Source organism: Streptomyces sp. NBC_01463, from assembly GCA_036227345.1.
Classification (GTDB): domain Bacteria; phylum Actinomycetota; class Actinomycetes; order Streptomycetales; family Streptomycetaceae; genus Streptomyces.
Genome location: CP109468.1, coordinates 806,858 through 864,528, shown reverse-complemented (window position 1 = coordinate 864,528; position 57,671 = coordinate 806,858). Strand labels below are relative to the sequence as shown.

General features: G+C 68.3%; 45 protein-coding genes and 2 pseudogenes (1 of these 47 cut by a window edge). 24 read left to right on the top strand and 23 right to left on the bottom strand.

Features of this window, described 5'->3' with window-relative positions:
* Positions 1 to 765: the 5' portion of an ATP-grasp domain-containing protein gene (locus OG521_03740; protein WUW19940.1), read on the bottom strand. 609 nt of this gene lie to the left of the window's left edge; only the first 765 of its 1,374 coding nucleotides appear in the window; its start codon is at positions 763 to 765; its stop codon lies off the left edge, out of view.
* 432 nt (positions 766 to 1,197) lie between these two features.
* Between OG521_03740 and OG521_03735 the strand changes: the two genes are divergently transcribed.
* Both OG521_03735 and OG521_03730 read left to right on the top strand, forming a co-directional pair.
* A complete protein-coding gene (locus OG521_03735; protein ID WUW19939.1) occupies positions 1,198 to 2,451 on the top strand; it encodes a PAS domain S-box protein in 1,254 nt (417 codons plus the stop codon).
* A gap of 277 nt (positions 2,452 to 2,728) precedes the next feature.
* Complete coding sequence (locus OG521_03730) at positions 2,729 to 5,413, top strand: LuxR C-terminal-related transcriptional regulator (GenBank protein ID WUW19938.1); 2,685 nt, start codon at positions 2,729 to 2,731, stop codon at positions 5,411 to 5,413.
* A gap of 5 nt (positions 5,414 to 5,418) precedes the next feature.
* Here the strand turns inward: OG521_03730 and OG521_03725 are convergent, their stop codons facing one another.
* The 5 genes from OG521_03725 to OG521_03705 form a co-directional block, all read right to left on the bottom strand.
* Positions 5,419 to 6,360 carry a GNAT family N-acetyltransferase gene (locus OG521_03725; GenBank protein WUW19937.1) on the bottom strand — a complete coding sequence of 314 codons (942 nt, stop codon included), beginning with the start codon at positions 6,358 to 6,360 and terminating at the stop codon, positions 5,419 to 5,421.
* 228 nt (positions 6,361 to 6,588) lie between these two features.
* On the bottom strand, positions 6,589 to 6,936 hold the full coding sequence (locus OG521_03720) for a YciI family protein (GenBank protein ID WUW19936.1): 348 nt from the start codon (positions 6,934 to 6,936) through the stop codon (positions 6,589 to 6,591).
* Positions 6,937 to 6,986: 50 nt separating this feature from the next.
* Positions 6,987 to 7,892: a virginiamycin B lyase gene (locus OG521_03715; protein ID WUW19935.1), complete on the bottom strand. Its 906-nt coding sequence runs from the start codon at positions 7,890 to 7,892 to the stop codon at positions 6,987 to 6,989.
* 704 nt (positions 7,893 to 8,596) lie between these two features.
* Positions 8,597 to 9,298: a L,D-transpeptidase gene (locus tag OG521_03710; protein WUW19934.1), complete on the bottom strand. Its 702-nt coding sequence runs from the start codon at positions 9,296 to 9,298 to the stop codon at positions 8,597 to 8,599.
* A 96-nt stretch (positions 9,299 to 9,394) separates the two neighbouring features.
* Entirely contained in the window at positions 9,395 to 11,575 is a 2,181-nt protein-coding gene (locus OG521_03705) for a choice-of-anchor A family protein (protein ID WUW19933.1), read from the bottom strand.
* An 803-nt stretch (positions 11,576 to 12,378) separates the two neighbouring features.
* On the opposite strand from OG521_03705, the gene OG521_03700 reads away from it, so the two are divergent.
* Entirely contained in the window at positions 12,379 to 13,446 is a 1,068-nt protein-coding gene (locus tag OG521_03700) for a serine/threonine-protein phosphatase (protein WUW19932.1), read from the top strand.
* 6 nt (positions 13,447 to 13,452) lie between these two features.
* On the opposite strand, the gene OG521_03695 is transcribed toward OG521_03700, so the two are convergent.
* Positions 13,453 to 14,646 (bottom strand): serine/threonine-protein phosphatase, encoded by a 1,194-nt coding sequence (locus tag OG521_03695; protein WUW26564.1) that lies wholly within the window; start codon positions 14,644 to 14,646, stop codon positions 13,453 to 13,455.
* A gap of 1,146 nt (positions 14,647 to 15,792) precedes the next feature.
* On the opposite strand from OG521_03695, the gene OG521_03690 reads away from it, so the two are divergent.
* Entirely contained in the window at positions 15,793 to 16,107 is a 315-nt protein-coding gene (locus OG521_03690; GenBank protein WUW19931.1) for a helix-turn-helix domain-containing protein, read from the top strand.
* 147 nt (positions 16,108 to 16,254) lie between these two features.
* Here the strand turns inward: OG521_03690 and OG521_03685 are convergent, their stop codons facing one another.
* A complete protein-coding gene (locus OG521_03685) occupies positions 16,255 to 17,328 on the bottom strand; it encodes an ABC transporter substrate-binding protein (GenBank protein ID WUW19930.1) in 1,074 nt (357 codons plus the stop codon).
* 1,522 nt (positions 17,329 to 18,850) lie between these two features.
* On the opposite strand from OG521_03685, the gene OG521_03680 reads away from it, so the two are divergent.
* The 15 genes from OG521_03680 to OG521_03610 all read left to right on the top strand — a co-directional run bounded on the left by OG521_03680 (position 18,851) and on the right by OG521_03610 (position 34,687).
* Complete coding sequence (locus tag OG521_03680; protein WUW19929.1) at positions 18,851 to 19,645, top strand: ABC transporter ATP-binding protein; 795 nt, start codon at positions 18,851 to 18,853, stop codon at positions 19,643 to 19,645.
* Positions 19,646 to 19,780: 135 nt separating this feature from the next.
* Complete coding sequence (locus OG521_03675; GenBank protein ID WUW19928.1) at positions 19,781 to 20,452, top strand: SRPBCC domain-containing protein; 672 nt, start codon at positions 19,781 to 19,783, stop codon at positions 20,450 to 20,452.
* A complete protein-coding gene (locus OG521_03670; protein ID WUW19927.1) occupies positions 20,449 to 21,309 on the top strand; it encodes an aldolase/citrate lyase family protein in 861 nt (286 codons plus the stop codon). Before OG521_03675 ends, OG521_03670 begins: the two co-directional genes overlap by 4 nt.
* A 62-nt stretch (positions 21,310 to 21,371) precedes the next feature.
* Entirely contained in the window at positions 21,372 to 22,442 is a 1,071-nt protein-coding gene (locus tag OG521_03665; GenBank protein ID WUW19926.1) for an amidohydrolase, read from the top strand.
* Complete coding sequence (locus OG521_03660) at positions 22,439 to 24,091, top strand: thiamine pyrophosphate-binding protein (protein WUW19925.1); 1,653 nt, start codon at positions 22,439 to 22,441, stop codon at positions 24,089 to 24,091. Before OG521_03665 ends, OG521_03660 begins: the two co-directional genes overlap by 4 nt.
* Positions 24,092 to 24,096: 5 nt before the next feature.
* Positions 24,097 to 25,008 (top strand): ABC transporter substrate-binding protein, encoded by a 912-nt coding sequence (locus OG521_03655; GenBank protein ID WUW19924.1) that lies wholly within the window; start codon positions 24,097 to 24,099, stop codon positions 25,006 to 25,008.
* 69 nt (positions 25,009 to 25,077) lie between these two features.
* Positions 25,078 to 26,256 (top strand): DUF3500 domain-containing protein, encoded by a 1,179-nt coding sequence (locus OG521_03650; protein WUW19923.1) that lies wholly within the window; start codon positions 25,078 to 25,080, stop codon positions 26,254 to 26,256.
* A gap of 37 nt (positions 26,257 to 26,293) precedes the next feature.
* Positions 26,294 to 27,172, top strand: a complete 879-nt coding sequence (locus OG521_03645) for a hypothetical protein (protein WUW19922.1) — start codon at positions 26,294 to 26,296, stop codon at positions 27,170 to 27,172.
* A 49-nt stretch (positions 27,173 to 27,221) separates the two neighbouring features.
* Positions 27,222 to 28,205, top strand: coding sequence for an ABC transporter substrate-binding protein (locus OG521_03640; protein ID WUW19921.1), 984 nt, complete (start codon positions 27,222 to 27,224; stop codon positions 28,203 to 28,205).
* 49 nt (positions 28,206 to 28,254) lie between these two features.
* On the top strand, positions 28,255 to 29,115 hold the full coding sequence (locus OG521_03635) for an amidohydrolase (protein WUW19920.1): 861 nt from the start codon (positions 28,255 to 28,257) through the stop codon (positions 29,113 to 29,115).
* A 67-nt stretch (positions 29,116 to 29,182) separates the two neighbouring features.
* On the top strand, positions 29,183 to 29,875 hold the full coding sequence (locus tag OG521_03630; GenBank protein ID WUW19919.1) for a GntR family transcriptional regulator: 693 nt from the start codon (positions 29,183 to 29,185) through the stop codon (positions 29,873 to 29,875).
* A 26-nt stretch (positions 29,876 to 29,901) separates the two neighbouring features.
* Positions 29,902 to 31,491, top strand: a complete 1,590-nt coding sequence (locus tag OG521_03625; protein WUW19918.1) for a carboxylesterase family protein — start codon at positions 29,902 to 29,904, stop codon at positions 31,489 to 31,491.
* A 14-nt stretch (positions 31,492 to 31,505) separates the two neighbouring features.
* Positions 31,506 to 32,543, top strand: a complete 1,038-nt coding sequence (locus OG521_03620) for an ABC transporter substrate-binding protein (GenBank protein ID WUW19917.1) — start codon at positions 31,506 to 31,508, stop codon at positions 32,541 to 32,543.
* Between the two features lie 32 nt (positions 32,544 to 32,575).
* Positions 32,576 to 33,442 (top strand): ABC transporter permease, encoded by an 867-nt coding sequence (locus OG521_03615; protein WUW19916.1) that lies wholly within the window; start codon positions 32,576 to 32,578, stop codon positions 33,440 to 33,442.
* A 39-nt stretch (positions 33,443 to 33,481) separates the two neighbouring features.
* Positions 33,482 to 34,687, top strand: a complete 1,206-nt coding sequence (locus tag OG521_03610; GenBank protein WUW19915.1) for a lactonase family protein — start codon at positions 33,482 to 33,484, stop codon at positions 34,685 to 34,687.
* 114 nt (positions 34,688 to 34,801) lie between these two features.
* Here the strand turns inward: OG521_03610 and OG521_03605 are convergent, their stop codons facing one another.
* Together OG521_03605 and OG521_03600 are read right to left on the bottom strand one after the other, a co-directional pair.
* A complete protein-coding gene (locus tag OG521_03605) occupies positions 34,802 to 36,082 on the bottom strand; it encodes an MFS transporter (protein ID WUW19914.1) in 1,281 nt (426 codons plus the stop codon).
* Between the two features lie 1,116 nt (positions 36,083 to 37,198).
* Positions 37,199 to 37,787: pseudogene (locus OG521_03600) on the bottom strand (TetR family transcriptional regulator).
* A 12-nt stretch (positions 37,788 to 37,799) separates the two neighbouring features.
* Between OG521_03600 and OG521_03595 the strand changes: the two are divergent.
* On the top strand, positions 37,800 to 38,114 hold the full coding sequence (locus tag OG521_03595) for a hypothetical protein (protein ID WUW19913.1): 315 nt from the start codon (positions 37,800 to 37,802) through the stop codon (positions 38,112 to 38,114).
* A gap of 151 nt (positions 38,115 to 38,265) precedes the next feature.
* Here the strand turns inward: OG521_03595 and OG521_03590 are convergent, their stop codons facing one another.
* The 3 genes and pseudogenes from OG521_03590 to OG521_03580 form a co-directional block, all read right to left on the bottom strand.
* Positions 38,266 to 38,778 (bottom strand): YfbM family protein, encoded by a 513-nt coding sequence (locus tag OG521_03590; GenBank protein ID WUW19912.1) that lies wholly within the window; start codon positions 38,776 to 38,778, stop codon positions 38,266 to 38,268.
* Between the two features lie 316 nt (positions 38,779 to 39,094).
* Positions 39,095 to 39,346 (bottom strand): annotated as a pseudogene (locus OG521_03585) (DUF4365 domain-containing protein).
* Positions 39,347 to 39,524: 178 nt separating this feature from the next.
* Positions 39,525 to 39,983, bottom strand: a complete 459-nt coding sequence (locus OG521_03580) for a MarR family transcriptional regulator (GenBank protein WUW19911.1) — start codon at positions 39,981 to 39,983, stop codon at positions 39,525 to 39,527.
* 405 nt (positions 39,984 to 40,388) lie between these two features.
* Here OG521_03580 and OG521_03575 point away from each other — a divergent pair, with 405 nt between their 5' ends.
* Positions 40,389 to 42,281, top strand: coding sequence for a hypothetical protein (locus OG521_03575; protein ID WUW19910.1), 1,893 nt, complete (start codon positions 40,389 to 40,391; stop codon positions 42,279 to 42,281).
* A gap of 686 nt (positions 42,282 to 42,967) precedes the next feature.
* Here the strand turns inward: OG521_03575 and OG521_03570 are convergent.
* Entirely contained in the window at positions 42,968 to 43,249 is a 282-nt protein-coding gene (locus tag OG521_03570) for a transposase (protein WUW19909.1), read from the bottom strand.
* Between the two features lie 252 nt (positions 43,250 to 43,501).
* Between OG521_03570 and OG521_03565 the strand changes: the two genes are divergently transcribed.
* Positions 43,502 to 45,907: a hypothetical protein gene (locus OG521_03565; protein ID WUW19908.1), complete on the top strand. Its 2,406-nt coding sequence runs from the start codon at positions 43,502 to 43,504 to the stop codon at positions 45,905 to 45,907.
* A 338-nt stretch (positions 45,908 to 46,245) separates the two neighbouring features.
* Here OG521_03565 and OG521_03560 read toward each other — a convergent pair whose 3' ends face one another.
* The 5 genes from OG521_03560 to OG521_03540 all read right to left on the bottom strand — a co-directional run bounded on the left by OG521_03560 (position 46,246) and on the right by OG521_03540 (position 51,188).
* Positions 46,246 to 47,112, bottom strand: coding sequence for a SigB/SigF/SigG family RNA polymerase sigma factor (locus OG521_03560; GenBank protein ID WUW19907.1), 867 nt, complete (start codon positions 47,110 to 47,112; stop codon positions 46,246 to 46,248).
* A gap of 210 nt (positions 47,113 to 47,322) precedes the next feature.
* On the bottom strand, positions 47,323 to 47,763 hold the full coding sequence (locus OG521_03555) for an ATP-binding protein (protein ID WUW19906.1): 441 nt from the start codon (positions 47,761 to 47,763) through the stop codon (positions 47,323 to 47,325).
* 79 nt (positions 47,764 to 47,842) lie between these two features.
* The gene (locus OG521_03550) at positions 47,843 to 48,214 is read right to left on the bottom strand and encodes an STAS domain-containing protein (GenBank protein ID WUW26563.1); all 372 of its coding nucleotides are present in this window, start codon (positions 48,212 to 48,214) and stop codon (positions 47,843 to 47,845) included.
* Between the two features lie 337 nt (positions 48,215 to 48,551).
* Entirely contained in the window at positions 48,552 to 49,658 is a 1,107-nt protein-coding gene (locus OG521_03545; protein ID WUW19905.1) for a hypothetical protein, read from the bottom strand.
* A gap of 579 nt (positions 49,659 to 50,237) precedes the next feature.
* A complete protein-coding gene (locus OG521_03540; protein WUW26562.1) occupies positions 50,238 to 51,188 on the bottom strand; it encodes an NADP-dependent oxidoreductase in 951 nt (316 codons plus the stop codon).
* Positions 51,189 to 51,294: 106 nt separating this feature from the next.
* Here OG521_03540 and OG521_03535 point away from each other — a divergent pair, with 106 nt between their 5' ends.
* The gene (locus OG521_03535) at positions 51,295 to 52,239 is read left to right on the top strand and encodes a helix-turn-helix domain-containing protein (protein WUW19904.1); all 945 of its coding nucleotides are present in this window, start codon (positions 51,295 to 51,297) and stop codon (positions 52,237 to 52,239) included.
* 622 nt (positions 52,240 to 52,861) lie between these two features.
* On the opposite strand, the gene OG521_03530 is transcribed toward OG521_03535, so the two are convergent.
* Together OG521_03530 and OG521_03525 are read right to left on the bottom strand one after the other, a co-directional pair.
* On the bottom strand, positions 52,862 to 53,098 hold the full coding sequence (locus OG521_03530) for a transposase family protein (GenBank protein ID WUW19903.1): 237 nt from the start codon (positions 53,096 to 53,098) through the stop codon (positions 52,862 to 52,864).
* Positions 53,099 to 53,346: 248 nt separating this feature from the next.
* Complete coding sequence (locus tag OG521_03525) at positions 53,347 to 53,850, bottom strand: TetR/AcrR family transcriptional regulator (GenBank protein ID WUW19902.1); 504 nt, start codon at positions 53,848 to 53,850, stop codon at positions 53,347 to 53,349.
* 82 nt (positions 53,851 to 53,932) lie between these two features.
* Here OG521_03525 and OG521_03520 point away from each other — a divergent pair, with 82 nt between their 5' ends.
* Entirely contained in the window at positions 53,933 to 54,994 is a 1,062-nt protein-coding gene (locus OG521_03520; GenBank protein ID WUW19901.1) for an FAD-dependent monooxygenase, read from the top strand.
* Positions 54,995 to 55,261: 267 nt separating this feature from the next.
* Here the strand turns inward: OG521_03520 and OG521_03515 are convergent, their stop codons facing one another.
* Both OG521_03515 and OG521_03510 read right to left on the bottom strand, forming a co-directional pair.
* Complete coding sequence (locus tag OG521_03515; GenBank protein ID WUW19900.1) at positions 55,262 to 56,776, bottom strand: FAD-dependent monooxygenase; 1,515 nt, start codon at positions 56,774 to 56,776, stop codon at positions 55,262 to 55,264.
* 61 nt (positions 56,777 to 56,837) lie between these two features.
* Positions 56,838 to 57,536, bottom strand: a complete 699-nt coding sequence (locus OG521_03510) for a TetR/AcrR family transcriptional regulator C-terminal domain-containing protein (protein ID WUW19899.1) — start codon at positions 57,534 to 57,536, stop codon at positions 56,838 to 56,840.
* Positions 57,537 to 57,671 lie beyond the last annotated feature (135 nt).

The window sequence follows — 57,671 nt, the reverse complement described above, 5'->3', positions numbered from 1 at the left end:
GCCCGCGCGTTCGGTGAACGGTTCGACCGTGGGCATCCGGCCGCTGAGGCAGACCGGGTGGAAGTCGCCGTCGGCCACGACGCCCTCGACGCTGACGTAGTCGCCCCAGCCGGGCTCGTCGAACCAGTCGGTGGCCAGACCGGTGACGATCTCCTCGACGACGAAGTCCGCCTGGGCCTCGGCCACGTGGAGTTCCGCGTAACCCAACTGGGCTGATTCGGCCATTACTTCCCGCGAGCGGGACCAGGCGGCGGAGGCCTCGTGGGGGGAGCGGATGATCTGGTGCGCGGTGGAGCCCGCGCTCCAGGCCGCCTTGAGCAGCAGTGGGAAGGTCAGTGCTTCGGTGGCCGCGTGGAGGTCCGCCTCCGTGGCGACGGGGCGGAACTCCGGTTGTGGCAGCCCGTGTTCCTGCCAGGTGCGGCGCATCAGCCGCTTGTCGCGGGCCAGGGCCGAGGCGCTGCCGGCCCCGGCGAGTCCGAGTTCCTCGCAGGCCTCGGCGACTGCCACCACCGCGTACTCGGAGAAGGTGAGCACCGCCTCCGCCCTGACGGCCCGCGCCCGCGAGACGATCAGGGAGACCAGGTCCGCCCGCTCCGCGTCGGCCGGCGTCTCGACCGAGGCGCACAGCCGCGCGGCGGAGCCGGCGACCGAGGGCGGCAGGGCGCTGAGCGCCAGCAGGTGCACCTGCGACCTCGCGGCCGCCCGGGAAAGGACGTGACCGAGCGGCGGACCACCCTTGGCATGCACCAACAGCACCTTGCTCACTGAAGTTCGTCTCCGTTCGTTCGTGTGGTCAGAAGCCGCGGCCGGGCGGTTCGCCCCGTACCCGCTGCGGGGCCCGGCCCCGGAGCCGTGCGTCCGGGAAACATCGGAAGGAGACCTCGCCCGTGACATGGCGTGTCTGCCCGCACACACAAGGGAATCAGGCGAGAGGGGGCCGGAATGACGGTGAAGGCGTGCAACGGTCAGGCAAATGCCAGAGTTGCAGGCCGCGTAGAAGGATCGTGAGAGTTCCGGGAGGCCCGCCGGCGCGTCACGGGTGAGGCGCCCGCACTCCTCAGGTCGGCCGAGAACCGAGCATGCGCCGGATCGGGACGGGATACACATTGCGATGGCAACCCGTGTCAGTCAGTCGACCGAGGACGGAACATCACTGTGGACGATCACGCGCTCAAGGCACTGCTTGAACATCTACCCGTGTCCTGGTGGGAGGTTGACGGGCAGTGGCGCGTTCTGGAGCGAGGTGGCGGCGCCTTCGCCGACCTGGGTACGGCGCAGCGGTTCCTCGACCGGTTGCGGCAGGAACTGTCGGATCCGGGCTCCTCGACCGCGGACGGCCACCGGCGGACCCGGTTCGACGGCCGCACCTTCGACGTGACCTGGTCACTGGACGGGGCACGTGGCCAGGGCCGCAGGCGCGGGCTCGCGGTGGAGGCCGACACGCGGCCCGAAGTGCCGCGCCGTTACGCCGCGTTCGCGGACTTCGCCGACCTCGCGCCCGCCGCCGCCTTCATCCGGGACCGGGAGGGACGCTATCTGTGGGCCAACCACGCCTACGCGCACCTCTACGGCACGACCCCGCAGGAGGTCGTCGGCAAACACATCGAGGACTTCGACTCCCCGGCCGACGCCGTGCAGTTCCGCGCGCTCGACCAGGAGATCCTCGCGCGCGGCAGGCCGGTCCGCCACACGCTCGGCTATCAGCGCGCGGACGGCACCACCGGGCAGGCGGCGGGCCACCGCTTCCCCGTGGAGGAGAACGCGGAGACCTGCGTCGCCGGGATCTACGTGGACATCACGGAACACACCCGCGCGATGGTCCAGCGCCGGGAGGCCGAGGAGAACCTGCAGGCGCTGCGCGACCACAGCGGGCTGCCGTGCGCGCTGCTGTCGGCCAACGGGCGGGTCGTGCAGGCGAGTGCGGCAGCCGCTGAGCTGTTCCGGACGAGCCTGGCCGATCTCGTCGGCCGCCGTGCGCACACCCTGCTCGCGCCCGCGCCCGACCTCGGCCAGCTGCACCGGAGATGGAACGGGCTGATAGCCCGCAGGGTGAGACGGGTGGAGACGTCCGCCGTGTTCGTCGACCTCCAGGGGCGGCAGCGCCGCGTACAGCTCCACCTGACGACGGTCGGGCGCTCCGCGGCGCGGGCCCGGCACGTGTGGGCCGTCGTCACCCACCAGAGCCTTGCCCACGCGGCCCATCCGCCGCTCACCGCCGCGCAGGTCCGCATTCTGTCCCTCCTCGCCGAGGGCAGCAGCAACGGCGAGATCGCCACGTCACTGAGGCTGTCCCGGCAGACGGTCGACTACCACCTCAGCCGGCTCCGGGAGATCCTCGGGGCCGCGACCAGGCCGGCCCTCGTCGCCCGCGCCTACGTACTGGGCATTCTGGCGCCCCGGGCCTGGCCCCCGCGCTCCGTCACGGCTACCCACCCCCTCAGTTCCACCTGAGCCGCCGCTGCCCCGGAACCGTATCGGGCCATCCGCGCGGGAGAGCCGCCGTCCGCCCTGCTCCGAAAGTCCGCACGATGATCCGAACGAAAGCGCCCGGGGCGGCAGTCCCACGCCCTGGACCGGCGCGCACGTGCGGCGAGAGCGCGGACGGAGAGTGCCCCCCTCCCCTCGCGTGCGATCGGTGAGAAGATCATCGAGACCCTCGCGGCGTGCTGCCGTACGGCGCTGTCGGAATCGGGAGGGTCGATCGAAGCGCTGAGGAACGGGGCGAGCATTGCAGGGGAGAGTCGCGGAGCGGGACCGCATGGATCAGATGCTCGCCGACACCCTTCGGGGAATGAGCAGCGCATTGCTGGTCCGCGGTGAGGCGGGCATCGGGAAGACAGCCCTGCTCGACTACGCCGCCGGGCGGGCGGACGGCATGCGCGTGCTGCGCGTCGAAGGCGTCGAGTCGGAGATGGAGCTCGCGTTCGGCGGGCTGCACCACTTGTTCCTGCCGGTGCTGCATGTCGTCGACCAACTGCCCGGCCCGCAGGCTGCGGCGATGAGGGCGATATGCGGACTCACCGACGACGTCGTGCGCGATCGTCTCACCGTCGGCCTGGCCGTCCTCACCATGCTGTCCGAGATCGCGGACGAGAGGCCCCTGTTGTGCCTGATCGATGATGCGCAGTGGCTCGACCAGCCATCGGTGGACATGCTCACCTTCGCCGCGCGCCGACTGCGCACGGAGGGCGTCGTGATGGTCTTCGCCGTCCGCAGCGGAGCCCGCGGCGCCGATGTTCGAGGGCTGCCCGACCTCCTGCTCGAAGGATTGGACCGGGTGGCGGCGGAAGAACTGGTTGCCGACCTGCCCCCCTACGTCGCTGATCGGATCATCGAGCAGTCACAAGGCAACCCCCTGGCTCTCATCGAACTGTCCGCCGCGCTCACCCTTGCCCAGCGGGAGGGGCAGCTGAGCCCCCTGCCGGTCCCCGAGGTGACGTCCCGGCTCACGGGCCGCATGCAGGACGCGTTCCTGACGCAGATTGCCGCTCTACCTCGGGCCACCCAGATGGTGCTGAGCGTGGCAGCCGCGGACGACACCGGAGAGCTGCCGCTGGTACTCGCGGCCGCAGGCCGACTCGGTGCCGTGGTCGAGGATCTCGCCCCTGCGGAACGCTCCGGGCTCGTCTTCGTGTCTGGCGAGATGGTCCGTTTCCGGCATCCCCTGGTCAGGTATGCCGCTTACCAGGGGGCACCACTCGCCGGCCGCATCGCGGCACACAAGGCGCTGGCGGATACGTTGGCGCCCTCCGGGCATGCGCACCGGCGCGCCTGGCACCTGGCCGCTGCGTCGACGGGCCCGGACGAGCAGGTCGCCGACGAGCTGGAGCGGGTTGCCGAATGGGCCGGCAGTCGGCAGGCCATGGCGTCCGCCTCCGCAGCCTACGAACGCGCGGCCCAGCTCACGGCGGTTCCGCAGCGTCGCGCGCGCCGCCTCATCTGTGCCGCGCAGAAGGCGAGCGACGCCGGCCAGGACAAGCGGTGCGGGGCGCTGGCCGACCAAGTGCCTCTTCCTCTTCTCGACCCTGACACGGCGGCGGATTTCGCGCGGGTGCGAGCCGTCGTCGAGCTCGGCTACGGCAGGCCGGAGACTGCCGGCCGCATCCTGCTTGAGTGCGCCGACCTGATCGGCCCCAACCGCCCCGACAGCCTTGCACCGCTCCTGGTCGACGCGGTTCATGCGGCCTTCTCCGCGGGCGACGCGGGGCTGATGACCGAGATCGGAGCCCGCGCCCCTGACCTGCTGGTGGTCGATGTGGCAGCACGTCTGTTCACCGACGACCCGACCGGCGCGCTCGGCTCCCTCCAAGCGTTGGTGCGGGCCGGCAGGGAACCCGGTACCGGGTTCATGGACCGGCTGATGACCGGGATCTACTGCCACGTCGTCGCCGACCACGCGGCCGCACACGAGATGGCCGCCGCCTCGGTCGCCCACTGCCGCGACCACGGGATCAGCGGCTGGCTGCCCACAACACTGCACCTGCTCGCCCAGGCTGAGCTGGCACTCGGCCGGCACGAAGAGGCAACGGCAAGCGCCGCCGAGGGACTGCGACTGGCCGAGTACTACAACCTGGACCACCGGGCCGCGCACCTGCGGGCGGTCCTGGCGACACTGGCCGCCGTCCGGGGGCAGGAGCACGACAGCCGCACCCTGGCGCAGGAGGCCCTGGACTACACGCGACCGCGCGATGTCGGACGGGGCACAGCGGACGCCCTGTGGGCACTGGGCCTGCTGGAGCTGGGCCTCGGGCGGCCGGAATCGGCGCTGGAGCTGCTGGAATCGGCGCAGAAGCAGGTGGACCACCCCCTGCTGACCATGTTCCTCCTGCCCGACCTCGTCGAGGCTGCGGTGCGCGCCGGCCGTCCCGAGCGGGCCGAGGAACCAACCCGCCTCCTCGGCGCGTGGGCGGCCGCCGCTCCCGGGACTCTCCTCGACGCCATGGCCCTGCGCTGCCGGGCCATGGTGAGCCAGGACGACAGGGCCGAAGAGCACTTCACCGCAGCCGCGCACCTCCATCATGGCCGCGGCGACTTCGAACGGGCCCGCACCGAACTGCTCCACGGCGAATGGCTGCGCCGGCTCCGGCGAAAGATCGATGCCCGGGATCACCTGCGCGAGGCACTGGAGGTCTTCGAGAGGCTAGGAGCTCGGCCCTGGGCCCGCCGCGCCCGCGCGGAGCTCCAGGCCGCAGGGGGCAGCGCCGACCTCACAGGGCCGGTCGACGGACGGGTCAATCCGTTGAGCCCGCAGGAGCGCGAAGTCGTACGGTTGGCCGCCACGGGTGCGACCAACCGCGAGATCGCCACCCAGCTGTTCCTCAGTCCCCGCACCGTGGGGCATCATCTCTACCGCGCGTTCCCCAAACTGGGCATCAGCTCCCGCACCGAGCTCGCTGAGCTCCTGGCCTCGTGATCCGCTCAGGACTCCGGCGCCGAGTAGATCATCCGGATCTGCGCGGTGCGGTATCCGGCCCGCGCGAAGGCAGCCGCCATCGGCGCATTGCCCGTGTCCGTGGTGGCCGTGATCACCTCGGCTCCGGCCTCCGCGTGGACCCGGGTGATCTCGGCGAGTACCTCATCGACATAGCCGCGTCCGCGGAACTCGGGGATGACTCCCAGGTATCCGACATTGCGGTTGTACGGAGTGGCCGACGGGATCGCCAGGCCCACGGTCTCCCCTTCGGAGTTGCGGGCCAGCCGCCACCAGGCACGCTCCCCCGGGCAGCCGAGATAGAAGTCCATTTCGTCACGGGCCGTGGCCTCGGCCCCCTTGGCCGCCAGGTTCCTGCGGGTCTCGCCATCCAGGCTGCCCACCGCGATCTGTCGGAATACCCGCAGAAACTCCTCGTCGCTCGCCTCCACGAAGTCAAGGCTCCCGTTGACAGCAGGGACCCCTGTGCCGGGTGCCCACTCCAGGCGCAGCCGCTCGACCTCGTCAGTGAGACCGGCCGCCAGGGCGGCGTCGCGCCGCCAGGCAAGAGCGGCCGCGACGGCCGGAGTCTCACGCCAGCCGTTCGGCAACGTCACGTTGTACAGCGGCATCTTGGGTGCGCCCTGTTCGGCGAAGGCTTTCAGACTTGCGGACACCAGCCCTGCCGCGACCGCCGTACGGTCGGGGGCCGAGGCGTCGACGTGCAGGCAGTCCAGGGCAAGGGGGTACTCACCGCTCGGCTGCCCCCACCACAGGGCACGGCCCACCACCTGCCCTGCGTCCTCGGCGATCCAGGTCCACTCCGGCCTGTACATTGCCTGGCCCAGCTCATCGAGGTAGCGATCGGCGGCGATCCAGCTGACGGGTTCGTCGACCGTGACGTCTGTGACCCGGTCGAGGTCGGCTTCGGTCGTAGATCGGAACAGCATGTGCTCTCCCTGGTTGTTCACACAAGTGGTCATGGTTGTGGCGGAGTTGAGGATCCGGGAGTCAGCCGGCATGAGGCGGTGTGGCGGCTCCGGTGACGATCCGGTGGCGCCTGACATGCAGTTCGCTGATCTCGGTCATCAGCCGACGAGTCTTGGCGAGGCGAGCCGGCGGCCGAGAGTCCGCATCGCTGCCCACGGCCGGCGGCGGCCGCCTCGGCACCGTCCGGCTCAGGCGGATTCGAGGAGCGGTCGGAGTTCGAGTGTCTCAGAAGTGGGGAAGGAGCAGGCCAGCTCGACGGCCTCGGCGTGGTCGGTCACCTCCAGCACGAACCAGCCCCCGAGCGTCTCCTCACCGCCGTGTACGGGCCCCTCGCCCACGGTGGCAACCCCGTTCTCCGCCTTCCGTACGGTGATGGCGCTTCGGCGCTCCGTATCGAGCGCGTCGCCGCCCACCAGCTTCCCTGCGGCTGCCGTCTCGCCGATCCAGGTCTCGTATGCCTTCCGGTACAAGTCCCGGTCGGCCTGGATCTGAGCGCGCGAGGCATCCGTCTCGAAGATGACGAGTGCGTACTTCATGGTTCGTTCCTCCGGTCGCTGTTGCTGGTTCTGTTGCTGTTGGCGGGGGGTCAGCCGCCTCGACGGGCTGGTACGAGGCGGGCGAGGGAACCGACTTCCAAGGCTGCCCACAGGGCACCGTCCGGGCCGACGGTGATGCCGTGCGGTTCCGAGGCCGGGGTGGGCAGGTCGTGGACTGTTACGACGCCGTCCGTGCCGAGGGACCCGATGCGGTTGGCACCCCACTCCGTGAACCATGCCGTTCCACGGGAGTCGGTGGTGACGGCGTGGGGGCGGGACGAGCGGTCAGGCAGAGGGTGTTCGGTGATTCGGCCCTCGGGAGAGATCCGGCCGATCTGGCCGGCGGCGATCTCTGCGAACCAGACGTCACCGTCGGGGCCGACAGCGATCCCCACCGGGCAGGCGGCGTCGGTGGGCAGGTCGTGGAGGAGGATCCGACCGTCCATGTCGATGCGGCCGACGGCGTTGGCCTGATTCAGCGTGAACCACATCGCGTCCTGCCCTGCGGCTATCGCGGAGGGGAACGCCCCGTCGCGCGACAGCGGGTACTCCGTGACCGTTCCGTCAGGGGTCAGGCGCCCGATGCTGTCGGTGGCGGTCTCGGTGAACCAGAGCGCACCGTCCGGCCCTGACGCGATACCGAATGGCCCGCAGGAGGCACTTGGCAGCGCGAACTCCGTGACTTGGCCCTCCGTGGTGATCCGGCCGATCCGGTGGGACCGGTATTCGGTGAACCACAGCGCACCGTCGGGACCCGGGGTGATGACGGTCGGCCCGGAGCCGGGGTCCAACTGGTGGATGACCGGTTGCTGTCCGGGCAGCAGGCGGCCGATGCCGCCGCTCTGCACCAGGGTGAACCACAGCGCACCGTCCGGACCCGTGGTGATCCCGTAGGGGCCGCCGTCCCGTCCGGACACGACGTACTCCTCGATGGCGGGTGGCCCGGCGGACGTCACAGCGCCTGCCCCGGCCCCTCGGCAACGGCGGCTGCGATGTCCTGCGGAGCTTGCTCCCTGAGAGTGCGGGGCGGCACGGGACGAACGATGTCTGAATGAGGCAGCACGCGGAATCCTTACCGGCGGCGGGGTTGACGTCATCGACGGTAGGGCCGGCGGTAGTCCGCCGGCATCGGTCACCCCGACTTAACATGACCGGCCCAGGGCCACCCCTGAACGGACCGGTATGCACTCGGCGGTCTTGAACGGGGCAAGTCCTGGTGGTGTGTCGGCAGACGGCGGAGTCCACGGAGACGGCCCGGCCCACGTCGGCGTCGGCCGCGGTCAGGACTGCCAGGAGGACGAGTTCCGGAGTGCCGTCCATGGCCCAGTGATCATGACACGACCGGCGAACCGGCGTCCGTGGTGGCGTGGGCGGCGGAGACCAGCCGGCACAGTCGCCCCCATCCCGCACCGTCCTGCGCGGGCAGTGTCACCCGAAGCGAGGCTTCGAGACGCTCCGCGGCGCCCTCGTCCGGCGACCCGCACGCCTGGTCGAACTACCTCACCGAGACCATCGATCTCTTCGGTGACGAGGTCGAGGCGGTTTCGCCCCCACCACTGGGGCCACGGATGAGTGACAACGTCGCGGAGTTGACCGACAGTTCTTTTGGCGCACCGGCAGTCGGCGGCCACCTTGCCACCCCCGCTCTTTGCCCGGTGCTTCAGTCCGCCGTGCCGGGCTTGACGCCCCACACGTAGACGCGGTCGTCCACCGCGAGGAGGTCCCACAGGGCCGCCGCGTCGTCCACGGTCAGGTTGACGCAGCCCGCCGAGCCGCCGCCGTCGTACAGGTCGCCCGGGTGTCCGTGGAGTGCTTGTCCGCCGTCGAAGAACTGGGCGTACGGCATGGGGGCGTTGTCGTAGATCGTGGAGACGTGGTCGCGGTGGCGCCAGTAGATCGAGTGCCACCCCGGCCGGGTCTCCTGCGCGTCGCGGCCTGTACGGATGGGCGCTGGTCCGAAGACGACCCGCTTGCCCCGCTGCACCCACAGCAGTTGGCGGTCCATGTCGACGCAGGTGACGCGGGAGGACTCGACGGGGCAGTGTCCGGCGGCGTTCGGGTCGGGGGTGGCCTCGACGACGAGCACGGTGCGGTACGTGCCGAGGTCGGCGCGGCCGTCGGCGTGCGGCCGGTCGTGTGCGGTCTGGAAGGACCGGATTGCCCGGCAGTCGGCCATGGACTGGCGGCCGTCCACGGGCCGGCCCAGGTGCTTCTCCAGCTGGCGCTGGTAAGGCCCGGCCGGTGCCGTGCACGGGGTGTCGTCGGCGGAGGCGGAGGGGGCGGCCGCCGAGGGGGCCGCGGTACACAGCAGTGCCGTGGCCGCTGTGGCGACCACGGCACCGATGAGGCTGTTGGGACGCACTGCCGGACCTCCTGGCGGATCAGTAACCGAGTCCTGCCAGCCAAGCAGCGCCCCCGCCCGGCCGCCCATTGATGGGCGGCCGGGCGAGTGACCGGATCAGGCGCGCGCACCCTCGTGGACGCGCTTCTTGCAGTCCTTGCCCTTGCAGGGCTCGCCGCGCTCGTTGGACAGCTCGACGGTGACGCCCTGCGAGCTGTTGGCCTCCGTCACCTCGAACGGCCCCGAGACAGGGTTGGCCGGCAGGACGTATCCCTCCGGGACGGCGGTCTCGCGCAGGTAGTACTCACCGAGGGGCAGATCGTCGAACGTGCACTCACCCGTGTCGTCCGTCGAGCACCCCGCGTCGGCGAGCGTGTCGGGGTTCGTCCCGGCCGTCTGGAGGCCGGGCACGTCGTTGGTCTCGCGCCACAGCTCGAAGACGGCCCCGGCGAGCGGCTGCCCGTTCTTCGCGTCCGTCTTCTCCAGGGTGAGCGAACCCGTGACCGGCGGTACCGGCTCCTCGGTGTTGGCGGCCTCGGCCTGGACGCCGGCGTCGGCGTTGTCCTCGGTCAGCACGAGCGGACCGAACACGGCCGGATCCGGCATTTCGTAGCCTTCGGGAGCCTGTGTCTCCTGCCAGTAGTAGGTGCCGGGCGTGGTGGTCGCGGCGCAGACACCGTTCGCCGGGGTCGTGCACGTGGTGACGAGGGTGTCCGGGTCCGCGCCCGTGGTCTGCAGGCCGTCGACGCCGTTGGTCTCCCGCCACAGCTCGAAGTCGGCACCCGCCAGCGGATCGCCCGTCTCGGCGTCCGTCTTCAGGACCCGCACCTCGCCCGTGACCGGCGGTACCGGCTCCTCGGTGTTGGTGGCCTCGACCTGGACGCCGGCGTCGGCGTTGTCCTCGGTCAGCACGAGCGGGCCGAACACGTCGGGGTCGGGCAGTTCGTAGCCTTCAGGTGCTGCCGTCTCGCGCCAGTAGTACGTGCCCACGGTGGTGGTCTCGGCGCAGACGCCGTTCGAAGGTGTGGTGCAGGTGTCCACCAGGGTGTCGGGGTCCGTGCCGGTGGTCTGGAGGCCGTCGACGCCGTTGGTCTCCCGCCACAGCTCGAAGTCGGCACCGGCCAGCGCGTCGCCGGTCTCCGCGTCCGTCTTCAGGACGCGCACCTCACCCGTGACCGGCTGCGGTCCGTCGCAGTCCGGGAGGTCCCCGTTGAAGGGGTACGCGTGGAACTCCTGGCCGCCACCGCCGGTCGCGGAGCTGGTGTGCGTCACCGAACCGGTGGTGAAGAACCTGCCGTTGACGCCCGGAAGGGACACGGTGGTCATCGAGGACTGCTCGCCCATCAGGAAGCTGCCCTGGAACTGGCCGGTCCCCGCCAGGTCCACGGTGGTGGCGTCCGGGAAGTTCCACAGGAGGCGTTCGCGGTAGGCGTTCAGCGGGTCGGTGTCCGCGATTCCGCCGCTGTAGGTGTTGATCGCGCGGTCGGCCCCGATGACGTTGACCAGGATCGTCGCGTCGTCGGGGATGCTGTCGGGGTCGAAGACGACTCCCTGCTGGCCGCCGCCGTCGGCCGTCAGGTCGAAGTCCACGTTGAAGACCTGGAGGGCGGACGTCCCGTCACCCGTGAAGAGGGTCTGCGTGCCCTGGTTGACCGCGGTCCCGGTCGGAGTCCGGAGCTGCCCGCCGGGCCGGGCGTAGCACTGGCTGGCGTCGGTGAGCTGGTCGCGCAGTCCCACGTAGGGTGCCGCGGCGTCCGGGTCCTGGACGAGGGCCCCGGTGACGGTGCCGGTCTGCGTACCGGCGTAGCGCACGGTGCCCACCTCGTCGACGAGGCCGCCGGTCGTGTCGAGGGTCTGGCCATCGGCGATCGTCACGTCTCCGCCGGTGGTCAGGAAGTCGGAGTCGACGGGCGGCGGGACACGGGATCCGACACCGACGATCCCGAGGTTGTACGAACCGCCCGCCTCCGGGTCCTTGTCCTGGTCGAAGTCGTCGAGCACCACGACCCGGCCCTCGGCCTCGGCCGCCCGGCCGCGTACGAGGAAGTCGTCCCCGACGTAGATGTTGATCGCGTCGTCCCGGCCCGCGAAGTCCCCGTTGTTGATCGGCGGGAACGGGTCCGGGCAGTCGCCCGGCACGCACGGGCCCAGCCCGCCGGGCAGCGGCGCGGCGGCGGCGGGCGCCGCGCTCAGGCCGAGAGTGAAGGCAGGGACGACGGTGGCCAGCACGGCGCAGGCCGCGCCGGTGGCGCGGGCGCGGGCGCGCAGCGCGGCAAAGCGCTTGGGCATGGGTCTCATACGGGCATCCTGGGCAGCGGCTGCGCACCGGTTCCGGGGCGACACGGGCCATTGCCCCGTCCAGCGGCCGACCCCACCCGGACGGACCTCCCCCGGACACGCCCTGCTTCGGATCCTCACCAGCGGCCGGCTCGCGAGGCCAGAAGTCGACGGCTTGCCGTGATCGGTGAGGATCGCACCGTGTGGTTCGCCGACCCCGGCATCACCACGTGGCCGGCCTCGTCCAAAGCAGCGGTGACCTGCAGGAGCTTGTGGCGAAGTGGCCCAGCGGTCGTCCGTCGCCCTTGAGCGCTGCGCGCACCGTCGATGTGACGGATGCTGGAGACGCTGTGCGGAATCCAGGGAGCCGCATGACGCCGTCGGAGCCTGCGGAGAAAAGGGCCTGAGCTGCGGGTTCGTGGCTCGAGTAGTCTTTCTGCTTGTTCTCCGCCGAGCAGGGGGTGGAGCGGACGGCTCGCCCCCCGCATGCCTCCTGACGCGTACATTGCAGCAGGTCAGGGTGGGTGCGGGGAGGCTCGTGCGCCCGGGTGTCGTGGTGGCCGGTCGCTGCCGGGGCAGGCTGCGGTCTCCATTGAATTGAGGGTGACCGCTTGCCCGGGGCACCGGTCTCGGCCCAGGGCCCGCAGGCTCTCGTGTGCGGCCAGACCCTGGCCCCGACGGATCGTTCGCGGGCCTGCCCGCAGACTGTGGGCCGGGCCCACGCTTCGGCTCGTGTGTTCCTCCCTGCCTCCGTATGCTGATCTAGGTACCTGGATCGGTGAGTGCGGGAGATGGTTGTGCTTCTTCGCCTCTTCAGAACAGCCATGGCGGTACCGGCCGCACTGCCGCTGGCGGTCATGGGAATCGCCCTCGTCGTGGACGTAGCCACGGGTACCCAGTTCAACCTGCTGCCGGTCTACGCGGCCGGCCCGGCTCTCGCCGCAGCGCGTGGACCTGTACGCCTCGTCCCGGCGGTGGGCGTGGTCGCGATGGCCGTTTGCGTCGCAGTGGCGGCGAGTTCGGGCCGTCTGGGCTACGCCCGGATGTACGTCGCGCTGATCGCCATCCTGTACGTCACGCTGGCCGCGTCATACGCGGCGTGGGCCAGGAGCAGGGCGGAACGACGCCTCGTGGATGTGCAGGAAGTCGCCAACACCTTGGAGGACGTGCTCTTCGCCCCTGTGCCGCCGATGATCGGCCCCGTCCGACTCGCTGGTTCGTATGTCTCTGCGAGCCGGGCCACCCGCGTCGGAGGGGACCTGTACAAGGCGGTGGCCTCTTCTCGGGGGGCCCGGGTAGTGATTGCCGATGTCCAGGGCAAAGGGCTCGGAACCGTACGCTGCGCGGCCGTGGTGCTGGCCGCGTTCCGGGAAGCCGCTCCCGACGCGGTCCAGCTGACGGAGATCGCCCGTCGCGTGGAGACCGCTCTGGACCGCAGCACTGACGGCGAGCGGTTCGTGACCGGCCTCCTCGCTCAGGTCAGCGACGCCGGACACCTCGTGGTGCTCAACCAGGGCCACCCCGCTCCGCTGCTGGTGACCACCCACGGGCGGGCCGAGCTGATCGAACCGAGCGTGTCCCTTCCACCTTTCGGACTCACCGCCCTAGCGGGAGCGGACCCCCAGCAGGAAGGGGTCACACGATCGACTCTTCACGCCGGCGACCGGATCCTCTTCTACACCGACGGGCTCAGCGAGGCCAGGGACGGCACCGGCCGCTTCTACCCAGTGGCCGAGCGGGCGGGGCCACTGCTCGCTGAAGGCCGTCCGGAAACAGCCCTGCGCCGACTGCGTGCCGACGTGGCCACGTTCACCGGGAGCACCCCGAACGACGACTCCGCGCTGCTCCTCCTGGAATTCGACCCGGGAAACCCGCCATCTAAGAGAGCCTGAGCGGGCTCAGGGCGCCCGATCGGCAGGTGCTGCCGCGGGGCCTTGCCAGTCGAGGCACAGGACGGTTGCGTCGTCCTTCGGCGGTCGGTCGCCGTAGGCGTCGGCCACTGCGGCTACCAGAGTGCGGACGACCTCGCGTGGGTGCTCGGCGGCGGTCTGGACCAGGAGGCCGGGCAGGTCGACCGTCTGCGCTTCGCGTTCCTGCATGCCGTCTGTGTGCAGCACGAGACGGTCACCGGGGCGCAGGTCGATGTCCTGTACCTGATAGGACCCCTGCGAGGTGAAGCCGAAGGGCATGTCGACGGCCAGGCCCAGCTCCTCGACCGTGCCGTCGCGAAGCCGGAGGGGCCCGGGGTGGCCGGCGTTGACGAGCTGGGCGAGGCTCCCGTCGAGGGAGATGCGCAGCAGCTGGCCGGTGGCGAAGGTGTGCCGCCCGTGATCGAGGAGGGCCTGATGCATCTGGCGGGCCTGTTCGGCGAGATCCGCTCCGGCGCGGCGTGCGCCGCGGGAGGCGTTCACGACGAGGGTAGCGATGAGTGAGGCATTGACGTCGTGGCCCATGGCGTCGGTGACGGACAGGTGCAGAGCGTTGCTGTCGAGGCTGTAGTCGTAGGTGTCTCCGGCGATGTCCGAGGCCGGAACGAGGGCTCCGGCGAGGGCGAACTCCGCCGCCTCGCACGAGGGGGCCGAGGGGAGGAGCTGGCGCTGGATCTCCGCCGCCAGGCTGACCGCCGTGGTGCGATTGCCCCAGTGGTAGAGGTCGGTGAAGCGACGGTCGGTGACGATGATGTACGCCAGCGCGTGCGCGGCCTCCTCGACCTGCTCCAACACGTCCTCGGTCACGACGTCGAGGAACAGCTCCAGCACGCCGATGGTGTCCCCGCGGTTGGTCACCGGCGCAAGGACCCGCTGCCCCTGCCCGCCCTCCTCCAACCGCACCGGTCTCTGGGCGCGCAGAACCTTGTCGTAGATGCCACTGCCGGCGAGGGGGACTCTCTCAGCTCGGTGCCCCTGTGAGGCGCCTCCTGTGTCGTTCACCCGCAACAGACGTCTGCCGACCACGTCGACGAACAGGAACGATACGTACCGCGCGCCGAACCGGGCACGCAGATTGCGGGCCACGACATCAAGCGAGTCCACCGGTGCGGCGTCCTCTGCCGCAGCCAGCACTTCAGCCAGTCCAAGCCGATCACACGCCACCACAGCCTCCAAAAGTTAAGAGGGCTTCTGCCCGCCCACCCGCCCCGCAGTACCTCGGCCGAAAAATCCACCCCACCCGACCCCGGAGGCGCTCCTCACCAGACTTCTCACGTCCTGCTCCTCACCAGATCGTCGTGCTGGCCCCGGCGGCACCTTGAGCATGCTGCAGCTATGAAGCGGGTCCGTCCTGTCCGGGTCGGATGCCGGGGTGAGGCGGGCGGTGAAGGCACGGGTGACCGGGCGAGCCCGGCCGATACAGGCCGCGCGGTCGCCCTGGACCACGGCTGGTACGGGGGCGTGGAAGTGATGCTGATCGTCGTCGTACTGCTCATACGCGTACATCCCACCTGTGATCGGTTGTACTGCTTGTGACGTGACGCCCCGCCTGCCCGCTCTGCGAGTCCTTCACACCTCCCGGTGGATGTGCTCAGTGCAGTTTCCAGGCAATGCGCACCGCAGGACATCACTGTCAGTTGGTTCAGGAAATCTGCCATGGCGGAGGTAGACATGCGGGTCGCGCTGGGGTTAGTGTTTTGCCCGTAGCCAAGAGATCGAGCGGCCCGGCAGAGATGAACTGCCGGGAAGCAGTGCACGTAAGTGCAGGTCGGTGCGGTGGTGGAGTTCCGAAGCCAGGTATTTGCAGAAAGGGCGACGGGACTGGCCCCGGACCGGGTGGCCCGCAGTGATCAGGGGCCACCATGAGCAGTACGCAAGTGCAGTCGCAGTACCAGTGGTCCCTCGGTAAAGGCGTCAGGCTGCGGCGCGCGTACCGGGAAGTTCGGCAGCGGGGTTCTAAGCCAGAGCAGACGCAGGACGGGCGACGGGGCTGGCTGCCGGAGTGGCGCTGGGAGAGGCCACCAGGAGTACGGAAGTAGTTTGTCCAGAGGGAAGAACGGAGGAGCCAGGCGCCATCAGGATCGCCCGGGCGGAGTGTTGAGCCCGGGTACCGCAGGACATCGATAGTGAGGTGGTCTCCGGTCAAGCAACCGCGATCCCCGCAACCCCCGGACCTCTTCCCGGCAGGTATGCGGAAACACAGAGCCGGCGTAGCCGATCAAGGCCGGCTGATGGTGTAGCAGTTCCTTCGGGGCCCTGGTGCCAATGGCACCAGGGCCCCTCCGACGCGTGTTCCACAGGAAGGTACAGATGACAGCAGACGATTCGTTCGGCCGCCTCGATGATGATGACTACCCCGCCTACACCATGGGCCGGGCCGCCGAGATGCTCAACACCACCCAGAGTTTCCTCCGCGCCATCGGCGAAGCCCGCCTCATCACCCCGCTGCGCTCCGCGGGCGGCCACCGCCGCTACTCCCGCTACCAGCTGCGCATCGCGGCCCGCGCCCGCGAACTCGTCGACCAAGGCACCCCCATCGAGGCCGCCTGCCGCATCGTCATCCTGGAGGACCAGCTCGAGGAAGCCCAGCGCATCAACGCCGAGCATCACCGCGCCGGCGAATAGAGCAGTCCACGAGATCGTGCTTGTCCGGCCGACGGGATGCAGTCTCGGTCTCGCAGGTGCCACGCGCCTCCCCAGCAGCGGTGTGTCCAACTGCGCGTCGGCCGGGTCTGCTCCGGTGCTGGCTCGATCGTCCTTAGCGCGAGTAGCTCAGGACAAGTAGTCGTTGGTCCAGAACCCCGATTCTATTTTGGCTGACCCGGGCAGGGTGCCCAACTCCATCACGAACTGGAGCGTGTGCTTCCATGTGCCCTTGTCCATATCTGCGAAATAGGGCCAATTGACTTCCTCAATGCTGGCCTGCATCACTGCGTCCGGGATGCCGGGCATCGCCTGCCTGACTGCAGGGACAATGGCCGGGTCGTCCACATGTAAGTTCAGGTAGGCCGAGCCCTGTTCCACCGCGGTGATGAATTTCTTGACCGTCGAGGCGTGCTGGGCGGCGTACGTTCTGCGGCTCACCACTACCTGTCCGTAGCCGGCGTAGGACCCTGACCATTCATGCACCGTCTGTGAGTTCGCTACGACGACGCCGTCTCCGGCGGCCTGGATCTGCAAAGGAAGCGGTTCCGAGGTCACGAACCAGTCGATCCGGCCATCGGTGAGTGCAGCCCTGTCCTCGGTGGGGCTGGCCAGGGACACCCAGGAGACTTCGTCGAGGTCCACGGAGCGGTTCTTGAGGAACATCTCCGCCTCTGCCCTTGTGTTGGCCGAGCTGTAGCCGCCGACTGAGCCCCTGAGGGTCTGGGCCGCCTTCTTGGGGGATGTCTTGGAAGTGAGTGCATGCTGCTCTGCGAACCGTTTGTTCACGACAAGCCCGAGCGGATTGCCGAGCCCGTCTGCACCGATCGCCACTTCCTTCTTCCCCTTCGCCACCGCTGAGAGGAAGTTGGTGGGGCTGGAGTTGAGGAACTCAAGGGAGCCGGACTCGAGGGATGGCCGTCCACTGGCTGCTGTCACATGTACGAATGTGACCTTCAGTCCCTGCTCTCGGAAGAAGCCGCGGGCATCCGCCACCCGCAGGGGGGCGTCAAAGATGTTGCCCGCGACGCCGACGGTGACTGATTCCGCCTCGTTGGAGGCGGGGCTGCTATACCCGCTGCACGCTGCCAGCGGGAGCGAACCGAGCGCGATGGTGGTCGCGACCACCATCCTCCTGGCGCCGAGCGACGACGGCCTGCTGCTGGCGGATGCTGACGCGGTCCGTCTGAGGCGGTACTCCATGATTCTCCTGTCACCAAGTCTTAGGGGCGGGGATCGGCCGGCGGGTGCACGGGAAGCCGGCGAGCCCCTGGCCGGCTCGCCATCCCCCAGTCGATCGGGTCCGGCGGCACGGAGGCGTCGCGTCCTCGCCGGTCTGGCAACGGGGAGCGCCGCAGCCGTGTGTCAGCGTGGCGGGCTAGCCACGTCCGTGGGCGGGGGAGGCTTCAGGTTGTGCGGATGAAAGGGCTGACCCTTCGCGTCCTTCCGGCTTCCGACAGCATCGCGAGGCATCCTGCAGGGAGTGCGGCTTCGCCGATGTCGCGGAGCTGAGGCCTTTGTTCGTGCTCGACGGGGATTCTTGGCATCTCGGCGTGATCGTTCCGTGCGCAGGGAGAACGGCGGATCGTGCCTGACGTGGTAGCGCCTCGGGTGGGCAGCCGTGTTGGTTCGCCACCAGCGTTGCTTTAGCTCGCAGGGTGAGCGGCGAACGGGCGCGCGACGGTGAGCGACGTCTGCCGACAGGACAGGGCGTTCGTCTACCGCGTCGGCACGGCCGTTCTCCTTGTGTGGTCAGCCATCCCTGCGCGATTGCAGATTGTCTGACAAGTGGTGCGTGGGAATGTAGCAGCAGTGATGTCGCGCTTCAAGGGTCCAGGCGAAGGCTGCGTGTTGGGCTTGGTCGGTCTGTTCAGCGTTATCTCGGTGGTTGCTGCCGGGCGGTCGCCTCATCTGCCCCTTGGAGGGAAGGGCGTCATCTGTCGCGGGGAGGGGAAATCAGGTATCAGAACCTTCGGGTGAACAGTTTTGTCCGACGATCCTTGTTGCAAATCAGTCAAATCCGTCATACTCAACCTTGATTGAGGCTGGCGGGGTGCCGCTGCTGGAGGGTGCGGAATCAGAGGCTGGGTGCATCGGTCACCCGCCTGTCCGGTCAGGAGTCGCGTCACCGGTTCCGAGGGGGGCGTCGAGAGGCTCGAGCGGCCCGCTGATGCGCGCACCCTCGACTGTGGGCGCTTCGTCCCGTGGGGTGCCCTCTTGGGGTCGCGCCAGGAGGCTGTCGTTCGCCGTTGGGTGTCGCACTGGCCCGGCAGGTCGGCGTGGCACGGTCGGGGCTGGGGCATCTTCTGCCGCCGGGCCGGCGCCCCGCGCTCTTGGGTGGAGTGACGGCGTTGCTCTGGTGTCGGCCCACACCTCGCGGGTGCAGCACCCTGTGCGCTCGAGGTGTGGCGCTCTGCCGGTGACGATCCTTTGTCGGACAGTTCTCCAATGGGTAACCCGCGATTCCTGTGAATGACGGCCTCTTCCTGCGCACTTCTTGTGCGGCCCGGATGGCGGTGTTAGCTTCCCCTCATCGGTTGTCAGACAATCTGGCGGCGTAAGCGTCGTCGATGACTGATCAGCAGGAGAACCAACGCCAACCTGGATGCCCGTCCGCGTGCTCCAGGCGCACCACCTTCACAGCACCGCCATCCACGACGCCGCCACAGGCGCGAGCGCACGGCCCCGCTTCAGCTCTTGCGAGGACGAGGCCGAGGAGACAGATATGTCGACCACACAGCGCAACTCCCATTCGGAGGCACTCCGTCTGGACCACGTCACGCTGGAGTTTCCCGGGACTCACCGACCGGCGATCGAGGACGTGTCGTTCAGTGTCGATCGCGGCAAGGTCGTGGCCGTGATCGGGCCCAGCGGGTGCGGAAAGAGCACCATCCTCAACCTGGCCGCCGGACTGCTCACTCCTACGCAGGGGCAGGTCCACTACGCCGGCGAACCGGTCACGGGCGTCAACTCCGACGCGGCGTACGTGACTCAGCAGTCCCACTTGCTGCCCTGGCTGAGCGTCCAGTCCAACATCGGACTGGCGCTGAAGTTCCGCAAGGTTCCCAAGGAGGAACGCGAAGAGCGCGTCGCCCAGTGGGTCGAACTCGTCGGCCTGACCGGCTTCGAGCATCACTTTCCCCGAGAGTTGTCCGGCGGCATGCAGAAGCGCTGCGCGATAGCGCGGGCCTTGATCTACAACCCGTCCATCGTGCTGATGGACGAGCCGTTCGGGCCGCTCGACGCCATCACCCGTCTGGAACTCCAGCAGGAACTGCTCAACATCTGGCGGGAGCAGAACGGGACTCTGATCTTCGTCACGCACGACCTCAACGAGGCCATCTACCTGGCCGACGAAGTCATCGTGATGTCCAAGGGGCCCGGCACGATCCGCCGTGTCATCAAGGTTCCCTTCGAACGTCCTCGGCAGATCGGTTCGCTCGTCGAGTCGCCCGAGTTCTCGGAGCTCTACAACGACCTCTGGGGTCTGTTCGCCGCCGAGCGCAAGGCCGCCGCGTAGCACAGCCAGGCCCCGGAGCCGGATCGGACAGCCCGCACAGGTCCCCGGTCCATGTCCGGAGCTCCGCGCCCCAAGACACCATGCCGGTCGTGCCGTCACGCCCCCTTGTCCGTCTGACGTCGCACCTGCCGCCCAGTGAGGTACACAGCTTTGATATCGATCACGGATGAGATCGTCGTTCCGAGTCCGCCCGAACGGGTGTGGGAGGTCATCTCCGATCCCTCTGCCGTCGTCTCGTGCATCGGCGGCGCCGAGCTCGGCCCGTCGCACGACGACGGATCCTTTGACGGCACCCTGGCCATCAGGTTCGGTGGCCTCCGGGTCAAGTTCGCCGCCCGGGTTTCCCTCGATCTGGACGAGACCGCACATGAGGGACGTCTTACGGCCCGCGGCGCGGACGGGCAGGGGGCCACCCGCTTCAGTGCCGGCGCCACCTTCCGCGTCGTCGAGGGGGACACCCCCGGCGCCTCGCGGGTCTTCTGCGACGGGGAGATCAAACTCAACGGCAAACTCGCCAAGTTGATCGAGTCGGGTGCGGGGATGGTGGTCTCCAGAATGACGAAGGAGTTCACCGACCAACTGGTCCAGAAGTGCGCCGCCGCTCCTGCCGAGCCCCTTGCTGCCACGCCAGTGGAACCTGCCGCAGCCACATCCGACGGGACGCGGACCGCTCAGCCGCGGTCGGCCGGACTATTTGCCCGCTTGCGGGCGTGGTGGGCAGATCAACGGGCCAGGCGCGCGGGACGGACGACGCAGCGTCCTGAGGGCAAGTCCGCGGAGGCACTCGACCAGGGAGGTCGGCGATGACAACATCCAGGCTCAACAAGGTGATCGGCGCCCTGGCCGAAGGGAAGCACGTCTTCGCGACCTTCGCGGCGGCCGATCCGACGTCGGCGATCGAGCTGAGCAACTCGGACTACGACGCCGTGGTGTTCGAGATGGAGCACAAGCCCTGGGACATCAATGCGCTCAAAGACAGCTTCCAGTACCTGCTGAGCAGGCGCCGGGTCTTTGAGGCGCACAGCCTGGCGCCGGACGTCACCCCGATGGTGCGGATCCCCGCCAACGGTGCGGAGAAGGCGCAGTGGCATGCCAAGCAGGCACTCGACCTGGGCGCGTTCGGCATCATCTGGCCGCACATCTCCACCGTGGAGGAAGCCCGTAACGCCGTCGCCGCCTGCCGCTACCCGCGACTGCCCGACACTCCGCGCTACGAGCCCGCCGGCCTGCGAGGGGACGGCCCGCACGCCGCGACACGGTACTGGGGCATCTCGAACATCGAGTACTACGCCCGCGCCGACGTATGGCCGCTCGACCCCGACGGCGAGATCCTGGTCGGCCTCATGATCGAGGACCAGCTCGGCATCAAGAACCTGCCGGACATCCTCGACCAGGTGCCGGGCATCGGACTGATCCTGATCGGCGAGGGCGACATGAGCCAGGAACTGGGCTTCCCGCGCCAGTACGAACACCCGCGTGTCCTGGAGTGCAAGCGGCAGATCCTCGACATCTGCGCCGAGCGCGGAGTCGCCGTTGCCCACCCGCACGTCACCGCCGGCAACGTCAAGCAGGTGCTCGACGACGGCTACCGCTTCCTGATGTCGGCGCCGGTGCGTACCTACCCCGGCCTGCAGAAGGCCCGCGAGCTGACCGGCCGCAGCTGAGGGACGCACCAGCCCGGGCCGCACAGCACGTCACCACCGCATCGCAAGTTTCGGAGTAATTCATGATCATCGACAGTCATGGTCACTTCACCACGGCGCCTCCCGCGCTGGGGGAGTGGCGCGAGAAGCAGATCAGAGCGTTCGAGGAATGCGGCGCCCGGGTCTCGCCCGACGAGCTGAACATCAGCGACGACGAGATCCGTACCGCCATCGAGAACGGGCAGCTCAAGCTGCAGATGGAGCGCGGCACCGACCTGACGGTCTTCTCGCCGGGTGCGGGCAAGATGGCTCATCACTACGGCGACGAGCAGACCAGCCTCGACTGGTCCCGGGTCAGCAACGACCTGATCGCCCGGGTGTGCGGTCTCTTCCCCGAGCGGTTCGTGGGCGTGTGCCAGCTCCCGCAGTCGCCGGGCGACGCCCTGGCCGCTTCGGTAGGCAACTCCGTCATCGAACTGGAGCGCTGCGTAGAGGAGTTGGGCTTCATCGGCTGTCTCCTCAATCCGGACCCATCCGACGGCTACTACCAGGCGCCGCCGTTGACGGACCGGGTCTACTACCCGCTGTACGAGAAGATGGTCGAGCTCGACGTCCCCGCGATGGTTCATGTCGCGATGTCGAGGAACCCGGCGATGCAGGGCACCTGTGCCCACTACCTCGCCGGCGACACCGCGGCGTTCATGCAGCTGTGCGAGGCGGACCTGTTCAAGGACTTCCCGACGCTGAAGCTGATCCTGCCGCACGGCGGCGGCGCCGTCCCGTACCACTGGGGCCGCTACCGCGGAATGATGCAGGACCGCGGTCGGCCGCCGCTGGAGGAGTCGATCCTGCGCAACGTCTATTTCGACACCTGCGTGTACCACAAGCGCGGCATGGAACTGCTGCTGGACATCATCCCCGCCCAGAACGTCCTGTTCGCCTCGGAGATGATCGGCGCCGTCCGCAGCGTGGACCCGGAGACCGGGCGTCGGTTCGACGACACCAAGTACACCCTCGACTCCATCGACACCCTGAGCGACACCGACCGCCAGGCGGTCTACGGAGGCAACGCGCTCCGGGTCTTCTCACGGCTCGACGGCGTCCTGAAAGCGCGGGCGACGGCCGCGGCGAACGTGAAGGAGTCCCACAAGTGAAGGTCTACGAAGCACTCGCCGAGGCGTTCGTCAAGGAAGGCACCAGCGACGTCTTCGGCATGATGGGCGACGCCAACATGCACTGGATGGCCGCGCTCGCCGACCGCGGTGTACGGCTGTACGAGGTGCGGCACGAGGGCTCCGGACTCGGCATGGCGGACGGCTGGGCCCGCGGCGCGGGACAGCCCGGCGTGGTTACCACGACCAGCGGCCCCGGCGTCTCGCAGCTCGCCACTTCGATGCTCTGCGCGAGCCGGGCGGGCACCCCCCTGGTGGCCTTCTGCGGGGAGACCCCGCTGGGCGACGAGGGAGCCACGCAGTACCTCGACCAACGGCGCTTCGCCGCCGCGATCGAGTGCGAGTTCATCCAGGTGACCCGGCCCGAGAACGCTCAGGAGGCGGTACGAGACGCCTTCTACCTGGCACGGACCAAGTCCAAGCCGGTCATGATCAGCGCGCCGTTCGACGTCCAGGTCGCCGATATGGACGACTACGACGAGAACTACGTACCGTCCACCGCCCTGATCGAGAAGTCCCGGCTGCTGCCCGACCCGTCCAAGGTCCAGGCAGCCTGCGACCTGATCCAGGACGCCAAGCGTGTAGTGATCATCGCCGGGCGGGGTGCACGCAAGGCGGAGTCGGGCGAGGAGATCCTTGCTCTGCAGGAGCAGACGGGCGGCCTGCTGGCCACCACCCTGCAGGCGAAGAACTGGCTGTGCGACCGCACCGACTTCCACGTCGGCCTGTCGGGACTGTTCGGCGACAAGCTGTCGATGGAGCTGCTGCAGGAAGCCGACTGCGTGATCGCGGTGGGCGCCAGCCTGAACCACTACACCATCGAGAGCGGCTACCTCTACCCCGAGGCCGAGTACATCCAGATCGACACCGCTCCACACCTGGTCATGGGCAACGGCAAGGGGGCGGACTGCTACCTGCAGGCCGACGCGGTCACGGCTCTCAGCGAGCTGACCCGCGTGCTTCAGGAACGTTCGGTCCGGCTGGAGGGTTACCACACCGACCAGGTCCGCCAGCACCTGACCGGCCGGCTCCAGCAGCCGCAGTACGTGCAGGAGCCCGGCCGGCTCGACCCGCGCGAGGCCATCTGGATCCTCGACCACGAACTTCCGGGCGAGATCGGTCTGGTCCTGGGAAGCGGACACCAGACCGACTTCGGCACCATGCTCTTCCAGCGCTCCCGTGACGTGCTCTCCAACTACGGCATGTTCGGCGCCATCGGCCAGGCACCCCTGATCGCCATGGGCCAGATGGTCGCCAAGGGCAACAAGCCCGGCTTCGTGGTGGAGGGTGACGCGAGCTTCATCATGCACCTGTCCGAGTTCGAAACGGCGTGCCGGTACGACATCCCGCTGCTGGTCGTCGTGATGAACGACCAGGGCCTGGGCGCCGAATACCACAAGGCGAAGGCCAAGGGACTCGACCCTGAGCTGGCGACCATCTCCACGCCGGAACTGGGCGCGGTCGCCCAGGCACTTGGCGGTGGCGGGGCCACGGTCCGCACCGCACAGGAGCTGCGTGACGCACTGGCGGAGTACGTGCGGGCTCCCCGGCCCACAGTGATCGACGTCCGCATCACCCGAGAAGTGCTGAGCACCCCGTACCGCCGCATCCAGTACGGCGAGGACGTGTGAGCCGCATGAGCGAGACACACCCCACGGCACCGCTGACCGTGCTGCTGGGCAACTACCCGCACACCCGGCCGCTGAAGGACGGAACCATCCCTGTGGACGGGGTGGGCTGCCAGTACCTGGAGTCCTCTCCGCTGCCCCCGGCCTTCGCCCGGATGGTCCGTGAACTGGCCTACGACATCTGTGAGATGCCGATGGCCACCTACCTTCAGGCGCGCGACGCCGGCATCCCGTTGACCCTGCTGCCGGCGGTGCTGGTGGGAAGCACCCACCACCGTTCCCTGACCCGGCTGCCGCAGGACCCGGAGATCACTCCCGGGGACCTTGTCGGCCGGCGGGTGGGCGTCCGCGCGTACGGCCAGACCACCGGGTTGTGGGTGCGCGGCTGGCTGCAGGAGGAGTACGGGGTCAAGTCCTCGGACGTGACCTGGGTGACCACCGAGGACGTGCACGTCGCCCAGTACGTCAACCCTTCTTATGTGGAGCGGTCGGGGGCCGAGCGGGTCGTGGACCTGCTGCGCTCCGGCGACGTGGCCGCGGCGGTGCTCGGCCCGAAGGCGATCGGCGGGCAGGGCGCGGGACTGGTCCCGCTCGTGGCGGATGCCGAGAGCGCCGGGACGGCATGGGCCGAGCGGCACGGGACAGTCCCGGCGAACCACCTGCTGGTGGTCCGCGACGACGTCCTGCGCACCCGTCCGGACTCCGTACTCAATTTCTACCGAACTCTGAAGAAGGCGATCGTGGCCACCGCCGGCGAGCGCGACGACTCACCCGCCGGTCGTGCGGTCACGGCCGGATGGAGCGCATCCCTGATCGCCTGCCTGGAGATCGCCGGACGCTACGCCCAGGAGCAGGACCTCATCAGAACGCCGGTCGATGTCGAGGCGATCGAGGAGAAGACAGCCTTCCTCGACAAGTGAGGAGGCGATCGATCAGGGGTGTGCCGCCCAGCGGCGCACCGTGAGCAAACACCGAGAGGAGGAGCAGCGATGGGAGAACCAGTAGGGCTGCGCAAGCGGGGCAACCCGCCCACTCGCAAGCCGGAGACCTGGACGCCCGACCTGCTCGAAAAGATCGCCTGGCGAGTGAGGGCGGCCAAAGAACCCTTCCGGGGTGTGGCCACGTCGGACGGGATAGAGCCGGGACTGTTCCCGCTGCGCGACACCGGCGCGGACGTCAGCAAGGTGTACCTGGCGGCGGAGGACTACCTGGCCGGCCTGACCGCGGAGGAACTCGCCGAAGGCCGGTTCCCGATGGACGACGTGAGCTGGCGTCACTGGAACAACGGCGCCCGCTACTTCCTGCGCCACGGTCTGCTGCTGGAGGACTTCGACGACGTGGGGCGCGACCGGGCCCTGGCCGTCATCCGGGCCAGCCTCAGCGTCGACGGGTACCGCCAGATGGTCGACCTGATGCGTCTCAACCTCACCATCGGTGAGATGAGCGACAACACCGACGGCCTCAACGAGTGGCTGTACTGGTTCTCCCTCTACGGCGAGCCGGAGACCGGTGGCCCGTGGGGCTGGCAGCTGGACGGACACCACGTCAACATCAACTGCGTGTTCGTCGGCGACCAGATGGTTCTCACCCCCACCTTCCTCGGCGCCGAGCCCGTGGTCGCCGGGTCCGGGAAATACGCCGGGACTGTGGCTTTCCGGGGCGAGGAAGCACTGGGCCATGAGCTGTTCACTCAGCTCGACGGAGGGCAGCGGGAGCGCGCCGTGATCGCGGACGCGATGCCCAAGGAGCTCCTCGTCGGAGCGTTCCGGGACAACTGGGAGCTCGACTGCCAGGGACTGCGGCTCGCCGACATGTCCTCCGGCCAGCGGGAGACCGCCCTCCAGCTTCTCGGTCTGTACGTGAACCGGGCCGACGACCACCACGCCCGGCTCCGCATGAAGGAGGTGCTGGCCCACGAGGGCGACACCCGCTTCGGCTGGGCCGGGGACCCGGACGGCACCTTCTACTACCGCTTCCACAGCCCGGTGATCCTCGTCGAGTTCGAGCACATGGCCGGTGTGCTCTTCGACAACGACTACCCCTCGCGCCGTCACATCCACACCATCGTGCGCACCCCCAACGGCAACGACTTCGGCGTCGACCTGCTGCGTCAGCACCACGAGCGGCACCACAAGCCGCGGACGGTGCGCCCCGGCCGGCAGGCCTGAAGCGCTCCAGCGCTTTGCAAGAAAAGAGGAGAAGAAGATGAAGTTGGTGCTCGGCCGCGATGATCTCGCGGCAGCCGCACTGTCGGCGGTCCGCGAAGCGGGTTCGGAGCCGGAGCGAGTCGACATCAAGCCGGTGCACAAGGCTTCCCGGGGCTTCGTGAACGAGTCGACCGTGGACCTGTGTGAACTGGCGATCGTGACCGTTCTGCAGGCCCTGGCCCACGGCAAGCCGGTCCTGCTGCTGCCCGTCACGGCCCTCGGGCGCCACCAGCACCAGACTCTGGTGACCCTCGGCAAGCTGTCGGCCGCCGATGTGGAGGGACACAGCGTCGGAGTGCGCGCCTGGAGCCAGACCACCGGTGTGTGGATGCGCGGTTTCCTCACCGAGCAGTACGGCGTCGATCTGCGCAAGGCCGATTGGACGACGTACGAGGGCCATCACGTCCAGGGTGCTGAGGACCCGTCCTGGGTGCAGCGGGCGCCGCAGGGTGCCAAGCTGCCGGCGGACTTCCTGGAGGGCCGGGTCGACTTCGGGATCATGGGCAACGAACTGCCTTCCGACGACCGCATCCGCACCGCCATCGACAGCGCCCACGAGGTCGCCGAACAGTGGTCGAAGGACCAGGGATTCATCCCGGTCAACCACGTGGTCGGTGTATCCGAAGCAGCCGCGGCGGAGCACTCCGCCGCCATCCTCGCCGCCTACGACGCGATGCGCTCCGTACTCACCGCCAACGAGGAGGGCGGGCCTGTCGCCCTGCATCCCGTGGGCTTCGAAGGACTGCGCGCGGCGTTCACCAAGGCCGCCGCCTACGCGCTGGAGCAGGACGTGATTCCACGGGCGGTGGACTACGACGAGCTCGTCGAGCGGTCCTGCGCGGCACTCGGCGTCTCCCCGGCACGCCTCGGCGGCTGAACGCCGCACCGGCAGCCGGAACCGAATCAGAAACAGCAAAGGACAGGGTATGGACAAGCTCACGGTAGTTCTCGGAGACTTCCCGCACGCGCAGCCGCTGCTGGACGGCGACACCGGGACAGACGGATTCCTGATCGAGCCCGTCCAGGTCAAGCCGGTCATCGGCGCATACCGGCGCATGATCCGGGACCTCGAGTTCGACGTGTGCGAACTGGCTCCGGTCTCCTACCTGATGGCACGCCAGGAAGGCATTGCGCTGACCGCGGTGCCGGTGTTCCTCAACAGGCGCTTCCACCACGGCGACGTGCAGTGCGCCACCCACTCGGGCATCCGTGTGCCGAAGGATCTGGAAGGACGCCGGGTCGGTGTCCGTGCCTACTCGGTGAGCACGGGTGTGTGGGTACGGGGCGTGCTGCGTGACCAGTACGGAGTGGACATTGACAAGATCACCTGGGTGGTGGACGACGACGACCACATCGAAGGCCGGGTTCCCTCCAACGTCGAGCGCGTCACCGACGGCCGCTCGCTGGGCGAGCTGCTGCGCGCCGGAGAGATCGACGCCGCACTGACCGGAAACGCGGGAACGGGACGGGCCGGCGCACCCAAGGCCGGGTGGACGGCGGCGGCAGAACCCGAGTCCGCCGGCGGGGACGGCCCCTACCCGCTGTTCGCCGAAGCCGGCACTCTCGCCGTGGACCACTACCTGCGCACCGGCGTCTACCCCCTGCACTCGCTGATCTCCGTGCGCACCGAGCTCGTGGAGCGCGACCCCGGCCTGCCGACCAAGCTGTACGCCGCCTTCGTGGAGAGCAAGCGGCGCCACCTCGCCGCGCAGCCCCAGTGGTCGGCCGTGCCCCGGCTGGCCCGGCAGGGACGTGCGATCGGCGGCGACCCCGTCCCCTACGGGATCAAGGCCAACGAAGCCAGCCTGAACGCGATGGTGCGGTTCGCCAAGGATCAGGGGCTGCTCGACGCGGACTTCTCCTCCGACGCGCGTTCGCTGTTCGCGAAGGGCGACTACCCGGACGCCTGAGCCGGCCCGCACAGATCACACCGAAGACAGAAGACGAAGGGAGCAGCACGTGGACGTCGTCGACGCACACTGTCACATCATCTCCGAGGACCTGACCCGCTACCCCAAGGCCCCCATCGGGGGCAAGCAGTCCGAATGGGCCGCGACCCGGCCGGTGACCGCCGAGGGCATGGTCAGCCGCATGGAGGAGACCGGCGTGGACCAGGCCGTCCTGGTCCAGGCCACCACGAACTACGGCTACGACAACTCCTACGTCCTGGACAGCAGCCGCCGCTGGCCGGAGCGTTTCGTCGCCGTCGGTACCGTCGACCCGCTGCGACCGGATGCCGCCTCGAACCTCAAGGCTGCGGTCGGCGAAGGGGGACTGGCCGGCGTCCGGCTGTTCACCAGCGGCAGCACCGTGCCCACGCAAGGTGAGTGGTTCGTTGCGCCGGAAACGTTCCCCTTCTGGGAGCAGGCCCAGGAACTGGACCTGCCGGTCTGCCTCCAGATGCGCCTGGGCCCGGCCACCGCGCAGCTGGTGGAACTGCTGGAGCGGTTCCCGGGTGTGAAGGTGCTCCTCGATCACATCGGCTACCCGGACATCGCTTCCTCGCCCGCCCGTGCCGGTGCCGAGGTTGCCCAACTTGCGGCCCACCCCGGCCTGCACCTCAAGCTCACCCACCGCAACCTTGAGCGGCTGCAGGATGCGGGAGAGCGAGCCGGAGAGTTCCTCGGACCGGTTCTCGACACGTTCGGCGCCGAGCGGATCGCCTGGGGCTCGAACTGCCCCGCGGCCGAGCAGTCGCTGCCGGACCTCCTCGCCCTCGCCCAGGAGGTCCTCGTCGGACTGCCGGAGCAGGTCCAGCAGGAGATCTTCGCGGGCACGGCCCGCCGTCTCTACCCGTCCCTCGGCGCGCACGGAAGCTGACCTGCCATGTCGTCGGTTAGTGTTCCGGCCTCAGTTCTCACTTCTACGCAAGAGGAAGGCGGCCGCGGTGGACAGCGAGAGCATCGGTGCCGAATCCGGAGCGAAAGCCTCGGGCACCCGCTACAGCCAAGCCTACGAGGGGCTGCGCTCCTTGTTGTTGTCGGGGAGTATCGAGCCCGGCACGCGGCTCACCGAGGCGGACCTCACGCGGATGTTCGACGTGTCACGGAGCACGATGCGCACCGCGCTCGCGCGGCTGACGCAGGAGGGCTATATCACCGGCGAGGTCAATCGTGGGGTGCGCACCAGGAGCTTCTCCGTCGAGGAGGCAGCGGACATTCTGGAGGCCCGCGAGATTCTGGAGTCGGCACTGGCCGGCAAAGCGGCGGAACGGGCCACAGCCGAGGAGGTCGCACGGCTGCGCAGCACGTTGCAGGACATGGAGGAGTCGCAGTCACGCGGGGACCAGGACGCCTACTCGCGTGGCAACCGCAGCTTTCACCAGCAGGTCAAACTGGCAGCGCACCAGACAACTCTGGCCCGCGCCTACGACACGCTGCTCTATCCCCTGGTGATGCGCCAGTACCGCAACCTCTCCGCTCAGCACCCCCGATCCGGGTCGCTGGAGGAGCACCAGACCATTCTCCTCGCCATCGTTACGCGCAATCCCGATGCCGCTGTTGCGGCGATGCGCCATCACGTCGGCTCCGCCCGCAGGGCGTTGCTGCTGGACAAGTCCCCGATGCCACCGGTCACCTGACCGTAAGCGGGGGCGGAAAGTACCCCATGCGCCACACGGTTGACACCGAAGCGGGGCCCGTTGAGGGCATACCGTGCCGGGACCGCGCCGTCACCGTATTCCGAGGTATCCCGTATGCCGCCCCGCCGGTCGGCGACCTGCGGTGGCGGCCGCCCCAGCCGCCTGTGCGCTGGGAAGGTGTCCGGCGTGCCGACCGGTTCGGGCCCATGTGCCCTCAGGCGCCGACCGATGCGGCCGCGACCGGTGTCGATGTGCCCATGAGCGAGGACTGCCTGAGTCTGAACATTTGGACGGGGGCACCCGCCACCGCGGAGCTCCGCCCTGTCCTCGTGTGGATCTACGGAGGCGGGTTCCGCGAGGGCACGGGAGCTCACCCCCGCTACAACGGCGAAAACCTTGCGCGCAACGGTCTCGTCGTGCTCACCTTCAACTACCGCCTCGGCGCCTTCGGCTTCCTCGCCACCCCAGAACTGAGCGAGGAGTCCGAGCACGGCGCCTCTGGCAACTACGGTCTCCTCGACTGCGTCGCCGCCCTGCGGTGGGTGCGCGACAACATCACACGCTTCGGCGGCGATCCCGCCCGCGTCACCATTGCCGGCCAGTCCGCAGGAGCGGGCATGGTCAACTTCCTGGCCATGTCTCCCCTGGCCAAGGGTCTGTTCCACCGCGCGATTACACAGAGTCACTCCCGCTACGCACGCGATCCCGAACTCCGCTATATGTCGACCTCCTACCGGCTGCAGCGGGACGCGGAGAGCGCCGGCGACCGCTACACAAGAGCACACGGCGCAAACACGGCCCGCGACCTACGGGGCCTGCACTGGCGGAAGCTGGTCGACGGGCACCACCCGCTCGACACGGCCGTCGACACGGGAGGCCCGGCAGGGCCCCCGCTCTTCCGCCCCGTCGTGGACGGGTGGGCCCTGCCGGCCGGCTACGACGAGACCTATGCCAAAGGGCTGCAGAACGACGTCGACTACCTGACCGGAAACAACCTCGACGAGAGCGGCGCGGTTCCGGAAGCCCTGGTCTCCGCCCTGCGCAACGGCCGGCAGAAGGCCAGGCCGGGCTCCCCGCCGGTCAACGTCACCCTCGAACAGCACGTCACGTCGGCCCGCCGGAAGTTCGGGCCCTACGCCGAGGAGTTCCTGCGGCTCTACCCGGCCGGCACGGACGACGAAGCGGCGCGGGCGAGCAGCCTCGCGGCACGCGACAACTCCCGCATCTCGACTTCCCTGTGGGGATCGGACTGGACACGCCACGTTACCGGCACGGTGCGCTCCTACTTCTGGACCCACCGCACGCCGTCACCGGATGCCGGGCCGAGGCGGGCCGGCCACGGTTCGGAGATCGACTACGTCTTCCATAACCCCACCGGCGGCACCGGTGCCTGGAACGAGGAGGACCACGAGATCGCCCGGACGATGGCCGGGTACTGGACCAACTTCGTCTCCACGGGCGACCCCAACGGAAGCGGCCTGCCTCACTGGCCCGCCTTCTCACCGGACTCCGCCACCGTCATGGAGATCGGCGCGCACTTCCGCACGATCCCTGTCTCCGATCCAGTACGCACCGACTTCTGGATCCGATTCTTCGCCTCCCAGCAAGCCTGGTGAACAAAGGAGTTCCCATGAACCACCGCACGAACCGCTCGTCCCTCGCACTGGCCATCTCCGTGATATCGAGCGCAGCACTCCTGACCGCCTGCGGCAACGACGGCGCTTCGTCGGTCGGCTCGGACGGCAAGACGACCGTCTCGGTCGGCGTCAGCGGCAACGTCTTCGACCTGTCCATCCGCCTGGCGGACGAGGCCGGCTACTTCGACAAGCAGAACATCAAGATCAAGTACGTCACGCTGACCGCCTCCACGGGCACCTCGGCACTCCAGTCGAATTCCGTGCAGTTCCTCAACTCCAGCCCGACCAGTTTCCTCGCCGGCCTCAGCAAGGGCCTGCCGGAGCTGTCGGTCGCCACGAACGGCGGAGGAAACCCGCTCGGAATCGTCGTCAGCACAGCGTTCGCCAAGAAGCACAGCCTGACCGCGGACAGCCCGGCGCCGGAGGTGGCCAAGGCACTGGCCGACTCGACAGCCGGCGCCAGCTCCGCGAACACCAAGGCCGAAGCAGGAATCTTCCTCAAGGCACACGGTGTGGACCCGACCAAGCTGAAGTGGGTCTCGCTGCCGAGCCCGGCCGCCGACAAGGCAGCACTCACCAAGGGCGAGGTGGACTGGTTCATCACCTCGGAGCCGATCCCGCTGCAGGTCCAGCACGAGGGCGACGGCGTTGTGGTGGCCAACCCCAAGAAGGTGCCCGAGTGGGGCGCCGGACAGGCCGGCTACGGCCAGGTCGTGGTCGTGAAGAAGGACTACGCGAAGAGCAATTCCGCCCTGGTCAAGGGATTCGCCACCGCCGTACAGGAGGCGACGACCTACCTCGACACCCACGCCTCCAACGACAAGGCCGTCGTGGCCGCGGCGCGCGAGAGCCTGCCGGGCATGCCCGACGACGTGCTGAGCGCAGCCGTCGCGGAGGTGGACTGGCCCACGACCGCCAAGATGGATGCCGACGGATGGAAGAAGACCGTCACTTTCGTGAAGGACGGCATAGGCGCGGTGCCGGACGCGAGCGTCAACGCTGACAACTGGACCAACACCTACCTGCCGTGACACGGCCGAACCCAACCGGAAGGGAGAAGACCATGGCAACCGTCACAGACAAAGCCGTGACCAAGCCCGAGCAAGCAACCTCGGAGCGGCCCGTCAACAAGGCGCGCGCCGGCTGGCAGAGTACGGGCTCCGTCATCGCGCTGCGCATCCTGGTGATCATCGCCGCCCTTGTCCTGTGGCAGCTGATGAGTGGTCCGGTCGTACCTGAGTACGCAGTCAGTAAGCCCACCGAGGTGTACGACGCACTTACGGACATGCTCGGCTCCGCCGCCGGATGGAACAACATCAGGGTGACCACCGTGGAGGTGCTGGCGGGCTTCGGCCTGGGCGTCGCAGCAGGGACGGTCATGGGCCTCGTGCTGGGCTCCTTCCCGCTCCTGGGGCGCGTCCTCGAACCGCTCGTCGCGGCCGTCAACGGCATCCCGAAGATCGCACTCGCCCCGCTGTTCCTGCTGTTCTTCGGCATCGGACCCTGGTCGAAGATCACCATCGCCATGACGGGCGTCGCCTTCGTGGTCTTCTACAACATCTATCTCGGCCTGCGGATGCGCGAACGCGAACTCGTCGAGGTAGTCCAGGTGATGGGAGGGCGCAGGCACCACGTCCTGGGCTACGTGACGATTCCGACGCTTGCCGCGCCCTTCTTCGCCGCGCTCAAGACCGGCGGGCCCCTGGCCATCCTCGGCGTCATCGGCGGAGAGTTCATCGCCTCCTCCGAGGGCGTCGGCCACGAACTGTTCACCGCAGCCCAGAACCTTGACGCGGCCTCCGAATTCGCCGGCCTCATCGTCCTCGTCGTCCTGACCCTTTCCCTCAACGGCGTGCTCAGCGGCCTCGACACCTACGCTCTCAAGCGCCTCGGCCTCGCGGCCCGCCGCCGGCCCCAGACCAAGCACTGAATTGCACTCCCTCCGGCATGTGAAAGGACAGTTCCCCCGATGAACGAACCTCCGCACGTCTCAGCCGGCGCCATCCGGGGCGAGGCGCCCTCCCGCAGGACCCTGCTGGCAGCCATCGCGGCATCGACCGCAACCGCCGTGCCGCTGCTCTCCAGCACAGCCGCCGCCTCACCGGCTCGGCACCCCGGCCATGACCTGCTCTACATCGGAACCTGGGGCAAGAACCAGGTGCACGCCCTACGGTTCGACCCCGTCCGCGGGACCATGAACCCCCTCGGGGCTGTGGCAGAGGTCAGTTCGAACTGGGTCGCGGTGCACCCGACCCGCCCGGTTCTCTACGTCGCCGGCGCGGAGCCGGGCGGATTCATCCGCACTTACCGCATCGACGACACCTCCGGAGCCCTCCGAAGGACCGGCGAGATCGAGACGGAGGCCGTCCCGGGCGGCAGCGGCGGCCTGTCGTACATCGGCCTCAACGCGGACGCGGACACCCTCCTGATCGCCGACTTCGCCACCGGCTCAGCAGCGACCGTTCCGGTCAGGCCGAACGGTGAGCTGGGCCCGGTGGCCTCCAGTGTGCAGAACACCGGCTCAGGGCCCAACCCACGCCAGGCCGGCCCGCACACGCACCACGTAGTGATCGACCCGAGCCGCAGGTTCGCTCTGGTCGCCGACTTCGGCGCCGACCGGGTCTTCATCCGACACTACGACCGAGCCACACACCAACTGTCCGACGGCCACCGCTCCTACGCGACGGCACCCGGGTCGGGCCCCCGGCGCCTGGCCTTCCACCCGAACAGGCAGTCGGTGTATCTCCTCAACGAGCTGACGGCGGACATCGAGGTCCTGCAGTGGGACGCCCGCCAGGGATCGCTGACACCCCGCCAACTCCTGACGACGAACGCCCAGGGCCACACCGGCACCACCAGCGCGGCCGAACTGGCAGTCAGCGATGACGGACGGCACGTCTACACCTCCAACCGCGGCGACAACACTCTGGTCGTCTTCGAGGCCGACCCGAGGACCGGACTGCTCACCGAAGCCCAGCGTCTGCCGTGCGGGGGCGTCACCCCGTGGAGCTTCTCCCTGCACCCGGGAGGACGCTGGCTCTTCGTCGCGAACAAGGCGAGCGCGACGGTCAATCTCTTCCGTGTAGACCCGCGATCCGGGCACCTCACGGACACCGGAACGGCCGTGGACATCCCCGATCCCGACTGCATCAGCGTCCGCATGGCACGCCACTGAGTCGATCCGCCCTTCTCCTGTGACAGCGCGGATGCCGCCGCGCCTGACCGGGCCCGGCAGCATCCGCGCCGTCACAGGAGCTTTCGCAACCCATTCCGGTGACAGCCGGGCCGATCACTGGTCGCGGGCCGCGCGAGGCACGGACCGGCGAGGCACGGACCGGGACACAACGAGCATGGCGATTCCGACGGCTGCCGCGGCTAGACCGCCCACCAGGAGGGCGCTCCGGGGCCCACTCGCCGTTCCGACCGCTCCGACAGTCGGCGCTCCGATGACGGTGCCCCCCATCCAGCCGATCGTCCAGATCGATACCACCCGGCCGCGCATCTGCGGAGCCGCACTCGTTTGCATCAGCGTCTTGGCCGAGGAATTGAACGTGATCGACCCGGAGCCGACGAGCAACAGCGCGGCCAGCGCCAGCGGCAGGTTCGGAGCCAAAGCGGCGGCACAGATCAGAGTTCCCCAGATCACCGCCGACACCGACAAGGACCGCGTAGTGACATGAGCGCGTCGCACCACCATGAACCCGCCCAGGACCGCGCCAGCACTCATGACAGCCATCGCCGCCCCGAACCCCTCGGGGCCGGCATGGAACACAGAAGTGGTGAGCAGCGGAAGTGTCACCGGAAACTCCCAGGTCAACACGCCCGTCACATACACCATGATCATGGGATGAAGGAGTTCGGGGGTGCGACAGATGTAGGCGATTCCGGCACGGATCTGTCCCTTCGCACGAACCTCTCGTTCGGTGGGGCGCATCTCCGCTTGCCGCAGGGCCAGGAGACTGATGATGACGGCCGCGAAAGACAACGTGTCCAGCGCAAAACACGGAGTCACCCCGAGGGCAGCGATGATGATTCCGGCGAGCCCCGGGCCGACGAGCTTCGCCGTGTTCACGAGGGTGGAGTTGATGGCAATCGCGTTGGGCAGATGTTCCCGGTCGACCAACTCGCTGATCAGGCTCTGGCGCGCCGGACTGTCGAAGACATTGATGGCACCGAGGACGAGCATGATCGCGACGAGCAGTGGCAACTTCACCAGACCGGCCCAGGACAGCACTGTCAACACAGCGGCTTGAACAGCGAAGAAGACCTGCGTGAGCGTGAGTAGACGCCGACGGTCATGACGGTCCACCACAAGCCCGCCCCAGGCACCCAGGAGCAGGATCGGCAGGTACCGGGCGGCCGTGACCAGGCCAAGCATGGTTCCGCTGTGCGTGAGCTGCAGTGCCAGCCAGCCCACCGCAATGCTCTGCATCCAGTTGCCGACCACTGAAACGGACTGCCCGAGCATGTACAGGCGGTAGTTGCGGATCCTGAGCGACGCGAAGCTGCTCAGTCGAGCAGCGTCGGCGTTGGTGCTCCCGGCCGGCGCAGGGCGATCGAGAGCACTCATCGGTCCACCTCCGCAGTTCGGCGCACCTCGGCGGCCGCGGGGCGGCACCTGTTCCGTATGACGCGTACGGCCTGTAGCCGAAGGAATGTCACGAAGCCCCTTCCGGGTGCCCGACTCCGACGGACACGGCATCTGGACAGAACGCGAATCACCAGGCCTGCTGGCTGGCTCCGAACCGATGCCTCCAGGCTGCCAAGAAGTTTCAGACCGGTACTAAATACGGTACGCCATCCGGAGGTCTGCGGATGAGGTTCCACCCTGTGAACTGACGTCGCAGTGGTCATCCTTGGGCTGTTCGGAGCTCAACTAGGTGCCCATACGCTTCATCGCCGGTGTCGCGACCCCGGTGAGTAAGCAGTATGACTCAGGGGGAGGAGCATGAGATCAAGTATTGATACGCAACTAAATGACAGGCCGCAGCTTCGCTCGCACGGCATGGCTGATCGACGTCCCGCCTGTCAGGCGCGCGGGCGTTTCGAGGATCAGATCGGGATGGCGCGGTCTTCCTCGACTGGATTGTCGACCGCAGCCGTACTGCCCTGTCGCGCATGACAGTCGATGCGTGCCGGCGTCCGGGCCGCACGCAGGACTTCGGCATGCCCAACACTTCTGGCCGCAAGCCCCGATCCGGCGGCGCGTTCCGGAAGAGCCCGTGCCAGTCGTCACTGAGGGGCGGTGCCAGTACTGCGTACGACAGTCAAGTTGGCGTCTGGCGAGAAGGGTGCCTGGAACTGCTACACCCCAGCGACCGCGGGTGGCCCCAAACGGGTCGACCAGTAGAAACACGGTGCCCGGTTCGTTCAGTGTCAGCTCCGGACGCCACAACACGACCTCGCCGTCGCCGAAGTAGGAGCCCAGTCCCGGAGACTGGGCCTGCTGCCAGTCGCTGAATTCCTTCGAGTGGAACGTGTCTTCGTTGTCCCAGACACGGCATTCAGTTCCGTGCTGGTCCCAGGTGGCTTCGTCGTAGGTTTCGTCGTGGAGACTGGCCTTGGCCTAGGTGTTCTGCCCACAGAGGTTCGTGACGCGGCACTCCGATTGGCGCCCTTTGGCATGCGTGGAGGTGGGAGCTGGGCGGCCCAGCTTCGGCCGTGCAGGCTGGCCTTCGCGCGGCTGCTAGGTGGCGGGCGGGCGGATCGTGACGCGCGCGATGATGAGGTCGATGCCGGCCAGGAACTGCGCGCGGTCGTCGTGGTCCAGTCCATGGTCGGCGACGGCTCGGGTGAAGGGGTATTCCTCCGGGCTGAGCTGTTTCCATGCGCCCGCCACAGTGTCCGTGAAGGCACCGCGATCGGTTTCCGTCCCGAGACTGCGGGCGCGCGAGGTTCGCGGCGTTTTGGCCGGCGGCGCCAAGGATGTAGTGCATCAGGGCGGACGTCGCGGTGATCTGGGCAGCGAGCCAGTGGTAGCTCCCGATCGCGCCGAAAAGGCCGAGAGCGACGTTGTGTATCCCTCCCGGCGGACCGGTCTTCTCTGCGGCCAGTGCGAGGCTGGCGACGCGGCCTGTGGCCGCGGTCAGGATCTCGCTTTTGTTGGCCACATGCCAATAGATCGCACCGGGGCCGGTAGCCAGGCGTTCGCTCAGCGCTCGGAAGGACAATCCGGTCTCGCCGGCCGTGTCCAGCAGGTCGATGGCGGTATCGATGACCTGCTCGCGGGAGAGTGGGTCGGGGCGGCACGCATCTGGCGCTCCGCTGCGTGACAGAAGGAGACAGACATGGCACTGCAGGACCAGCCCGCCTACCTCATCAAGATGCGCGCCAAGCCCGGACACGGCGACAAGCTGTTCGCGCTGGCCACCGCGGGCATGGAGAAGTCGGGATCCTCCGATCGGTTCATCATTGCCCGTGAGGACGCCGACCCCGACGTGCTGTGGAACATGGAGGTGTTCCGCAGCCACGAGGCCAAGGACGCCTATGAGAACAGCCCGCTTGCCGACGAGCTGCGCGACGAGATCATCGGCCTCCTCGCCGAGCCGCCCCTGCGGATCGAAGTCCACCCGTACTCGGCTCTGCCCGCCGACCCGGCCTGAGGGCGGCGAGGTGCCCGCCGAACCGCCTCTTCGGCGAGTGCCTCGCCCTCTCGCACCGCACCGGTGAGCGCTCCGGACTTCATCGCCGCCCCTCCGCTCGGGAGACCGTCAATCCGTAGGAACTGAACCCTCGTCGTGGACCGGGCCGGGCTCAGTCCCACCACAGGACGACGGTGAGCCGCCGTTCAGCGGCCTGCTGGTAGAAGGTACGGAGTGCCTCGAAGTGGCGAGTGAGGTACGGGCGAGGGTCGCCAGTGATGTCTATTCCCAGGACAGCTGCCGCTTCTTGGCCGTCCGCCGGAAGCGCCGCGATGGTGGCCTCCCAGCCGACCGCAGCGAGCGTGGCGGCGATCTCCGCTACTGCGGCGGGCGCAAGGGCTCTGGGCGGAGGACCGAAGGTGCCAACGGCGTCGTCGTGGTCGAGGTAGGAGACATCGACCAGCGCATCGCCGTAGGTGGATCGTTCGAGTGCCGCAACTGCCGCCGGTCCGACCCGGGCCAGTTGGCAGAGCCGCCGGAGGGACTCGGGCGACCAGCCGAGGTCGATCCAGTCTGCCCTTGGCGGGTTCCACTCGGGGTTGGCGTCCGGGGAGGCTTGTGATGCCTGTCGGCAGAAGTTCAAGTACTCCGTCGTCACTCGTGCGAGCTGCTGCGTCACTGCCATGGCGGCAGTGTTCCGGACGGGCGTCACCGCTCACCAGTCGACCGACAGCACCGACAGCACCGACAGCACCGACGGGGCCATCCCGGGACGCCACACCCTGCGTTTTTGGTTTGGCCGCATCGCGGGACGTGGGCTGCGTGTCCATGTCCCTCGGACCGGCGGCCTCATGTCCGGTGTCCGCGGCGCCGTCCGGAGGCAGAACCGTGTCGACCCGCCGCCGGGCGATCACCCACTCCTGCCATTCCTCCTCGGCCGCGGCCAACTCGGCCTGGATACGGTCAGAGCAACTTCCAACGCCCCGGCGAGTCCTTTGCATCGTCTCGCGGCTGACGAGCTGCCAGTAGCAGACCTGGGAGTCCGGTTCGCAAAGGACCACCACGACCGGCAAGGAGTGGTTGAGCCAGTACTGGACGTGCGCGGCGTCAGGGCGAATCCACCAGCCACCACGAGCTGGGTGTGGGTGACTCCTTCGCTGCCGACCTCGGCAGCGGGATTTTGGCGCATCATGGCCGCCACTATTCGCTGCGCTCGGGGCGCCGCCGCTTTCGCGGATGCTCTCAGACCGCACCCGGCCTCCAGCCCTCGGCGCCTGCCCTACGTTCAGGCCGGCCAACTCCGAACCACACTTGTCGACGCCATCAGCTACCGAGGCAACCCTCTTTGGCCATGCTCGCAGCCGGCCAGATCACAGGGTGCTCCAGCTGCCTGGCGGATCCTGCCTACGTCTCACGCCGACCCCGGAGGTTTCAGTCCTCCGCCGACAGCCCATCAGCAGGAGCGGCCAGGCGTTCCAGCAGCATCACGGCAGCGTCAAGCATGACCCTCTCCGCCTCGGAGAAGTCGGCCAGCCGTGACAGGAAAAACGTGTCGGTCCGTTCCGAAGTCGCGGCGAGGACCCGGGTACCTTCCGGTGTCATTCCGACCAGAGTGGACCGGCCGTCGTTCACGTCCGATGTGACTTCGACGAGCCCGTCCGCCGCCAGGTTGCTCACGATGCGTGTGACCGAGGACTTACTGATCTTCTCCAGACGCGCGAGGTCCGTCATCCGCAGCGGCCCGAACTTGTCGACCGACCACAGAGTGGAATGCCGCGACGGCGTAATGGACGTTGCGACAGCGGAAGGCTCACGCATCTGCCGAGACAGCCACATCGTGACCGTGCGCAACCGCGCCAGGACCGCCGCGTCGTCGGACCTCTGGCCCATGGCTCTCCCTCGGTGCACCTCGAGCTTCTGGCTCCGTGAACCACGAGTTTAACGAGACCTCGCCACGTCAGGCGCAGAGGCGCCGGAGGGCCGACTGCGGATGCGAGCGATGGGACCGGCTCGTCATAGTTGTCGGACAATCAAGGGTGCCCCTGGAGTGGCGGATGGATCGTGTGCCGTGTTCTTGCAGGATCTCTTGTGGTCGGATTTCCGCGGTGTTACGTTCACGCCCAACTTGTTCGACAATCCATGCGGCGGGCGCATGTACTGACGAGCCGAGCGGCCCCTGGGACCTGGCTGAGTCGCAGCCGACAAGGCCCTACCGCAACTCCGCAGATGCGTCACGCGCGGCGACTCTCCCGTGCGGTCACGCGCCCTCCCGTCAACGAAAGGACCCGGACAGCGATGTCACCTGACATGAAGCGTCGAGCGTTCCTCACGGCCAGCGCGGCCGTCGCCGGCGTCGCACTCCTGCCCAAACCGTTCGCCGTGGCGGCAGCAGCGTCCGGCAAGAAGGGGGTGATGCTGATGAACCGCATCGGCCCATCCTCTTCAACCCTTTGCGTCGCGAACGCTGACGGTTCCAACGAACGCGTGCTGCTGCAGAGCGCGGCCTTCGATCACCACGCCGCCTTCTCCGCCGACGGGGCATCGGTGTTCTTCACATCCGAGCGCACCGGGGACGGAAACTCGTGCCTCTACCGGGCCAAGACCGACGGAACGGGCGTCCAGCCGTTGGTGGTCAACTCCGCCATGAACGACTGGGCCGTTCCCTCTCCAGACGGAAAGAAGGTGGCCTACGTATCCACGAGCGGCGACCACAAGACACACATCTGGCTGCTCGACCTGGCCACGAACAAGCGGACCAACCTGACCGGCACCTCAGCCCTCGCCGGCGATCCCGCAAGCCCTGACGGCCACTTCCGCCCCTCCTGGTCACCGGACGGCAAGTGGATCGCCTTCTCCAGCGACCGCAACACAACCTGGCGGGGCCACGGCAACGGCACCGGCTGGGAGCACACGCAGGAACTGAGCGTCTACATCATCCGGCCCGACGGAACCGGCTTTCGCCAGGTAGCGACCCGGGACGGATACTGCCTCGGTTCACCGAAGTGGTCTCCCGACGGCTCCCGAATCGTCTTCTACGAGATCACCGTCGAGGGGACCTGGGGCGCGCACCGGCCGGAAGCCATCGGTACCGTCGTTTCCCAGATCGTCTCAGTCGATCTCGCGACCGGGGCACGCGTCGAGCACACCTCCGGTCCCAACCTGAAGGTCGCGCCCCAGTACGTGAGCGCGACCGAGATCGGGTACCTCGTCAAGGGCGGAGCCGACGAAGGACTGGCCTACGTCGGCGGCAATCGGCTGCCGGTCAAGAGGGGCTTGCGTTCGCCGGTCTGGTCGCCGGACGGAACGAAGGTGATCTACGAGAAGCTCGACTACACGACACGTACCCTCGACGAGCCGCTGTACAGCTGGGACCCGGACTGGGACTACCGCTTCTGCGACGTCTTCCCCGCACTGTCCAAGGACGGACGCCTCGCTATCACCAACAAGCAACTCGGAAACTCCTCGATCGTCACCATGCGCCCGGACGGATCAGACCAGAAGGTCGTTTTCGACACCGCCACCTCGGGCCTCGACCAGGTGATGGTCCAGCACGGGCTAGCCGGCGCGTTCCGGCCCACCTGGTCGCACGACGGCAAATGGATCGCGTTCGGGCTGGGCGGATGGTTCCAGACCCGCGCGACCACCAATGCCGTGCTGGTCAGGGTGCCCAGTGACGGCTCCTCGCACCAAGTGCTCACCGACGGTACGACCAACGCCGGTTTCCCGAGCTACTCGGAGGACGGCAACCGCATCGTCTACCGCGTCTGGGGCGACGAAAAGGGACTGCGCATCCTCGACCTCAAGACGGGAGCGACGACCGTCCTGACCACCGAGTCCGACAACCTGCCCGACTGGTCCTGGGATGGCAAACTCATCCTCTTCACCCGCAAAACGAGCCCTACCAACTTCGACGTCTGCACCATCAAGCCCGACGGAAGCGACCTGAAGATCCTCACGAGCAGCGGCGCGAACGACGGCCACGCTGTCTGGAACTACGACGGCCGCATTCTGTACAACAGCGGCATGCACGGGTTCCGCGAAGAAGCCGCACTCTACGACGACACTTTCCAGCCCTACGGTCAGATCTTCAGTATGAACGCCGACGGGTCCGACAACAGGATGCTGACGGACAGTCAGTGGGAGGATTCGATGCCGCTCTACCTCACGCAGGATGCCCTCTGCATGTGAGGCAAGCGAGAGGCCGGCGGTACGTGCAGCAAGTAGAGGACACGTGCGCCGCAGCCCTCGGGTATTCGCCGATCGGCGAGACGAAAGCCTGCACGACGACCGCTCGCCATGTCATGCCCGCCTCGCGCGCGATCGAGGTATGACCGGGACGCGGCGGGTGGCCGCGCCTCGTCACTTCTAGTGACGAGAGCTCGTCCACTACGCCGCGTCGCCTCGAGCACCTGCACGCGCGGCCCGAGTCGCCGTGGCCACCCCCAGGACAACACCGCGAGCACACAACGGAACGGTGATAGGTGAGTGGACGCCTGGTCGACGGGCCTGAAGGTCCTCGTGGGTGACGCCGGATACTGCGCCGCATCGACCGCCGGTATGGGCGCTTCATCACGTCCCGCTCGGTGGAGGGCAGCCGCCGGCGTCTGCTCTCACTCGCCCCACGCAGCTGACGACCCTCGGTGCGACGGCAGTAGCATCGAGCGAGTTGCCCGCATGATTGAACCCGGCACCGTGGAAAGGGTGTTGCTGAACGAGTTTGATGGGCAACCCCGACCACGGCTTCAAGGGCGCACACATCACCACCGTCCCCAAGTGCGGCGGGACGAGCAGGCCGACCGCCTTGCCGAAATCCTTCGCGAGCGGACCAGCACCACCCGCGCCACACGCCGGTAACGGCACCCAGCCCCAAGGACTCACCACCCCCGCTCCCGCCACGTCGGCCGTCCCTCACTGAGGTAGACGGCCGCCCCCGGCCGGCGCGTGCGCCAGTACAGTCGGCGGCGCGTTCCCATCCACATTGGTCGGGTGAGGATCTGGTGCCAGGTGCCGTCCCGCTGCCACCGGCGGAACAGGTCGTAGATCCGTCCCCACGGCCCGTATTCGCCGGGCACGTCCCGCCGCGGCACACCGGTCCGGACCCGGAACCGTATGCCGTCGATCAGCTGCCTCCAAGGCCACGCCGGCGACTGCCCCACCCGCGCCCCTTCGGCAACAACGGCTCCAACACCGCCGACTGCTCGTCCGTCCTGGTCCTGCTGCCGAACCGAGGCGAAGTGCGCAGCGTCTGCGGACCCACCGTGCGTCGGTATCCGGAGGCAGGGCAGTGAGTGAGAGGTGAGCGGCCACAACTCTGGCGGGTCGTGCGGTGCAGCCGTCCGGGTTGGTGACACGGAGTGCGGTGCGTGTCCCACCCGTGATGTTCATCTGTTTTACATACTTTTCTTGACATGAGTCTGAGAGATTTACGCGCCACGACCGCCGGAGCCGGACGCACTTCCGCGCTGCGGTGGGCCGCGACCGGGCTGGGTGTCCTCGGGATCGTGGCCGCGGGCCTGGGCCTGCCGGGCCAGGCCGCATCCGCGCAGCCCGTGGGCGTACCTTTGGTCGACGAGACGTTCACCGGGGCCGACGCGCAGGCGGAGTTCGAAGCGTTCGGGCCCGCGTGCCTGACGGGTGCCCCACAGGCCCCGGCCGCCGGAACGGGGACACACCCCCTCACGGGGTGCCCGGCCGGTGCAACCGGGCCCGTCCCCCCGGACAACGGGGCACCGAACGGCTACCTGCGGCTGACCGACGCATCGAACGACCAGTCGGCCGCAGTCCTCTACAACCACGCCCTGCCGGCGAACGCGGGTCTGGTCACCACGTTCGACCAGTGGCAGTACGGAGGGGCCACCAACCCTCCCGCCGACGGCATCTCGTTCTTCCTGATCGACGGTGCGGCCTCTCTGACCTCACCGGGCGCCTTCGGCGGCAGCCTCGGGTACGCGCAGAAACTTCCCAACGATGACCCCGCTGAGATGTTCGTGCCAGGCGTCAACCGAGGCTACGTCGGCGTCGGTCTGGACGTACTCGGTAACTACTTCGGCGACTGGGAGCACCGCGGCAACGGCTGTGCCAACCGCTCCCCGGCCGGCACGTCCTTCCGGATTCCCGCACCGGGCACCAACATGGTGACGCTGCGCGGCCCGGGCGACGGGATCGAGGGTTACTGCTTCCTTGACGCCACTACCAGCAACCTTTCGACGACCGGCCCCTGGCCCTCCACCCTGCCCGGACAACTGCACGGGCCCACCACCTCGATCCCCGCCGGCTCCACCCCGGCGCAAGCCGAGGCGCTGCTCGAGCCCTCGCGTCGCACCGTGACGGTGGAGATCTCACCCTCGCCCGACCCAGTGATCACGGTCGCGATCGACTTCCACGACGGCAACGGCTCCCAGGAAGTGCTTTCGACCCCGGCTCCGCAGCCCGTGCCGGACACGTACAAGTTCGGCTTCGCCGCGTCGACCGGCCTGTTCACCGACGTCCACCTGATCCGGAACGTCACCGTCCATCCGGCTGCCGCGCTGCCCCGGCTCAACCTCGTCAAGCAGGTCTCCCAGGAGCCCCCGCTGCCCACCCCGCTGACACCGGGCATGAACGTGCCGTACGAGTACGTGGCGACCAATAGCGGCAACGTCCCGCTGACCGGTGTGACGGTGACCGACGACCGTGTCACCGGGATCACCTGCCCGAAGACGACGCTCGCTGTGGGCGAGACGACGACCTGCACCGGTACCTACACCGTCACGGACGCCGACGGGACGGCCGGATCGGTCACCAACACCGCCACCGCGCAGGGACAGGACGGCAGCACGCCCGTGGTGTCGCCACCGGACGACGTCACGTTGCCTGTCCGGGCCGGCCCGGGGCTGCGGATGGATAAGTCGGCCGACGATACCCAGGTGTACCGGGCCGGTGACGAGGTGACGTACACCTACACCGTCACCAACACCGGGCCCCAGGAACTGACCGGGATCGGTGTCACCGACGACCACGTCACCGGCGTGTCCTGCGGTGCAACGACGCTCGCCCCGGCCGGCGACCCCGGCGACAGCACCACCTGCACCGGCACCTACACGGTCACGGACCAGGATGCCGCCCAGGGATCCGTCACCAACGTCGCCACCGCGCAGGGCAGGGCCGGCGAGACTGCTGTCCAGTCGCCGCCCGACAATGTGACCCTGGTGGTCGGCTCCGAACTGAGCCTGCACCTGGATAAGTCCGCTGACGACAACCGGGTGTACCGGGCCGGTGACGAGGTGACGTACACATACACCGTCACCAACACCGGCGACACGCAGTTGACGGACCTCGCCGTCACCGACGATCTCGTCCCTGACGTCACCTGCCGGTCCACCACTCTCGCACCGGGAGCGACCACCACCTGCACCGGCACCTACACCGTCACCGAAGCGGACGCTGCCCGGGGCTCCGTGATCAACGTGGCCCTGGCGCGCGGGAAGGCCGACGGAACCGAAGTCGTCTCGCCGCCCGCCGACGTCACCCTCCGGGTCGAAGCCGAGCGCCCGTGCCACGGTAAGCACTGCCCCAAGCCGGAGCCGTGCCGTGGCAAGCACTGCCCCAAGCCGACTCCCACGCCCACCCCATCACCGACGCATACGCCGAACCCGGTGCCCAGCTCACACCCGAGCCACGCCGGCCACCACGGTGGTGGTCACCTGGCCGACACAGGTTCAGGGACCACGCTGCTTGCGAGCGGTGCGGGCCTGGCGGCCGCGGGCCTTCTGCTGAAGGCGGCGTTCGTCATGTACTCCCGTCGCAGCCGTACCCGCAGAGGAAGCGGCTCATGACGCCACCGGTTCAAGCGTAGGAACGCACACCGGGCCGGGACCGCCATAGCGGTCCCGGCCCTTTGCGATCAGGCGGTGCCGTTGCAGCCTTGCCCGCGATGGCGATCCGTTTCATCACGCGGCGCTGCCGTAGTAGTCGCTGATCGCATAGTGCTGCACGGCCCTGGCGCTGGATCTCTGCCGCCAGGCTGACCGCCGTGGTGCGATGATGTATGGCGACACTGCGGAGCAGACTGACCTCAGTCTCCCGCCGTCATGTCCGGCGCGACCGCCGTTCCAGGACTTCTTGGCCGGCCCCCCGGCTCGCCGAGAGGGTGACACTTTCCTCGTGGGACAACTCAGTCGGTGAGCATGCCGGTACGGAGTTTCGCGAGGGTCTTGTTGAGAAGGCGGGAGACGTGCATCTGGGAGATGCCGAGCTCCTCCCCGATGCTGGACTGGGTCATCTCCTGACCGAAGCGCATACGGAGCAGAGTGCGTTCACGGTCGTCCAACTGCTCGCGCAGCAGAGGTGCCAGGGTGTTGAGGTTCTCGAACAGTTCGATGTCCGGGTCGCGGCCACCGATCAGGTCCGCGTAGTTGCGGCTGTTCTGGTCCAGCCCCTCGTCCGCGCTGTCCATCGGCATGTCCAGGGAACCCGCGGTGTAGCCGTTGGAAGCGATCATGCCCTCGATGACGTCGTCCTCGCTGATCTCCATGTACTGGGCGAGTTCGGCGACACCGGCGTCCCGGCCGAGTTCGGTCGCCAGGTGCTCGCGCGCCTTGGCCAGGTTGACCCGCAGTTCCTGGAGGCGGCGCGGCACGTGCACGGCCCAGCTGGTGTCGCGGAAGAACCTCTTTATCTCGCCCACGATGTAGGGGATCGCGAAGGAGGTGAACTCGACCTCGCGGGTCAGCTCGAATCGGTCGATGGCCTTGATCAGACCGATCGTGCCGACCTGGATGACGTCCTCCATGTCGCCGCCGCCGCGGTTTTTGTAGCGGCTCGCGGCGAACTGCACCAACGACAGATTCATCTCGATCAGGCTGTTGCGCACGTACTGGTACTCGTGCGTGCCCTCTTCGAGGTTCTGCAGCCGGTCGAAGAAGACCCGGCCAACGGCCCGCGCGTCCTTCGGCGCCACCTGGGAGGGATCCCCCACGGCGGGCAGGTCCAAGGCCGCGACGATGTCGACACCTGCTGAAGTGGAAGTCTTGACGGCCACGGGGGTCCTCCTAGCAGAGATACAGGCATTCGCGCGTGTCCCCCTTCGGACAGAGCCCAAACCCCTTATTAGGGAGCGATTCTTCTGCCGCCGTGTGGGGTGAACTCAGGCCCGATCGATGCCCCGCCACCTACGTCCTGCCCGGAGTCAAGAGCGAGGTCAAGAGCGGCGTCAGGGCACCGGTCCGTCCGGTTGGGGCGGGCACGGGGTTCATGTAAGGGAGATCAGGGCGACGATGCTCTTGCCGCCGGGGTGGACGGTGACGGACACCTGCTTGGCTAGCCGACGCACCAGGGCCCAGCCGTAGCCCCCGATGCGGCCGACACAGGAAGTCTCGGCATCGGTATCGACGGGGACGGGCAGGTCAGGGCTGGCATCCGCGACCGAGAGGCGGAGTCCCTCGTCAGTGAGTTCGGCTGCGAATCCGGTGAGTCCGCCGCCGTGCCGGACGGCGTTGGTCACCAGTTCCGACGTGACGAGCAGCGCGTCGGCCACGACCACGTCGGCTGCCAATCCTTCGTTGACGAGCCCGCAGAACTGTGACGTCAGGAGCCGCATGACGGCGTCACGCGCCTCGGCCGCATTCGCCGGAACAGGAGTAGTAACGGACTCATCCAGCCCACCGGCCGGACTCGTACCGCGCTCCGCCATCTCTCGTTCCCCGTGCATAAGGTTCATCGCATGCCCGGCCAAACCCCGCTCACACGCCGCTGCGACCAAAGAGTGCAGCTCATTCAGTGATCGCCTCGTCGACATCGTCCGCGAAGCGGAAGGCGTCAAAGGTGCCGGTGACCTCGAACAGGCGGCGCACCTTCGCGCTCAGCGGACCGGCCACCACCAGACTCACCCCCGCCTTGTCGTGCTTGCGCTGGCCGTGCAACAGGGCGTGCAGACCGGCCGAGTCGGCGAAGTCCACGCCGGACAGATCCACCACGGTCCGCCGCCCTCCACCCCCGGCCACCTCCGTCAGTGCCTCAACCAACTCGGCGGAGCCCGCCCAGCCGTCCAGACTGCCCCGGACCCGAACCAGCACGACACCGTCGCCGACGGGCTCCAGGACCGGACCCCCTTCTTCGGACGCACCCGATGAGGGCTCTCGCATATTTGCCACACAGCAATTCTTACAGAGCCGAACAATCGTTCCGCAACTCACCCAAGAAAACGGAGATTCAGCCGTCGTGTTCCGGAACGGTATGACGGATCGCCGGGGCAGTGGTCCGCCACACCGCAACCGCTGGCACCCGTCACCGCGTCGTCTTGCGTGGACCGAGTGCCACCGACGCGCGGTGTCTGTCGGTACTCTCGACCCCGGCGAGTCACTTGGGGCGCCGTTACTCATGTACTGGACTGACCGGTGAGTTGGGGACGGGCTCGGTCGTGGTGTCGGGAGTGTCTGGCTGGGCTAAAGCACAGCGTAGTGAGCGAGTGCGGGGGCATCCTCAGGAGTCGCGGTCGCGCCTCGCCCCACCGGGTCCCGGCGTGCTGCCAAGCGTTGTGGCAGTGGATGATGCTCTTCGGATCGGTGACCTTCGTCGTGCCGTCGGTTGGGTTCGAATCCAGTACGAGCGGGCAGCGACAGCCAGCGCGACGCCGTACACGGCGAACGCCCCCAAGCCGATCCAGGCGACCAGCAGGGCATCGCTCGGGGAGTGGAAGTCGCCTCGTGGCATCGTCACCACGCCGGTCGTGGCCAGGGCCGCGTAGCCGACCCCGAGCACCCCGTACGGAGCCAAGCTGGCGGCGCCGATCAAGGCCGGGGTCAGGGGGAGCCAGCGCTGAACGCGCCGACCACTGAGCCACCGCGTCCAGCGTGGGAAGACCTGGCCCCACGGGCGGACCAGGCCCCACAGCAGGAAGGTGCCGAGCACGGCCAGCAGCACGGTGCCGTCCAGGCCCCAGGACTCCAGGGTGAGCCAGATTCCCGACGCACCGTTGCGCTTGGAGGCCGCACGCATTTCCGCGCCGGTCATCCCGGCGAAGGTGCCGCCGGAAGCCCAGATCAGCTTCATCGCCGCGTAGGGGAGAAATGCCACCGTCCCGGCGCAGGCAGCGAGTTGGACCGGCCGGGAGGCGGCAGAAGGGGGACGCACAACAGCTGCTCCGGACGGGCGGCGGACGGATCGGGCAGTGGCCGCGAGCAGCCCAACCCCAACCGCCGCCAGCGCGTGGTTCGCAGCGGCCATCCCACTGTCCACCCCCTGGCCGAACGCCAGTGTGATGAAGTCCATCAGCAGGCCGAACGCGGCGAGCCCGGCCAGCAGGCAGACCGCCCACAGCACCACCCGTAACGCCGGCCGCAGCCCCAAGCGCCTCACCACGCAACAGGTCACCGCAGCAAGCGACCCCACTGCCACGACCGCCCAGCCCAGCGCTGAGGGCCCCGGCGCGTCGCCCAAGTAGAGCAGGGCCTTCCCGCTCAGCACGCATGTCAGGCCGAAGCCGGCGTACACCGCTGCCCAGAGCGTGGTGGCCGGGCCTGCCCAGCACGGCCACCGCTGCAGCCACGTGCGCCAACGCGCCTTCGTCGTCCCTGTCGCACCGATCACGCATTGACCCTCGCATCGCCTGCGGCGCCGCGACATCAACAGACAGAACGACCTCCCACCCCCTGCCGACGGAGGGCCTCTACGACCTAGGCATGACATCACCGGCGTGGTGTCACAACTGGCCATACGTGAGGGACTCGGACCGGCCGCCCTCAGCGTGACTGACGGGCGGTTCGCCGTCTCGCGTGCGGGACCACGACAGTGCCGTCCTTTCGCATCGACATCCATGAGCCAGATGATCATCAACTGACTCCGCAACCGGTCGACAGATGCTGGCCCCAGAGGGGAACAAAGCCAGTCCGGCTCACCTCTGCTCGTGCGGAGAGCACGGAGGAGTCGGCATGAGGGACGGGTGCGAGCCCGAAGATCCCATCCCCCGAGGCCGACGAGGACGCCGATGGGAAGCACCTGCTCAACCCTCCCGCGGAATTCCTGGCCCACCACTGTGCGGTCGGCGAAAACCTGGAGGGGGCCGGGCTCCAGTGCCCGCCAGGACAGTTCGGGGATACCGAGGAACCCGACACCGGGCGGCACCTTGATGGCCCGGACGAGTCCCAACTGTGCAGCGAGCAAAGCGGGTCACAGTGTGTCGTGGCCCTCGAGGACCAGGACGATTTTGCCTTTGGTGCGGTTTGTCTCGCCCAGGGTGTGTGCCTTGGGGGCCTCGGAAAGCGGGAAGGTTGCCTCGATGTGGGCGCGGAGCCGGCCGGTCCGGGCGAGGTCGGCGATTGCCTTCATGCCCGCGTGGTCGGCTTCGACCAAGAGGGTTTTGACTCGGACGCCGAGCAGGGCGGCTGCTCCTGCTTCTTCCTTCGGTGCGGCCGCGGGCAGGAGTGAGACGAGGATGCCGCCGCGGCGCAGGACGTTGAGCGAGCGGGCGCGGGTCTCCCCGGCGAGCGGGTCCAGCACGACGTCGACGTCGCTGACGGTCTCGGTGAAGTCCACGCTGCGGTAGTCGATCGTTTCGTCCGCGCCGAGTTCGCGCAGGAAGTCGTGCTTGGCGGCGCTGGCGGTGCCGATCACGTACGCTCCGCGGGCTTTGGCGATCTGTACGGCGAGGTGGCCCACCCCGCCGGCGGCCGCATGGACGAGGACACGCTGTCCGGGCTGGACGTCGGCGGTGTCGACGAGCGCTTGGTAGGCGGTGAGCGCTGCGAGAGGGAGGGCTCCGGCCTGCACGTGGTCGATGCCGGCGGGCTTGCGCACGAACGCGCGGGCGGGACCTGTCACGTATTCGGCATGCGAGCCGACCCCGTGGGGGTAGGGGAGCATGCCGAATACCTCGTCGCCCGGTTCGAAGAGGGTCACGCCGAAGCCGACCGCCTCCACAACGCCGGAGACGTCCCATCCGAGGATCAGCGGGAGCCTGTTGACGAACAGACCGCCCGCCCGGTGCTTCCAGTCCGTGGGGTTGAGGCCGGCCGCACGGACGGAGACGAGGATCTCGCTCGGCCCGGGGGTCGGGCGGGGAACGCGGGCTTCCCCGAGGACCTCGGGACCGCCGTGTTTGTCCTGGCTGATGGCGCGCATGGAGGGCGCCGCTGCATCGCTGATCTTCGGGCTCATGCACTCCAGTCTTCAGGAGGCGGCCCGCCTTGGCCATGGCAGGGTTGCCATCTTCCGATAGGATTCTGCCATGCGTTCCCATCGTGTCGTCGTTCTGGCCCTGGACGGGGTCTATCCGTTCGAGTTGGGCATTCCGAGCCGCGTCTTCGGTGCGGCGCACGGCCGCTACGAGGTTCTGACCTGCACGGTCGACGGACGGCCGGTGCGGAGCAACGCCGACTTCTCGGTCGCCGTGGACAACGGGCCGCAGGTCCTCTCCACGGCGGACACCGTGGTGATTCCACCGGTCGACCCCTCCCTCATTACGAAGGAACTCCCCGAGGCCGTTTCCGCCGCCCTGGCGTGCGTGCGGCCGGGTGCCCGCATCGTGTCCATCTGCACCGGTGCGTTCGTCCTGGCTGCCGCAGGGCTTCTGGGCGGCCGCCCGGCCACCACTCACTGGCGCCTCGCAGCCGTCTTCCGCGAATGGTTCCCCGAAGTGGCGCTGGATCCGGACGTCCTGTACGTCGACGACGGCGACATCCTGACCTCCGCGGGAGCGGCCTCGGGCGTGGACGTGTGCCTGCACCTCGTACGCAAGGACCACGGAAGCAAGGTGGCCAACGAGGTGGCACGCCTCTGCGTGGTGCCGCCGTGGCGGGACGGCGGGCAGGCCCAGTACATCGATCATCCGGTGCCCGAGGCGTCCGCGAACGGGACGTCCGCCACCCGGCAGTGGTCCCTCGAACACCTCCGCGAGCCTTTGACTGTGGCCGAACTGGCCGCGCATGCCGGAATGAGCGAGCGCACCTTCGCCCGCCGTTTCCACGACGAGGTCGGCATGAGCCCCGGCCGGTGGCTGATCCAGCAACGGGTCGACCGGGCCCGGCACCTGCTCGAATCCAGTGACCTTTCGGTGGACGAGATCGCCGGTCAGGCGGGTTTCGGTACGGCGACATCGCTGCGACAGCACCTTCATGCGTCCGTCGGGGTCGCCCCCCTTGTCTACCGCCGCACCTTCCAAGGGAGCCGATAGGCCGGCCGCCGCGGGGTCAGTTCGACGTCATGGAAGAGGCCTTGCTCCGGCTGGAAGTTCTGTTGCTCCCGTAGGTTGCCGACGGGACGGTTCTGGCGGTGGACGTATGTGACGAGGCGGTACGCGTAGAGGTCCGGATCTAGGGCCTCTCGTTCGGATCATGCCGGGCTCGCGGGCCCCGGCACGCGCATCTGCCGCGTTGTCGTCAGTCGCCAATGCTCCGCAGTGACTCCCTCCTCCGCCTTGCAGCTGCACGCACCGGACCCCGCTCCCTGATCCAGCCTGATCCAAACGAAAGACCCTAGCCGCTTGGACCAAGTCATCGGGCGTGTGTGACGATCGGGCCGAGGGCGGCCGAGCGTGACCGCAAGGACAGTGAGTTCGCGCGGGATGGCCCGTAGGGCAAGGAGGGGTTCCGGGAATGTTCGCCGGCGGAACTGTCGCTGCCGTTCTCGCGATCCTGTGATCCAGCAGGTCACGGCCCGTCAAGACGCAAAGGTGCGTGCCGATCTGGAATCCCGGCCGTTCACGCAGAGCTCGTCCCTCTGACTGCCCTGCGCCACGGGCTGGGACGGGGCCGGCCGGGGGAGTGAGGCGATCACCAGGGGGCTGTCCGCATCGATCATGACTTGCACGTTCGCTGAGGACAGTCACTGGAGGGTGCGGCGACCGTGCGGTCGTGGACCTGTACCCGGGTTCCGTCAAGGATCCGCAACCGTTCGACATCCGCGACGGGCTGCGAAGACAGCTCGGTCGCGAGGAGTGGCTGCGGGCACTGAATGGCCCGGCGGGCGGTGGCCGGGGCAATTCCGAAGTGCGGGGCGAGCTGCCGCAAGCTGAGGTCGGTGCGGTAGTGCATGGCTACCAGAAGGGCCCGGTCTGCCAGCGGTGGGCACTGCGGGCGACCGCCACCGGGGCCGTTCCTCCCGCTCTCGTACGGCCTTCACCAGCTTCTCGAACCGGTCCATCCGTCGGCCGGGGAAATTCCACTCCCAATGGTTCAGTCGCAACACTCCACCCATACAAGAGGAATGCCCCATCTCGGGTGTCCTGCAACAGCCTTTGGGTGAGGCTTGCGGTGTTTGCCGGCGGTGTGCGGCGTGTGGCTCACGCGTCACCGAGTGGGGGCGGGGTGAGGTCGCGGAGGCCGGCGATGACTTGTGCGCCGGTGGGGGCATGGTCGGGGTCGACCAGCCACTGAAGCATGAGGCCGCCGAGGAGTGCGAGGGGGACTGATCCGCCGAGGCCGTCGCGTGCCCGTCGTTGGCCCTCTGCGAGGTGCTCGCGCACTGTCGGGGAGCGTTCGGCCTGGACGACGGCTTCCAATTGGGCGACCCAGAGTGCCCGGTGGGTGGTGAAGCTGTCGATCAGGGCCTGCCAGCGTTCCTGCGGGTCGGGCGTGCCCGGGTTGGTGGCCAGGGTTGCGTCGAGTTCGTCGACCGCCTCCACCAGGGCTTGCGTGAGCAGTGCTTCGCGTGAGCCGAAGTGGTAGCCGATGGCCGCGTGGCTTACGCCGGCGGCGGCGGCGATGTCACGGACTGTGGTTCGTGCCCAGCCGCGCTCGATCAGGCACTGTTTGGCGCCATCGAGCAGGTCCTGTTTGTTTCCCATCGCCCAAGCGTAGCACCGCCTTGACCAAATGGATTAGACGAACGACTAGACCATTTGGTCAATACGGCGTACGGTCCCAGTCATGACAAAGAAGACGGTCCTCATCTCAGGTGCCGGTGTGGCGGGTGCCGCCCTCGGACACTTCCTCCACGCTGACGGCTACCAGGTCACCGTCGTCGAACGCGCTTCCGGCCTTCGCAGAAGCGGCTACGCCGTCGACTTCCGCGGCGGCGCCTTCGACGTCCTGGACGAACTCGGTGTGCTGGACGAGGTCCGCAGCCTCGACACCGCGATGCGCGGCACCACACTCGTCGACGCGGACGGAGTGGAGATCGGCCGGCTCCCTGCCGAGATGTTCGCCGGGGAACTGGAGGTGCCCAAGCCGGAGTTGACGAGGATCCTGCACCGTCTGACCGAGTCGGAGCTCACTTACGTCTTCGGCGACTCCGTCACCTCGCTCACCCAGTACGACGACGGTGTCGCGGTCGCGTTCGAACACGGCGAGCCCCGGTCCTTCGACTTGGTGGTCGGCGCGGACGGGCTCTTCTCCAAGGTGCGCCAACTGGCCTTTGGCCCGCATGATCAGGCCTTGCGCCACCTGGGCATGTCGGGCGTCGGGTTCACGGCCGACAACATTCTCGGACTCGATCACAGGGGGGTGCTGCAAAGTGGCGACAGCACCGCGGTCTACGCCGTCAGCGCCGCCGATCCCGGCCGGATGTCGGTCAGCCTGTCGTTCGCAACCGACGCACCTGTCCTGGACCGCCGGTCGCGGAGCGAACAGGAGCACGCGCTGCGGGAGGCGTTCGGCGGTGCCGGCTGGGTCGTACCCGAACTACTGAAGGCGATGACAGCCGCCGACGACTTCTACTTCTCCTCCTCCGCCCAGGTCCACCTGGGCGCCTGGTCGACGGGCCGGATCGTCCTCGTGGGTGACGCCGGATACTGCGCCGCACCGACCGCCGGGATGGGCACCTCACAAGCCCTGATCGGGGCCCGTACCCTGGCCCGTCACCTGGCCGCGACCGAAGGCGACTACGCCGCCGCGTTCGCTGCCTACGAGGCCGAGCTCCGCGGATATGTGACGGAGAATCAGATCATAGGGCAGGAAGGTGCTGCCGCCTTCGGTGGCAGCAGCCAGTAACCCCACAACCTGGACCGTGCACACCCCGAACACCAGCAGGGGGAACGGCTGATCACTGAGCTGTGGTAGATCAGTTCAGTGATGGGCCTGCAGGTGACGGCGGTGTGCAGTCGGCCGGCGTCGGCACGGCTCGGAATGGCCACGGCGAAGCAGGAGTCCGCCCGATTCCGTTGGCGTGCGCCGATCGAGTGGTAGTCGATCCGGTTCGCGGCTTCTATCGCCCACGGTCGGTATCCACCGAACCTTCTGCCGATACGGGGGCGGTGCTCAGTTCGCCGGTGCAGCAAACCACTGGGCGGCGGCCTGCTCGAAGGTGTCACGGTCGTCCCCGGCCCATGCGACGACTCCATCCGGCCGGACGAGTACGGCCGTCAGGCCGAGGCGGTTGCGCGCCGGACCGGCGGCATAGTGGAGGCGGCCCCGCCACGCCTGGGCCGCCTCCTTGAGTTCGTGGTCGGCGGTGAAGTCGAGCAGAACGCCCTGGCCCTGGTGCAGCAGATCACCGAGGCGGGTGCCGTCCTCGAAGCAGAAGTCCGGGGCGCTGCGGCCGGCGAGCGGGTGCCCGCTGCCCAGGTCGTAGTGGTGGAACAAGCCCGAGGTGCGGCGGTACACCAGGGTCGTACCGTCCGGGGTGCGCATGAGGTCGTGGACCAGGGCACGCAGGGCGGGGGCGGCGGGGCCCGGCTTCATGGTCGCCACCTGCGCGCGTGACCAGTCGAGAATGCCGGCGCCGACGGGGTGGCGCTCGTGGGTGTAGGTGTCGAGCAGCCAGTCGGGAGCGATGCCGCGGATGGTGGCGGCGAGCTTCCAGCCGAGGTTCATCGCGTCGCCGATGCCCAGGTTCAGGCCCTGGCCGCCCAGCGGCGAGTGGATGTGCGCGGCGTCGCCGGCGAGCAGCACGCGGCCTATTCGGTAGGCCGTCGTCTGCATGGCGCGGTCGGTGAAGCTGGAGGCCAGGTGGACCTCGTCCAGTATGACGTTCGTGCCGGAGATGCGGCGCAGCACGGACTGCAGATGGTCGCGGGTCAGCGGCTTGGAGCGGTCGAAGGTGCCGCCGTCGAAGTCCATCATGCCCAGGTGGCCTTCCAGCGGCGTACGCAGATACATGCCGTTGTCGGTGAGGTTGAACCCGAGCGGCAGCTGGTCAGGGTCGGCGAAGGTCACCTGGGCGACGTAACCGGTGAACAGCGGCTCGGTCCCGACGAAGTCGAAGCCGGCCAGGCGCCGCACCGTGCTGCGCCCACCGTCGCATCCCACCAGCCAGCGCGCGGGATAGTGCTGTCCGCCCGCCGTGACGGCCAACTCGTCGTCGTCCTGGCTCACCGCGGTGACTGCGGCGCCCCGGACGATCTCCACGCCGAGTGAGAGAGCCTGCTCGGCCAGCACCTCGGTGACCGCTTCCAGGCTCGTCATGAAGCCTTCCATGGCCGGACTGGGCAGGCGGTAGGCGAGGGCCGCGGTCTCGACGTCGGCCGCACTGAGGGGCATGCCGGCGAAGTGGCTCAACTCGCGGGGATCGGGAACGTCGACTACATCGGAGCTCGCGCCGACCCGTTCCACCGGGACGCCGGAAGCCTTCGCCATCGCGTCCAGCAGCCCGCGTCGGTAGAACGTCTCGACCGATCCGGCATTGAGTCCGCGCAGTCCGAGCGGAAGCGCCTTCAGCGACGGACGGGCGTCCGGGTCCTGTTCGAGGACCAGAACGGAGCAGCCGGCCAAGGCCAGCTCCCCTGCCACGAACAGGCCGACCGGGCCGGCGCCCGCAACGATGACGTCATGCATGGAAAAGCTCCTTACCGGTAAAAAGTGGTGAAGAGGAGATCGGCGGGCGCCGTGCGGCCGGTCAGCGCAGCCGGGTCAGGCCATCGAGGACGACGGCGATACCGGTGAGGAACTGCTCGCGGTCGTCGTGTTCTCGTATCTGGCCGGCGACGGCGTTCAGGAACGGGTAGTGAGCGGCCGGGAGTTCCTGCCAGGCCGACGACGTCGCGCCGAAGAAGTCCGCGCGGTCCACGTCGGCGTCGAGGTCCGACGTGTCGCCCTCGATGTGCGCGTTCTGGCTGATCGCGCCGAGGATGTAGTGCACGAGCGTGGAGGCCGCGACGAACCAACGATCCTCTGGCACGCCGAGCGCGCTCACCTGACCGCCGATCCGCTCGAAGATCCCCAAGGTGACCGGGCCCGTCGGGTTGCGCACGATCTGCAGTGTCAGCCGCGTGGCGAGCCACTCGTGCGCGGCGATCGCGTCGAACAGAGCCAGCGCCACACCGCGAATCTCCTCCTGCGGGGAAGTGCCCGTCCCGGCGGGCGTGGCGGTCAGAGCGGCCATGACGAGCGATTCCATCGCCGCGTCCAGCAACTCGTCCCGTTTGCCCACGTGATAGGCGATCGCCCCGGAGCCGGTGGACAGCCGCTCGCTGAGAGCCCGGACGGTCAGCGCGCGCTCCCCGCCCGCATCGAGCAGCGCGATCGCGGCCTCGATGATCTGCTCCCTGGTGAGCACCTGATTACGCCGCTCGGTGCGGCGTGCTCGCGTTGTCATGTCTCCATGCTGCCACATTTGGTGCGGCGTACCAAGTTGGAGCGACGTACCAAATGACGTAGTGCCGCGCATTGGCGCGTTGCACCAAATCGAGGACGGTGCGTCTATCACCCCTGCTGACGAGGGGGCATCATC

Coding starts and splice junctions, on each gene's coding strand:
- OG521_03725 (WUW19937.1), bottom strand. CDS start 6,360: ATGCTGTTCCGATCTACGACCGAAGCCGACCTCGACCGGGTCACAGAC.
- OG521_03720 (WUW19936.1), bottom strand. CDS start 6,936: ATGAAGTACGCACTCGTCATCTTCGAGACGGATGCCTCGCGCGCTCAG.
- OG521_03705 (WUW19933.1), bottom strand. CDS start 11,575: ATGAGACCCATGCCCAAGCGCTTTGCCGCGCTGCGCGCCCGCGCCCGC.
- OG521_03700 (WUW19932.1), top strand. CDS start 12,379: ATGGCGGTACCGGCCGCACTGCCGCTGGCGGTCATGGGAATCGCCCTC.
- OG521_03690 (WUW19931.1), top strand. CDS start 15,793: ATGACAGCAGACGATTCGTTCGGCCGCCTCGATGATGATGACTACCCC.
- OG521_03685 (WUW19930.1), bottom strand. CDS start 17,328: ATGGAGTACCGCCTCAGACGGACCGCGTCAGCATCCGCCAGCAGCAGG.
- OG521_03680 (WUW19929.1), top strand. CDS start 18,851: ATGTCGACCACACAGCGCAACTCCCATTCGGAGGCACTCCGTCTGGAC.
- OG521_03670 (WUW19927.1), top strand. CDS start 20,449: ATGACAACATCCAGGCTCAACAAGGTGATCGGCGCCCTGGCCGAAGGG.
- OG521_03665 (WUW19926.1), top strand. CDS start 21,372: ATGATCATCGACAGTCATGGTCACTTCACCACGGCGCCTCCCGCGCTG.
- OG521_03655 (WUW19924.1), top strand. CDS start 24,097: ATGAGCGAGACACACCCCACGGCACCGCTGACCGTGCTGCTGGGCAAC.
- OG521_03650 (WUW19923.1), top strand. CDS start 25,078: ATGGGAGAACCAGTAGGGCTGCGCAAGCGGGGCAACCCGCCCACTCGC.
- OG521_03645 (WUW19922.1), top strand. CDS start 26,294: ATGAAGTTGGTGCTCGGCCGCGATGATCTCGCGGCAGCCGCACTGTCG.
- OG521_03640 (WUW19921.1), top strand. CDS start 27,222: ATGGACAAGCTCACGGTAGTTCTCGGAGACTTCCCGCACGCGCAGCCG.
- OG521_03625 (WUW19918.1), top strand. CDS start 29,902: ATGCGCCACACGGTTGACACCGAAGCGGGGCCCGTTGAGGGCATACCG.
- OG521_03620 (WUW19917.1), top strand. CDS start 31,506: ATGAACCACCGCACGAACCGCTCGTCCCTCGCACTGGCCATCTCCGTG.
- OG521_03615 (WUW19916.1), top strand. CDS start 32,576: ATGGCAACCGTCACAGACAAAGCCGTGACCAAGCCCGAGCAAGCAACC.
- OG521_03610 (WUW19915.1), top strand. CDS start 33,482: ATGAACGAACCTCCGCACGTCTCAGCCGGCGCCATCCGGGGCGAGGCG.
- OG521_03605 (WUW19914.1), bottom strand. CDS start 36,082: ATGAGTGCTCTCGATCGCCCTGCGCCGGCCGGGAGCACCAACGCCGAC.
- OG521_03595 (WUW19913.1), top strand. CDS start 37,800: ATGGCACTGCAGGACCAGCCCGCCTACCTCATCAAGATGCGCGCCAAG.
- OG521_03590 (WUW19912.1), bottom strand. CDS start 38,778: ATGGCAGTGACGCAGCAGCTCGCACGAGTGACGACGGAGTACTTGAAC.
- OG521_03580 (WUW19911.1), bottom strand. CDS start 39,983: ATGGGCCAGAGGTCCGACGACGCGGCGGTCCTGGCGCGGTTGCGCACG.
- OG521_03575 (WUW19910.1), top strand. CDS start 40,389: ATGTCACCTGACATGAAGCGTCGAGCGTTCCTCACGGCCAGCGCGGCC.
- OG521_03565 (WUW19908.1), top strand. CDS start 43,502: ATGAGTCTGAGAGATTTACGCGCCACGACCGCCGGAGCCGGACGCACT.
- OG521_03555 (WUW19906.1), bottom strand. CDS start 47,763: ATGGCGGAGCGCGGTACGAGTCCGGCCGGTGGGCTGGATGAGTCCGTT.
- OG521_03550 (WUW26563.1), bottom strand. CDS start 48,214: ATGCGAGAGCCCTCATCGGGTGCGTCCGAAGAAGGGGGTCCGGTCCTG.
- OG521_03540 (WUW26562.1), bottom strand. CDS start 51,188: ATGCGCGCCATCAGCCAGGACAAACACGGCGGTCCCGAGGTCCTCGGG.
- OG521_03535 (WUW19904.1), top strand. CDS start 51,295: ATGCGTTCCCATCGTGTCGTCGTTCTGGCCCTGGACGGGGTCTATCCG.
- OG521_03530 (WUW19903.1), bottom strand. CDS start 53,098: ATGCACTACCGCACCGACCTCAGCTTGCGGCAGCTCGCCCCGCACTTC.
- OG521_03525 (WUW19902.1), bottom strand. CDS start 53,850: ATGGGAAACAAACAGGACCTGCTCGATGGCGCCAAACAGTGCCTGATC.
- OG521_03520 (WUW19901.1), top strand. CDS start 53,933: ATGACAAAGAAGACGGTCCTCATCTCAGGTGCCGGTGTGGCGGGTGCC.
- OG521_03515 (WUW19900.1), bottom strand. CDS start 56,776: ATGCATGACGTCATCGTTGCGGGCGCCGGCCCGGTCGGCCTGTTCGTG.
- OG521_03510 (WUW19899.1), bottom strand. CDS start 57,536: ATGACAACGCGAGCACGCCGCACCGAGCGGCGTAATCAGGTGCTCACC.